Here is a 57,481-nt window from a genome sequence, read left to right as displayed (position 1 = left end):
AGCACCTTTATCCGCACCTTTTCACCCGGCAACGCGCCTGGAACGAACAGCGTAAAACCCTCAACGCGTCCCACACCTTCGCCGTCATGGTTCATGCCAATGATGTCCATCACGGCTTCATCGTTTTTTTGCACAGGCAGATCGGTACACTCTGCGCTGACTCGGTTACGATTGGATGCATCCTGACTCCGTCCACCACCGGAAGAACGACGCGATCCACGTGCCTTTTCCGATGTCTTCCGTTCCCTTTCCTGCGCACTTCCATTTCCGCTTCCAGCTCGAAGCTGTCCTTGTCCTCTTTCACTGTTCATCGGCACGGTCTTTTTCTCCGGCTTCCCTTGAATGGGAGCTGCTGCATTCCGGCGGCTTTTTCCACGTCCGCTACGGTTAGTCGTCATTATAGATGTCACTTCTTTCTGATAATCTTTTCAAACCTGTTTATGCTCATGATTGGCATACAACCCCATATATAATCATACGGTCATCGCTCTACACATTAACACCAATACCGTGAACTCGAAAATGCCGTTACTCCCCACGGAGAACGGCAAGAACCGATATCGTCACAGCGAAAAATAACTTCCAACTCTACATTCCATATACTGTACTGTACTGCGATGAAAAGCGAGAACACTCACCGTCATTCCTTACCGAAAAACATTCAAATGCTGCGGCAAATTACGGAAAGTAGCTGGCAGGGTACCACCCAGTTCGCCATCCAGATTAAGCTGGACATAGCCGGGCGAGGTTACTTCCATGTAATCCGTTTTAAAATAAACAATCTTCTTGTCCTGCAAATGCTCACCACGCAGCGCGAGTGTCACCAACCGGATCATTTCCGCCAAATTACATTTGCGCACAGCGATCACATCGAGCAGCCCATCATCAATGGTCGCGCTGGGCGCCAGCTTTTCGAATCCGCCTACCGAGTTCGTATTAGCAATCAGGAAAAGCATGAACTCGTCGTGTATCACTTCCTGACCCGATGCCTTGATAATCAGTTCTTGTGGGGCAAGGCTGACCATTTTCTCCACACCCTTAAAATAATAAGCCAACTGTCCAATCATCGTTTTCAGCTTACTGGGAACTTCATACGTAAGCTCGGTCAAAGTACCGCCACCCGCGATGTTAATAAAATAGCGGTCATTGGCTTTTCCGATATCCAGCGGCTTCGGATTTTGGCGAATAACCAAATCACAATAATCCTCCCACTGCCTCGGTATGCCCAATGCCCTTGCAAAATCATTCGTCGTCCCTAGCGGGAATACGCCCAAGGGCGGACGGTTTTCCTTTTCGGCCATCCCGTTAATAACTTCGTACAATGTACCATCCCCGCCTGCGGCGATGATCATATCATACCCGCGCTCAATGGCTTCTGCTGTCGCACGAGTTGCATCCCCTTCGCCCGTAGTTGCATGGCAAGAGGCTTCAATACCACCTTCATCCAGACGCTGCAAAATGTCCGCAAGGCGACGCTTCATTTCCTCACGTCCGGAGGTCGGATTATAGATCAATCTAGCACTTTTCATTCCCGTTACGCCACCCGTATATTTAATGATATTTATGTTTATATTCTCATTCATCATATTCACTCTATACAAAATATCATCATACTGGAAAAAGGCCTCTTTTACAATAAAAGAAGCCAACGCTTGCCTAAATACGGAAATTTCAGGCTATGATAAAGCTGTAGCTGAAACAAGCGGCCTGTTGCTCAATCTTGCTTCTGAATTCTTTGCAGCAGTTCACAAATTTGCCCGTTCATCCAGCTTGTGAGCAGGGGATGCGGCAGCAGAGGATCTCCTGAATAACGGAATTCAAGCCCTTGTAATCGTCCAGGAATGATATGACTTGTAAAATATCCCGAGCTTAAAAAAAGCGGTGCCACAATAACATCATGACCCCGCTCCTGCTTCCAATACGCTACCTTATCATATACACTCTCAGGATTCAGCAAGGCGTAGTCCGTTGCGATACTACTCACCCTTTGCACCGTACGGGCTAACGAAGAAATCCCTCGCTCCCAGCGCTGAAAAAAGCCATCATGCACACTGCCATGTCCCACAAGCAAAATAGTCTCTCTCGCAGGGTTGACCGACAATGGGCTAACCTTGTCCCAAACCATGTGAGCCACATCTTCTCCATCATCCAGCGGACTGCCAAAATGCACACGCGCCTTGACTCGAAAAGGCTCCAAATCTGTTTCTTTGTCTGGCGTATCCTTGACTCCCAGCGCATAACTGATCTCGTCTACATGCGTGCTGCCGGACGACATAAATAAGGGCACAACCAGCAAATCTGTCACACCTCGGGCTTCCAAACGGTCAATACCATCCTGGATCAATCTTCCTTTAACCGTTTCCAAAAATGAAACCTCTAAACTCATGTCCTTCGGCAAATGAAGCTTTGCGGCTGCCTGATCCACCTGTTCCACCCAATACGACTCCCTTGAGCCATGGCTAATGACCAGTACCCCAGGGCTTCGCATTAGCGCCCCAGACGCTCAAGTGTCAATTTATACCCGTCATTACCGTAGTTCAAGCAACGTTTAACACGTGAAATCGTAGCTGTGCTGGCACCCGTCTCTGCTTCAATCTGGTTATACGTACTGCCTTTGCCCAGCATACGGGCAACTTCCAGACGTTGAGAGAGGGATTGAATTTCATTAATTGTGCACAAATCATCGAAGAATACATAGCACTCTTCCAAATTTTTTAAAGTTAGGATGGCTTCGAACAATTGATCAATACTTTTATCATTAAGCTTTTTGAGCTGCATGGATTATCATCTCCCAAGGTTACGATCTATCCCCATTGTACCCGAGGAATAGTCGGTTTTTCAAGCGTTAACGATTTCACGCATCACAGAACAGCATTATTTTTCAGCAGGATCGTACTGTGCTTGAGCCCAAATCCGCTTTTATACCTGATTTCGGGACACGCGCCTAAACCCACTGTGCGTTTGTAACATACAGTAGAGTATCAACCTACAAAGGAATGTGATCTCATGCCTGGAAACTACTATCATCGGAGGCCGCCACAGCGTTCCCTTTCCGATCCGTATAATTCATCTTCGTATCCGGGACTCGACACGTACAGCGATGTTCCGCAAGTCGATTCCTCCGGAATCGTGCCTTATGAGGCACCATCAAGTATTACAGAATCCGCCGCCGTGGTCACACCTGATCCGATCCCGGCCAAAGGAGGACTGCTCGGCGGTCTCGGCAACCTTGGTAACCTTCCCAATCTCGGCGAAATTAAAGGCATCATTGACCGTATGGGCGGTATTGACGGGATTGTTGCTACTTTCGGCAAGGTACAAAAGGTCATGTCCAGCGTGCAGCAGTTTGCTCCGATGGCGAAGCTGATAATGGGCGCGCTCCCAGCATTCGGCAAATCCGCGGGCAAAAATTCTGCAACGGAAATCGCCGAGGAATTGGATGAATACACACCACCGCGCCCACGCCGGAAAAAGACGCAGCGCAAAAGCACCACTACCCCGCGCAGACGTCCGCGCAAGCGCAAAAGAAAGTAGGTTATTTTATTTGAACCAGCCCCGACGCATAAACCAGATTACCATCGCTGCACTTAATATGAACATAAAGAACAGCACTCCAAAATAACCATATTTCCAGCCCAGCTCGGGCATATACGAAAAATTCATACCATAGATACCCGCAATCAGCGTCAAGGGCATAAAAACAGTCGTAATGACGGTCAGTGTCTTCATGATTGAATTCATACGGTTGGAATTTAGCGAAATATAACTGTCTCTCAGGTCGGCTGTCATCTCGCGGTCGGCCTCCAGCATGTCGGTCAGCTTCAGCAGATGGTCATAAATATCCGTAAAATAGGCCATATGCTCCCCTTTACCCTGCACATGCTGCGAATTAAGGACCCTGTACATCAAATCCCGCATCGGCACAATTGTACGGCGCAGCTTGAGCAGCCTGCCTCGCAGAGCAAATACCTGCTTCATCAAGTCCTCCACCGATTCACGCCCGCCCAGGCCCTCCAGCTCTGCCAGCTCATCCTCAATCATGAACAAACTCGGGAAATAGTTATCCACCAGCTTGTCCACCACCGTATAAGCCGCAGCCAGCGGCCCACGCGACCAAATTTTGCGTTCATTGGCATGCTGGACAATCCGTTCCCAAGCCTGATCCAGCTCCTCCAGTTCATGATGATGGTATGTCACCAAGAAACGGCTGCTAATGAACATATCCACTTCTTCCGCATCCAATGTATCTACATCCAGCGCATGTACCACCAGAAACTGCACATCCTCATAATAGTCCAGTTTCGGACGTTGCAGAACATGCAAACAATCCTCCACAGCCAACGGATGAAAATGGAAATAACTCGTCAGAAGCTCTGATTCATGATCGGTAGGCTCGCTAAAATCCACCCACATCCATATATAATCCTCCATGACGATCTGCTCCAGTGGCAGCCCCACCGTCACCTGATGATCATGGCCTATAACCAATGTACGTATCACCGTACGTCCCCCTCGCCTAACACTACTGTCATTGATTCTATTTACATTGTATATAAGCTATTCAGCGTTATACAAATCTCAAGCCCCATATTCATGCTTCATACAGCAAAATAAAGAAAAGGATATCTCCGGGCCATCACAATCCCCCAAGATATCCTTATAAAATATAAATCCAACTCAAACGATATGTTCCATCTCTCTATCTGATAAGAAGCTAACTTCAGGATTTTGCAAAATCCCCAACTTATAATGATAACTATGCTTCAATTAATTTCACAAAGCCTGTGCTTGTCGCTTCATAGCCTAACCGTCGATAAAATTGATGCGCATCCTGTCGCTCACTCCGATTACCGCTGTTCAAAGCAATGGCAACCAAACCTTTTTCTTTTGCCCAAGCTTCCACTTCCTGATTTAGCGCCTTGCCGATGCCTTTATTACGATGTTTCGAATCCATCACAAAAACAACGATACGCGCATAATCTTCATTTCTTTCATAAAAGATATCATAGTGTAGCCCAACCATCCCAACCACTTCCCCTTCAATTTCAGCAACCAGGGTATGATAGTCAGGATTAGAAGCGATACGATCATATCTCTGCTTCATATCTTCAACTGATGTAGGATAACCAAGCTCCTCCATTAAATAAGCCAACGCCGGAATATCCTCTTGTCTAGCAGTCCTGATCTTCAAATTACCCACTCCTTTGAAGGATATACATAAGGATTTATATCAGGTAATAAAGACTCTCTCTTACAATCACAAGAGATCACATCTAGCCATGTACCTACTCACTAAACCACACTTTAACCGAGCCCATTCACTCCCAGCCTACTATCGGCGCAGCAAGCACCGCGCGGCGCCCCTTCCCTTCCACTGCATCCACTCATTCAAAAGTGAGGCAGGCTTTTGACGAAAGGGGGCGATCAGCGAGTAGTAGCGCAGCGGTACATTTGAATCTGAAGAAGCGTCAGCGCTCGCCTTTGCCCCTGAATTTTCACCTTTTCATGTCTTATACAATCCAAAAATTCAGGGGCAACAGCGATCGAAAGATCAAATGGACCGCGGAGCGTTTCACAACGAGCACATCTCACACATTCAACGCAAACCCTGCCCCACTTACAATACTTTCTCCAAGAAACTAATCGTCCGCTCATTTTGCGGATTACCGAATACCTCTTGTGGCGTTCCTTCCTCGACGATGTAGCCTCCGTCCATGAACACGACACGGTCGCTTACTTCGCGTGCAAAACCCATCTCATGCGTCACGATCATCATCGTCATACCTTCACGGGCCAGATCGTTCATGACGCCGAGCACTTCTCCGACCATTTCAGGATCAAGCGCCGAGGTCGGCTCGTCGAACAGCATAATATCCGGGTTCATTGCCAGCGCGCGTGCAATCGCCACGCGCTGCTTTTGACCGCCGGACAACTGTCCTGGCAAGGCATCTGCCTTATCGGACAAGCCCACACGCTCCAGCAGCTTCATGGCCGTCTCCCGGGCCTCTGCCTTGGACTGTTTACCCAATTCTGTTGGCGCAAACATAATGTTCTTGAGCACCGTCATATGCGGAAACAGGTTGAAATGTTGAAACACCATGCCTATATTTTCACGGACCTTGTTAATGTCCACGCTCTTGTCACTCAAGTTGTAGTCATCCACGATGACCTCGCCTGCTGTAATTTCCTCCAGCATATTCATACAACGCAAAAACGTGCTTTTCCCTGAACCCGAGGGGCCAATGACGCAGACAACCTCACCTTCCTGCACTTGCATATCAATGCCTTTCAGCACCTCGTTACTGCCATAGCTTTTTTTCAGGTTCTTGACGATAATTTTACCCACGGCGAACTCTCCCTTCAAGGCGGTTGGAAATTTTGGTCAGGACTGTAATGACGATAAGATACATCACCGCAACCACCAGCCAAATATCAAAGGATTGGAACGTCCGCGCAATAATAATCTTACCCGATTGGGTCAATTCGACCAGGCCAATAACGGACAAAATCGAAGTATCCTTCAACGTAATAACCAACTGATTGATAAACGACGGGATCATGATTTTCACAGCCTGCGGCAAAATGATTTTGAGCATAGCCGTCCGGTATGGCAACCCAAGAGAACGAGCCGCTTCCATTTGTCCCGGATCAATGGACTGAATACCGCCACGGATGATCTCCGTCACATAAGCTCCCGCATTGAGAGACAACGTCAGTACAGCCGCGACAAAGAGCGGCATTTTAAAATCCAGTGCCTGCGGAATCCCAAAGTAAATAAAGAAAGCAAGTACGATCAGCGGAATACCACGGAATACATCGACAAAAACTGTTGCAATACCACGGAACAGTTTATTGTGACTCACCTTCATAAAGCCGAACACCAGACCCAGCACAAAAGCTACCAGCAGGGATACAAGTGTATACAGCAGCGTATTTCCCATTCCTTTGATCAGCGAAGGCAGGGAAGCGGAAATGAGTTCCCAGCGCCCACGTTCAACAGGTGCCGCACCTTTACCGGATTCGCCCAGATACTTGGACATGATTTTGTCATATTCCCCGCTGTTGCGAAGATTCACAAGCCCTGCATTAAATTTCTCCACCAGTTCCTGGTTTTTGCCTTTATTGACAGCGAAACCGTATGAACCACCTTTTTCCTTATCCGTCACAAGCTTGAGTCCATTATTCTGTGTCACTCCGTATGCCAGCACCGGATAATCATCAAAACATGCAACTGAGTTTCCAGTCTTAACCTCATCGTACATTTGAGAGGAATCATCGAACGGAACCGTAGTAAAGCCATATTTGGCCTTAATGGACTCCGCGAACGTGTACCCTTCTGTTCCCGTTTTGACAGCGACACGCTGCCCTTTCAGGTCCTCATAGCGCTTAATCGTATCATTATCCTTACGGACCGCCATGACGACACCTGAATCAAAATACGGTTCAGAAAAATCAAATTTTTGCTTACGTTCATCTGTAATACTCATCCCGGCAATAACGCCGTCCACTTGATTCGTTTCAAGTGCCTGCACTGCCGCATTAAAGCCAAGAGGCTTGATGGTATAGTCAAAATTCTGATCCCTGGCAATAGCAGCCAGCAGATCCATGTCGATTCCGACAAATTTACCATCTACATCTTCAAACTCAAAAGGCGCGAACGTTGTATCCGTGCCGATATCATATTTTGTTTTGTTTTCTGCATGTGCCACTACGCCAAAATTACCGGCCAGGGCAACCACAAAAAACAGACAAATCATGAGTGCTGTTAGTTTTCCAGATTTTTGCATAAGTTCCTCCAGTCAGTTGAACGGTTCAAAGTTTTCTGTTTATTCTACAGGAGTTATTAAAAATTGACTACTTTGATGTCAGATATTTTTTGAAAGATGTTTCATGGACCTGTCTGATCGGGTAAGGTTTAAAGGACCTGTTTTTTGCCCCTGTAATGCCAATAAGCCCCTGCCGCAAAAAGCGGAAGGAAGCTTATTGTGTATCCTATAGTGTGTACTTATTTTCTGAGAAATAATGATGAACTAGAAAAGAATTTTGAAAATCAAACCTGCTAGTAAAGCAGAAATTGGGATAGTAATAACCCAAGTAATGACAATGCGACCAGCCAGCGACCAACGCACAGCGGAAAAACGCTTCGCAGAACCAACACCCAAAATAGCCGAAGTAATGGCATGAGTGGTACTTACTGGTAAATGAAGCAGTGTGGCTGTGAAAATAACCGAAGCTCCGGAAATATCAGCGGCGAAGCCATTGATCGGCTCGATTTTAAAAATCTTGGTGCCCATCGTCTTGATGATCTTCCAGCCCCCAATGGACGTACCGAGCGCCATTGCTGTTGCGGCCGAAATTTTAACCCACATCGGCACTTCAAGATGATCCTGATAACCCGCCGAAACGAGTGCAAATGTGATAATCCCCATTGCCTTTTGGGCATCATTCGTACCGTGCGTGAACGATTGAAGCGCTGCTGTAATGACCTGCATCGTGCGAAAACCTTTGTTCACCGTATGCGGACTGCGACGAGCGAAGATGTATTTTAAAATCATCATTACAATATAACCAATTACAAAAGCAATCAGCGGGGAGAAAATAAGTCCCTCAACAATCCCGATGAAGCCGCTCCAGTTCAATTTCTCTGATCCCGCACCTACATACACAGCCCCGGCCAGCGCACCAATCAAGGCGTGGGAAGAGGATGAAGGAATACCGAACCACCATGTGAGCAGATTCCAGATAATCGCTGCGATCAGTGTCGCAATGACGATATCAATCCCGTTCGTAAGCTTGGTAGGGTCAGCGACACTGCCACCAATCGTCTTGGCAACCCCTGTAAACAATATGGCTCCCAGAAAGTTCATGACCGCAGCCATAATAATCGCACGACGCGGCGTCAACGCACGGGTAGATACCGAGGTTGCGATAGCGTTCGCCGTATCATGAAAACCGTTAATAAAATCAAATGCCAGAGCAAGAAAAATAACAATACCCAATACCAGTAAACTTGTATCCATGTAAAAGGACTCCCTTACGAGTTACGCATAATGATGGATTCCAGCATATTTGCAACATCCTCGCATGAATCCGTTGTCGTTTCAAGGCGTTCGTACAATTCTTTGCGTTTAATCAGTTCAATGGGATCAGTTACAGTTGCAAACAGGTTTTTGATGCAAATACGCAACAGCTCATCCCCCTGATTTTCCAAATCATTCAGGCGAATGGTGTATTCACGGATGGCCAGCAGCTTCTTCTGTGAAAGCAAATGTACAGCCTTCTGAATTTCATAAGCCGACTGACGCAAAATATCAGCGAACTGCACAATATACTCGTCCGGCTCCGTAATGTTGTACATATAAAAACGAGAGGCTGTCGCTTCCAGACCGTCCAGCACATCATCCATGGTCGTTGTCAGTTCCATGATATCGTCGCGTTCCAGCGGCGTAATGAAGGTTTTGTTCAGCTCAGTAATAATCGTGTGTGTGTAATCATCACACTTATTTTCATACTTCTTCATTTCATTAGTAAACAGAACCACATCTTGAAGATTTGAAGTATGTTGGGCAAAATAATCAGCTGCTTGCACGATTGTATCTGCCATATTTTCCAACGTCTCGAAGAATATATCCTTTTTCTTCAATCTCATTAACGATTACCCCTTTACGAAAATATCCGCAACCTGTTTCGACTGCATTAGACAACCTTTGCTATCTTATCACACTCATCAATGTTTTTGTAAAGTTTGTAAAGGCAAATTTCACAATATTAAGTATACATTGCCCGACAAGGAAGTTCATTATCCGACAAATTATATCTAAAAAGGTGGATTATGGATTCCTCACTTTGCTTCTACACTTACATGCTCGTTCAGCGAAACGTCCGCCGGAACCACATGTATATAGGATGTACCCGGTACCAACGGAATTTCAACTCCATTTTTCATAAAACGAATAGCATCACCGGGCGTATGCTGCCACTCGGCGTGTATCAACTTCCCTTGTTGAAACAACATAGCCTCTCCACCGCCTTTAAGCTCAACGCTCAATCGACCTACATCATCCAGCGTTTGGTGCCTGGTGCTCATCACAATGACATTGGCCGCAGAGAGCTGCTTGTTATTGTTTTGATCCACATGTGACTTTTCGTTCACAAAACGCTTATATTGCTGATCTGACGGATCGTAGGTGTAAGATACCTTGTAGCTTTTAAGCAAAAAGCGGATTTGCAAAGATACTGCCTCCCCGTCCCCCATGATCGAAGCTTCACCGGATTTAAGATATTTATATACCGGAACCACCGTCTGCTTGGCGTAGCCTTTACTTTCGCTTCCTTGGCGAAGTCTGTTCACATCTGTGTACAGATTGTGTGGTGGACGGCGATCCTTGCTTCTCCAGAAGTAAGCTCCCCCATTCGAAATCTCATCCAGATGCTCTTTTCGTTGCTGCTGTAAAATCGCATAGGCATCTGTACTTCCCCCGGCGTGTATCGGCAACGCCCCGTAAGTTTCGCCCAGCTCAATCAGATACGGCCGGATGCTGCGGACCGGGCCTATTTTCACATCACCGCCATGACTTTGGAAAAAAGCTACCAAACGTGTAATTCCACCTTCTGCGAGAACTTCATATACCATGTCAGCCTCGCTAAGTCCCGCCTGAGGTCGTGCGGCTGGAGCATTATTAATCATAATTGCAAGCGGTCGTTCCAGAACAGGCTGCTCCACCGGAAGGCCGGTAAGCGGAGCTGTAAATGCCGGAATAGTCGGTTCCTTGGGCGGCTCAAGCGCCTCCGGCTGTGTTTCTTGCTTAACCGGTTGGGGCGCGGGTTCTGATTCACCCGATTTGGACATAGCAGAACAGGACATCATGGTCATACATAGCAAAACCGAGGTCATCACACACAACCATTGGCTTCGATTGAAAATGGGCCCGGACAAATTCATCCCTCCAGTTAGACATTTTTCTCATTATAAGCGTTATTTCCTGTTTTTGTCTTGATTGAAACTCATCATCACTATAGAATACTTATCTGAAGACATTAAAATTTAAAAAATATTCAGACTTTGTGATTTTTATCACAAATAACTGTAACTGAACCTAATACAATAAGGGTGTAGCAGAGATGATCATCCCAAACCAAATGAAATACAACCAACATTATAAGATAAGAAAGAGGAGTGGTTTGAATGTTTAACAACTGGTTGCGTGAAAATAAAGTAGCAATGTGGCTGCTGACTGTAGTACGGGTTTATCTGGGATATGAATGGATGACCCATGGACTTGAGAAGCTGACTGGCGGATTCGATGCAGGCGGATTTATCTCGGGGGCCATTGCTAAGACAGGCGGAGAACATCCCGCTGTACAAGGCTGGTGGGGATCGTTCCTTGAAGCCTTTGCCCTACCTAATGTCGGTCTGTTCAACGTCCTGATCCCACTGGGTGAGTTCCTGGTCGGAGTTGGCCTGCTTCTTGGTACACTGACTACATTAGCTGCCTTGATGGCAATGGTCATGAACTTCTCGTTCCTGTTCTCGGGCACAGTAAGCACCAATGCAATCTACCTGCTGTTTGAAATCTTCCTTGTAGTTGCTGGCGCAAACGCTGGACGGATTGGCTTGGATCGTTGGGTACTTCCCATCCTGCGTGGACTGTTCCGTAAAAATAAAGATACCTTTCCAGCAGACCCCGCTCGAAAAATAGCTTAAGCTACCAAAAAAACAACCGTTACCCTCCGGGCTAATGGTTGTTTTTTTGTGCACTATGCTGCTGACTTTCTTTTATATCCGATTCATCATTTCCCCAAACGTTTACAAGTTGGATACAACCCGGAATGCTCACGATACATTCCCCCTATACACTACAGTTACATCAAAGAAAGCCATGGAGGGTTATATCATGAAAAAAATCACCAAAGCCTACCTCATGCTCGCGACAGTAACTTTCACAGTACAGACTATGGGACTGGGATATCCATCACAAGCCAAAGCGGCAGTATCGACTACGACAACGTCTCAATCGGAAAGTGTGCAAAATATCTCCAACACCTTCGAGCAACTGCTACGTCAACCCGGCAAACTTCCTCAGGCATTCGCTTATTTGCAAAAACACATTCAATCCATTCCAGCCTCTCAAGCCACCATCATGACGCTTCATCTGGAAAATGCACAGACCAAGCAATTGGATTCTTATTCACAAGCCTTATACCCAGCTTCTGTTCAGACCAAAATCAATACTATTTATAAACCCGGCGATTCGTTCACAAATGTAATTAGCCGCACCAAAGATACGAACCTGAAGAAATTACTGACCCAAACCAGAGATGCCGGATACAAACTGGAAACCGCAGAAGGTATGTATTATCCTGTCATAAACTATGAAAAATATAAAGTTTTCGGAAAGCACACCACGGCAGATATCCGCAGCTATATTGACATCATGGCAGTGGAATCTGGACAGGCGGCTACCAAGGATGCCGCACTGCATATCGGATATCAGCAGTTGTCTGGACGGGTGCTGGCACAGGAAGACTTTTTAAACAAATATCCACATTCCAACCGTACACTAGCTGTCAAAGAATTGCATGATCTGTACTATTTCCATACCTTCTACGGCACGAACAATACGCCATTATTCGATTACGATACCAAGAAGATTCTTCCTAACGCTAAAAAAGGATATCAACTGGTAATTCAACACAACAGCGGCTCAGCTAGTCCTTATATACAAAAACTAAAAGCCTTCGTGGCTCTACTGGATCAAAACGGAGATAAACACACTGCACAGGTATCCGACTGGCTGAAAAAGAACGTACCTACTTCCTGATCAAGTTTTACAGGAACACACCATACAGGAACTCATGTTATATACACAAAAGAACTTCCATTCCCACTTGCCATGTGGATTAGGAAGTTCTTTTTTCACATTTACATATCACGTTCTTGACCGAAAGCCCAACAATTGAGACTCAGTGAGCCCAGGACATAGGACTGAAAAAGCTTCTGCGCCGAGCGCTGGTCATCCGCAGCCCCCATCGCGTAAAACAGCGGCGAAAAATGCTCTATCCCATAAGAGGGAACCGCCTGTTTGGCATAAGGAGCCTTTTTATCATATTGGAACAAATGACGTAAATTCCATTCCTGAAGCTGCTGACCGATCCAGTTATCATATTGAACCGCCCAATCTGCTGGCTCATTCGTCTGCTTGAGTGTTCGCAAGTTGTGGACCAATCCGCCGCTACCGATGATCAAAATGCCCTGTTCACGCAACGGTGCCAGCATCCGCCCAATCTCGTATTGCTCCTGCGGAGCGCGCCTGGAATCAATGGAGAGCGGGACGACCGGGATGTCCGCATCAGGATATATATGCCGCAAAACCACCCATGCTCCATGGTCCAGTCCCCGGTTCCGTACCGGCTGGTGGAACAGGTTATGCTGACTGAACAGATGCTCTATCTCCTCATACAGCTTCGGATCGCCTGGTGCAGGGTAATCAAGTGTGTACATTTGTTCAGGAAAGCCATAGAAATCGTGCAACGCTGCATGCTGGTCATCCGCGCCTATGCATTGATCAGCACTATCCCAATGCGCGGAAAAAATGACTATTCCTTTGGGTCGGGGCAGGCTCGCGCCCAGCTCTGCAAGAAAGCTGGTGTATGCGTTGTTTTCTAAAGCTAGTGTTGGTGAACCGTGCGCAACAAAAATTGAGGGTAATGTCATCGCTGCCAACCTCCACACGCCAGTATAGTGTTACTCTTCCATTTTACTCCGGTGGAGGCGCAATTTCCAATACAATCCGTTACAGCCTGAAATCAGATCATCCAGTGCTGCCAATCCCGCTGAATATTCTCCTGCTCATCCAGCCATTCCAGCGTCCGGTCGATCAACCGCTGCCGCTCTTTACCGGAAGAGAAGGTGTGGTCTCCCTGAAAAATAATCTCTTTGTCGCAGCGTCCCTCTGGACGCATCCAAAATACCTTTTGGAACAGGAATGCATAGTCCACAGGAATGATATCATCCGAGGTTCCGTGAATAACGAGCACATCGCCGTTAAACTTGACGGCCTCCTGAAACGGCTGGAACTGGGCAAGCGACTCAAAATATGAAGGTGTGAACTTATAGCCCAAATAGTCGGCCTGACCGCTTTTCACAGACTCATCGTACACGCTCCGCTCCGTAATTTTAACAATGTCATTGAACGGGTAGCCGACCGCAGACCAAAGCACCAGATTTTGTACTCTCTTGTCCCGTACTGCTGTGAGAAGAGCGACCGCGCCACCCAGACTGTGACCGATCAGCGTCACCTTGGTCGGGTCGATATCTGCACAATTCACGGCATAATCAAGCACGGTACGTGTCTGATTAATCATCGACTCCAGCCCTTGCTTGCCGTATTCACCCGTACTTTCCCCGCAACCTGCAAAATCAAAGCGCAGGACAAAATATCCCCCTTCTGCAAGCTCACGGGCAGTCTTTACGAATAACCGATCTACCCCGATACGATTGCCCACAAATCCGTGGCATATCACTACAAGCGGTACCCGTCTCTGACGGTCTCCTTCATTCGGATTGCTTGGATAATGAATTGTTGCGGCCAGCTCCTCATTTTCAAAGCGAATTCCAATTTGCCGTTCCATCATGATTGTCCCCCTGTTTCAAGCTTCACCGTCACCAACCTGGTATGCTGTATTGGCAACCCTATCTTGCGAAGCTTCTTGTGATGATTAATGATTGGTAATTAATGATTTAAAGCGAATATGTCAAACGTATATTGTAACATGGATGCTCAGCAAAATATCTATTTACTTTAATTCCGATAAGTTTAATAAGTTTTATAGTAAAGTCAGTCTATCATTGCCCTGCTTCCTTGTCAACCTGTCAGTTATAACGGAGAAAAAGGGAACAAATGGCGCTCCCCGCAACGAATAACGGAGAGCGCCATATTGCATTACTTGGCGGGGAAAATTACTTTCATCCCGCAGACTATTCGTAGCTGTTCCTGAACATTTCGTGCGTCTCCGTACGCCCCTCCCATTCCAGTCTGCAAGAGACACCGCTATTCTGATCCTCATGCCATAAGCTGCGGTAGCTCTCTTCGCCCAGATCACCTGCAAACTCGGTATCCTGAGCCCATTCAGCATCGTTCAGAATACGGTACGTCGGGGATGTTCCCTGAACGCTCCGATGACTCACGTTCACAGGTATGGCCTCCACGCTGTTTCTAACTGGAGCGGCTTCCAGCCGTTTATTAACCGTATAACCCGCCTGCTTATCCAGCTTCATGATGCCACATCCTCTCCACATTTACATTCAGGATGCTCCGCCTGCTCACCCTTTATCCAGTTTGAGGAGAATGCAGCGGTAATATACATTTCGCAGATAAAGCCTTTTGCCATCCGCAGCTTACTCACGTATACTGTTTTTGTTACGTATTGGCGGTTCCGCCAGATCGGAATACGCCCGCAAAGCAGGAGGAAGCAATGAATAAAGCCAAAAATTATACACTTATTGCATGGATTGCCTTGTCCATGTTTTTTTTGACACAGGCGATCATCGGATGGTTTGTAACGTTTACAGGCGGAGATGTTGCTCCTTTTGAAAAAGTTAACCTGTCCACCCTGATCATCATCGCCGCAGGAGCCATCCTGCTGGTTGAAGCGCTGATGAATTTTATGGACCGCCCGGAAGAAGGAGAGGAAGCACAGCAGGACTATACGCCCGTGAAGCCCCGCATAGACCTCAAGTCCATCTTGCGGTATGTTGTATTAGTCGTGGTGATTCTCGTCGCCGGGCTGGCCCTGCGCCGCGTACTACCCGTGTTCAGCATTTCACCCTGGGTGAATCTGATCCTTGCTGCCATCGGCTTCATCGGTCTCAAGCCGATTTTTTTACGCAAAAAACGTTCATAAGACGCAATCCTCATCTGTACTTGGAGCTGCCCGATTTTTGTTCGCGGCGGCTCTTTTGGTTATTTTACAACTCCCAATTACGTACATAATATTAGAAAAGAAAGCGGCTGTCGGCTGACCTGAGAATGATCTGGCATCCGACTTGCAGCTTAGGTGTTCGCCAAAAAGCCGTATTCCCCGCCTGCAATAAGTGCATAAGGGAATACGGCTCTGATATATGCTAAAGTTTATTTGGAAAAGAGTTGCTCTGCATTATCCAGAGCGATTTTGTGTCCCATTGCCGAATAATCCAGCCAAGGCTGTCCGTCCAGCATGTAGACATGACCCTGCTTCACTGCTTTGAGTCCTTGCCATACCGCGTTTCCTTCCAGTTGTGTGTACACCTTTTGGGCATCCGCGCCTTTACTAATAATGACAAAGATCGCATCGGCATCATAATCCGGCAAAACCTCCTGGGATACGACCTGATATGCCTTGTTGATCTTTTCCACACCCTTGGCTGGCTTCAAGCCCAAATCCTGATACAACAGCGGTCCTACCGGGCGCTTCATACCCATTACGCGGACTTCCTTCGCCGTAACACGAATAGCCATAACGGTTCCGTCGCCGATTTTTTGGTGGATCAGCTTTTTAACCCGTTCCTGTTGGGCGTCGTAATCTTTCAGGAAAGCGTCCGCCTGCGCTTCATGCTTGACCATAACAGCTATTTTTTTCAGTTGGTCCTTCCATGTGCCCTCGTCCAGATCAAAGACCTCGGTCGGCGCGATTTTTTCATACTTGGCTACATCGGCTCCCGAATATTTTTTGTCGAGAAAAATATGGTCAGGTTGCAGCTCCAGCACGGCTTCCATATCCGGGTCTGTGACAACACCCAGCTTGCGGGTATTTTGGAGACGATCTTTTACATGTGGCAAAAAGTCCTTAACATCTCCGCCAATGACCGAACCAGCCGGAGTAATGCCCAGCGCCAGCAAATTGTTCGTTAAATGAATGGACATAGAAGCAATACGCGAATCCGCGCTGACCGTTTTCTTACCGTTGTCCGCCGCTTTCGTATCGGCAGCTTTGTTGTCTGCTGCTTGTCCACAAGCGGACAGCACCACCATATATAAAATAAGAACCATGCCCACCCATGAACGCTTGATTCCTGAATGATTTGAACCATTTTTTGTCATTACTATTCCTCCTATGTCATAAAAGCTCCATATAAAATGATCTATATAGAAAGCTTCAGCTTGTTGGTTTATGTACCTATTCCATCTGTCATTTCGTACGGGACAGCAAAAATAAAAAATACGGAGCCCCTACCACAGCAACCACCACACCCGCCGGAATCGCATTCGGCTGGAACACAGAGCGTCCAATCGTATCCGCAGTGACCAAAATGACGATTCCGACAAAGCAGGCCACTGGCAGCAAATGCTGGTACATTGGCCCAACCAGACGGCGAGCCAGATGAGGCGCAATCAGCCCAATGAAGCCAATACCTCCAGCCATAGACACACTGGCGCTGGATAGGGCCACGGCTGCACCCAGCAGCAACAGACGCTGACGCTTCACACTTGTCCCGATTCCAGCGGCCGTCTCGTCGCCCAGCGACAGATTGTTCAGGCTGCGCGTCTGTGACAGAACGTAAGGCAACACAATAACTATCCACGGCAGCAAAGCCGCCGCATGTATCCAGTCCCGACCCCATACGCTGCCAGCCAACCAACGTGCGGTGAACGCGTAAGTATCCTCATCGAGTCGCAAGGACCAATACAGCGTTATAGCGCTGAGGCCCGAGGCTACACCGATGCCGGACAGGATCAGACGCACAGGCACGATTCCTCTGTTCCGATTATAGGACAACAGCACAATCAGCACCGCCGCCACGACACCTCCTGCAAAAGTAAACAGGGGGATCAGCACGGCTGCCGATCCTTCAAGATCGCGAAAGAAACTGACGAACATCACCAGTCCCAACGCAGCCCCCGCGTGAAGCCCCAGCACCCCCGGGTCAGCGAGTGCGTTCCGCGACAAGCCCTGCATAACAGCTCCGGCTGCTCCTAATCCGGCCCCAGCCAGTACCGTTACAACGATACGCGGCAGACGGTATTCGAACAGGACGATATGATCACGCCCGCTGCCACCACCAAACAGTGTATCCAGCACACGCAGCGGTGGAATACGAATCGTTCCGGTATTCAAACTCAATACAATGACGGCAAAGCTGATCGCCGCCAAAGCCAAGCAGACGATCAAAGCCTTTGCCCTTCTTGCATCCCCGGTTCCTAAAGAGCGACTCATTACAAATCCCTCCTTTCCTTACGGGCAAGAAAGAGGAAAAAAGGCACTCCGATAAAGGACACCATAATTCCAATAGCGAGCTCCTCGGGCGGATTCGCCATTCTCGCCCCCAAATCAGCCAACACCAGCAGCACAGCTCCCAATAACGCAGACAGCGGTACGATCTGGCGATAATCCACACCGATCAGCTTGCGGGCAATATGCGGAATAACCAGCCCTACAAAGCCAATGGCCCCGGCTGCGGACACGGACAACCCGGCCAGTACCACCACGGTCAGCAGACCCAGCAGCCGGATACGCTTGAGATTTAATCCAAGATTCAGCGCCACCTCATCGCCCATCGAAATCAGGGAAATAGAGCGTGCCAGCCCCATAGACCAGGCGATCACAATCAGCAAAATCGGCGCAAGAATCTCAAGCTGTGACCATTTGATTCCTGCGACACCGCCCGCATACCAAAAGGCTAAATCCTGACTCAGATTAAAATAAATCGCAATTCCCGAAGTCATAGAGCCTAGCAGAGCAGCCGTCACTGCTCCGGATACGGTCAGTCTCATCGGCGTCAATCCCCCGGGCGCGGAAGCTCCCAGACCAAATACCAGCAAGGTGCTCATCAGCGCCCCGAGGAACGACAATACGATTAACGTCCCATAAGGAAGGTTGGGGAAAAAGGCAAAACTTACAGCGACCACGAACATCGCTCCTGCGTTAATGCCCAGCACACCTGTATCTCCCAGCGGATTGCGCGTAATACCTTGAATCAGAGAGCCTGCTACCGCCAGTGCAGCTCCGATGACAGCCGCCCCCAGCACACGCGGTAATCTTAGCTCATGAATGATCTGATGTGTCATCAATGAACGATCATAGTGAAATATCGCCGCCCATACCGTGCCTAAGGTCAAGTCCTTGGCTCCAAGGGAAATCGCGGCAAACATAGCCAAGGCCAGCAACACAGCAGAACCTATGAATAGCAGCGCCTGCCGAATCCGGCCCGCCCGGAGTAAAGGACGGGCTACCAAGGCTACTTCGGGAGCTGTGCCTTCTGTCCGAGCCGCATGTTTATCTGCTCTGCCTTTAAACTGCATTCGTGAGGTCACTCCCTCCATACCTGAAACCACCATAACGCTCATGACGATGGCGATAATGATAATTATTATCAACTTGATTTATAATAGCATGTTTCTATGACATTGCAAGCCAAAAACTGCTCCTCCTATGGAGGAACAGTTTTTGGATATACCTATGTGAGATCGCTATATGGATGACTCCATGTAGCCCACATTTTTTAGTACGTAGGCCAACCTGCGGAGTCCCATTTCAGATCACTAATCAGCAGCTTTGGATTTCCGTTATCAGTCGCATCATAGGCATGACGCGCAATCACACTATTGTTATAAATAGACTGACCGCCCGGTCCCTTCCAACGGTCATTCCCCGCATCCAATACGGTTCCACCGCCATCCATCAGGTTTTTACCACTCTTGTCCACATAAGGTCCAGTGATACTGGTGGAGCGACCATAAATAATTTTGTAATTACTGTTTACACCCTGGCAACAGTTATCAATAGAAGCAAACAGATAATAATAACCGTCTCGGTATGTAACATGTGGAGCTTCCAGACCGCCAGCGGTACGCTTCGCGATGGAATAAATCTGCCCCGTAGGCTTCATCGTATTTTTGTCCAAACGGGTAATTTTCAGGCCTGTGTTCCAGGAACCGAAGGAAAGCCACGGGTTACCGGAAGCGTCAATGACCAGATTCGGATCAATGGCATTATAATCGTTAGAATCCGTCGTACGCAGCACTAGTCCATCATCTCTCCAGCTTCCCGCGCCAATGCTCGTTGCTGAAGTCAATCCAATGGCCGAAATGCGTGACCCGAAAGTAGAAATGGAATAGTAAACCCACACACGTCCATTGTACTTTTGAGCATCCGGTGCCCATACATCATTAGTCTTCTGCTTAGGTACATACGATTTCCACCATGATGGCGGTGACAGGAATATTTGCGGCAATCTGTAAAAATTGCGTCCATCATCCGACCTTTGTACCTGTATTCCCTGACCCGTAGAGAAAATATACCACGCATTGCCTTCCTTCGTGATAGATGGATCATGTACCGCGACATCACCAGTTAATGCCCAATGCTCTGCCGATGCCGAAGGCACCACTGATAGCAATAATGCAGCCGAGGTTACGGCAGCAAACGCCGTTCGAGCCAATTTACCCTGTACTGATTTTTTCCAGGATTTCAACACTCTTACGCACCTCCAAATTCGTTTTATATGATGAGAATCAGGTAATACACTATTACATTAGTGTTTATACTTATGAAGTTACATATATATTAACCTATCAACTTCAGTTTTGTAAACGCTTTATTTCAAATAAAAAGAAATTCATAAACTACGCATAACGTTATGTATCCTGGAGCGACTGGAATCGAATTTTGCAAAATCCTGGTATAAAAAAGGAGCCCCTAGGCTCCTCCCTTGTTAAATCAGCATATTAAACAGATTTTCGTTTTTGTTCAGTTCCGTATATTCGAGCCCCTTGCGGTTCATTCGTTCAATCAAAGGAAGGTAGTCTTCCTTGTGAAACAGCTCAATGCCGACCAGCGCCGGGCCGTTCTCCTTGTCGTTCTTTTTCGTATACTCAAACCTTGTGATGTCATCGTCCGGTCCAAGCACATCCTGAAGAAACTCACGCAGCGCTCCTGCTCTTTGCGGGAACTTTACCATAAAATAATGCTTCAGTCCTTCGTAAATCAGGGACCGTTCCTTAATCTCCTGCATACGGTCAATATCGTTGTTGCCACCACTGACGATGCAGACAACCGTTTTGCCCTGAATCTGTTCACGATACATATCCAATGCTGCTACAGGCAACGAGCCCGCAGGCTCCACTACAATCGCATTTTCATTATACAATTCCAAAATCGCAGTACACGCCTTACCTTCCGGCACCTTCACAATATCGTCCAGGGTACGTGTACAAATGTCATACGTTAACTGACCGACACGCTTAACAGCGGCTCCGTCAACGAACTTGTCTATTTGCTCCAGCGTAACCACCTTGTTCAAACGCATCGCCTCCGTCATCGACGCCGCGCCAAGCGGTTCTACGCCAATTACCTTGGTGGATGGACTGACCGTTTTGAAATACGTGCCTACGCCTGCCGCCAAACCGCCACCGCCGATGGTCACGAACACATAATCTGCTGGCGTATCCAAACTTTCCATCACTTCCATCGCAATCGTACCGTTGCCTGCTATAATCTTCGGCTGATCAAACGGATGGATAAAGGTCATCTCCTGCTCGCTGCACACCTTTATGGCCTCATCATAAGCATCGTCGAACGTATCCCCGGTCAAAATGACCTCCACACTGTTGCCGCCAAAGCGACGAACCTGCTTCACCTTCTGATTGGGTGTTGTGCTCGGCATAAATATTTTGCCGTGAATGCCCAGCGCATTACATGAAAAAGCCACACCCTGCGCATGGTTCCCCGCACTCGCACACACGATGCCCTTTTCCATCTGCTCGGGAGTCAGGCTGCGAATCATGTTGTAGGCTCCACGGATTTTAAAGGACCGCACGACCTGGAGATCCTCTCTTTTGAGATACACGTTACAGTTATATTTGGCCGACAGGACGGCATCCCGCTGCAAAGGTGTACGTACAATGACCTCACGCAGCATATGATGCGCCCGTACAATATCCTCCATGCTGACGGTTGACGCCATCGGGGCCGGATCGGTTTTCTGGGTTTCTGTTGGTTCCATAGGTTCTCCACGCTCCGCCTGAATATGTCTGTATTTGAAATCTTTCAAATATCATACCACGTTTACCTATAGCTTGTGCAGGTCATAGAGCATGAAAATGAGAATGAAAATCAATTATATTCAAAAAAAAGCAGACCGGGGTGAATCCCGACCTGCTTTTCCTGACGTTACACGCTTCTTTTATTCAATCTCTCAATTCATATTACCGCAACGATTATCCTTTTACCCCGCCTGCGGTCATTCCCTCAATAAAGTAACGCTGGAAGAACAGGAACACGACGAGAATTGGCAAAATAGCCAGCACCGACCCGGCGATCAGCACATCATAATTATTACCATACGGCGTAAGCAGACTGGACAGACCAATCGGTAGCGTCAGCATGTCGTTGGTGCGAAGTACGATCATCGGCCATAGGAAGTTATTCCAACTGTTCATCGCCTGCAAAATAGCCATTGCCGCGAATGCGGGCGCCATCAGAGGCATCATAATCCGCACGAAAATGCCATACTCCGAACAGCCGTCAACCCGTGCAGCATCCATAAAATCCTTCGGGACCCCACTCAAATATTGACGGAAGAAAAAGATCGGAATCGGCGCAACGACAAATGGCAGAATGACGCCCCATACCGTGTTAATCAGCTTCATGCCGATCATCAGCTTATAGAGTGGAAGCATAATAATTTCTACTGGAATCATCATCACGACCAGCACTAGCGTAAAAATCACATTTTTCAGCTTGAACCGATACATCTCCAGTCCATAGCCCACCATCGCGGACAATATCAGACATAACACCGTGAATAAAACGGTTATGACAATACTGTTCCAGTACCATTGAAAATAATCCGTCGTCCCCTGAAAGATGAACGCGTAATTTTTCAAGGACATGATGCTCCACTCCAGCTTGAGATTCAAGCCGTACCGCAGCAGCTCCGTCGATGGCTTGAACGAGGCCAGCGTCACGGCAAATAACGGAAACAGGGCAAACCCGGCAAACAGGATGAACAGAACAATGAGCAGTGCGGATAACGGGCCTTTTTGCTTCTGAACCATCGCTTAGTCCTCCTTCCGAAACAAGCCAAAAAATTTGAGCTGGACCAGGTTCAGCAGCAGCGTAAATACGAGCAATACAATGCCTACTGCGGCTCCGAAGCCCATACTGTTTTGCTCCAGACCTTGACGGTACAGATAACCGACAATCGTTAAGCCGATATCATTCGGAGAGTTGTTCCCGTTCCACAGCATGTAGCTCTCCGTAAACATGGACAACCCCGCATAGATACTAATCGTAAATACGTAGATCGTCACTGGTTTTAGCATCGGAATCGTAATCCGCCAAAAGGAATCAAAGCGACTGGCTCCATCAATCTGTGCGGCTTCATACAGCTCGGGGGGAATGTTTTGCAGTCCCGACATGTAATACAACATGTTCACGCCCAGCCATCTCCACAAGGCCAGTACGATCAACGCTAAAAATCCGGTGTTGGCGTTCATCAGCCATTTGTACGGCTCCAGACCGAACGCACCCAGTAAGGAATTCATCAGCGAGCCGTCCAATTCCCCGAACATGAGCCGGAAAATCGTTCCCGCGACCACCACCGAGGTCAGTGCAGGTATAAACATCACCGAGCGAAACAGACCTCTGCCCGGCATTTTAGGAGAATTCAGCAATACCGCCAGCACCAGCGGCAGCGGAATCAGCACCACCAACGTAAGCAAGGTATACAGGACGCTGTTCAGAATCGCTTTTCCAAACGTGGGATTGATCAAATCTTTATAATTTTCCAATCCGACATAAGTCGTTATGCCAGGCAGCACTTCCTGAAAGCTCATAATGACTGTCGAGATGACCGGGTACGCAAAAAACAGCGCAAAAGACAGTAGAAACGGAAGGACAAACACATACGGCGCCGTGCGGCTGGAATGAATAAAGCGGCTCCATCTGCTTCTGGTCGGACGCTGAGGCTTCGGCGGCTGACCTGTCGGTACATTTGCGTTCGTATGAACGGGCGTTGCCATGAATCTCACTCCCTTTCCTATTAGGGTCTATCTCAATTCATCTGCCAGCTCATGCAGCACCGTGGCCGGATCTTCGCCATTCAGCAGTGTTCGGTAAAGTATTTTATTGCGAACTGCACTGGCGATATCAGGCGTTTTCGGTCCGATATGCACCGCATTGATCTCATCTTTTACCTCAATGAGCGTATCAAAAATATTCGTTCCGAAATAATCCGTAAACTTATTCTTCGCTTTGACTTCCGGCATCGTCCATACTTCACTGCGGATCGGATCAAAGCCGAGCTGCTTCCAAATCTCTACATTCCCTTGCTTGGACAGCTTGGCAAAAGCCAGAAAACGCATCGCCAGATCCTGGTGCTTCGATTGGTTCGTGACCACCGTACCGGTTCCGCCCATCCCCGCTGAACGAGAGCCGCCTTTTTCCCACGCTGGCAACGGTCGGATGATGATTTTCCCTTTCAGGTCAGGCATGTAATCCGTAAAACGTCCCATATACCACATCGGCATCCACACCGAAGCGGCCCCTCCTTTGTTCATAAACCCGTAGTATTCCTCCATATGGTGTCCGCCGCCCGGCGCGGGAATGGCGATTTTGTCCTTCACCATTTGCTGGAGAAATTCAAGTGTTTTAATATTCGTTTCGTTATCCAGTGTCAGCTGGCCCTTGTCATCCAGGAAATCCGATTTTTGCTGGGAGATCATCGGCCAGTAATTCCACAGGTCATTCGTCTCCACGGTCGCCATCGGCTTGCCTGTCTTCGCCAGCACTTGCTTGCCCGACGCAGCATAATCTGCCCATGTCACAATGGAATCCGGGTTTACCCCCGCCTGATCCAAAATTTCTTTATTGTAATACATCACTTCGGCTCCGACATGAAAATCAATACCGTAATACTTACCGTCCTTACCGTAAATCTGTACTCTGGAAGGCACAATGTTTTTCAGCTCCGGGTCAATCACCGGATTGAGCGGAACCAGTTGCGGTATCCCTTTGAGGAAATTACCGATCTTGTTCACCTCGATATCCGCAATATCCGGTGCCCCCACCCCTGATTGCAACGCAATCGACAGCTTGCTGTGGTGGTTATCATACGGAAATGTATTCGCTTTCAAAATAATCGGTTCATCAGGGTGCAGTTGGTTCCATTGGTCGGCCATTTGCAGAAAAAACTTCTCATGCAATTCATTAAACGTCCACAATACCAGTTCAGTTCCCGGCCCATCCTGTTCGTCGGCCTTGCCAGAACAGCCTTGCAGCAGTCCAGCCAGCAGAACCACCGCCATGAGCATCAACGCCATGCTTTTTCTTCGCAGCAGCATATCCTTCCCCCTTCGCATGATGAAAAGATGATTCCTTAAAATGATTGCGCTTTCTTTTCTATTTAACATCAAGCCAAATTAGTTTACAAGAACATTATTTATAAGAAATTCATTTTTAGCGCAACACTAGCGCCTACATTGCATTATAGGGGGAAAATGAATTGAATGGGGTTATGATGATTTTTGCATAAAAAACGACCCAACTCGAATTGAAACTCGGAGCTGGGTCGCGTTTTTTTAACTACTCTTGAGAATGTGCTGCTTCGTCCTTCACTTCTTCTCGAAACGATCTAATACTTTCTTTACGGCGATTATTTTTTTCTTCGATTTGCTTACGCTCCTCGTCACTGATTTCAGAGGAAAATTCGTTCAGATACCCTTCAGCTTCATACAGGTTCTGCTGTGTATTCTGAATACTTTGTTGCAAATGTTCAACATTATCGGCTCGATTATCTGGTTTTGCCATTTCGTTTGTCGCCTCCTAATCATGGAATCGCTCACTGGAGCGCTAATCTGTAGCTTGAACGCTATCGGATCATTTTATGCATTAAAATGCTCACCAAACCACTTGCCTGCGGCTTCGGCCTCGGTACGGGTCAATTGGTGACCGTTGCGTTCCCAGTGTGCATCTACCTGCGCGCCTGCGCCTTCCAGCAAGGTTTGCAGCTCACGGGATTCCGCAACCGGAACAATCGGGTCGTTCTCACCGGAAGACATAAATACAGGGACACCGTTCAAATCTGGCAGATTCAGCCCACGCAGCGGCACCATCGCATGGTGCAGAATAGCTCCGCGCAGCGCCTTAGCATCGTGAAAGAGCATGCTGGCCGCTATGTTCGCCCCGTTGGAGTACCCAAGAGCCACAACGTTGTTGCGGTCAAAATCGTATTGCTCCGCAGCCGTATCCACAAATTCACTCAGTTCCTTGGTACGGAATACGAGATCCTCGAAGTCGAACACCCCTTCTGCCAAACGGCGGAAGAAACGCGGCATCCCATTTTCCAACACATTTCCCCTTACGCCTAACACAGACGCTCCCGGTGCTACCAAATCAGCCAAAGGGATCAGGTCTTGTTCATTCCCTCCTGTCCCGTGCAACAGCAAAATAACCGGGGCCTGCGGATGACTTCCTTTACGGAATACGTGTTTCATATATATCCTCCTCTAATTTTTTTATTTTAAATTAAGATTCTTATTTTTGATATAAATGAATTATAGCGAACTTCCCGACCTTTTACAATCGAAATCAGCAAACCTGCTCTAAACCTTTTTCTAAAATGATGTATTTATCCGTTGACAAGTATCATAGCTCTATTTTACTATTGCTTTAGATATTTAGAATATTATCTAAATATCTAAAGGAGGAAATGGATTTTGAATGATGCCTTCAAAGCTTTAGCTGATCCGACCCGGCGTAAAATATTACAGCTCTTGAAAGAGAAAAGCATGAGCGCAGGCGAAGTGGCTGAGCATTTTCAAATCAGCAAGCCCAGCATCTCCCACCATCTGAATATCCTGAAGCAGGCCGCGCTGGTGCTGGATGAGCGACAAGGGCAAAACATTATTTACACCCTGCATACAACGGTTGTCGCGGATGTCATCGGTTGGATGTTCAGCATTGCCCACTCCGATGCCCCTGCGAAACAAAATGCGAATGACATCAAGGATACGGAGGAATCTGAATGAAATCTCGAATGAAATGGAGCTTTACGGATGTTTTGACGACTTTGATTGCCCTATCACCCGCTATAGGGGCTTTGCTGCTGTATGACCGCCTTCCTGCCATGATGGCTTCCCATTTTAGCTTTGACAATACGGCTGACAGATATATGGGTAAAACGGGCGCTATCGTCATGCTGGTGCTGATGGGCCTGATACCGCTATTGTTCCGGTTAGCCCGCTACATGGACCCGAATCGAGCGAATTACGAAAAATTTTCTAAAGCCTACGAAGTAACACGTGCAGGTCTTGCCGTTGTACTCGCTGTAGCCGGTTGGGGCATGCTTCTGTATAGCCTGAACATACTGCTGCAAATGAATACTATAATTTGCGGGTTGGTAGGCCTGATGCTGCTGATGCTCGGTAATTATTTGACTCAGGTACAGCCAAACTATACCTTCGGTATCCGTACACCCTGGACCCTGTCCAATCCTGAGGTTTGGCGTAAAACGCACCGTTTCGGCGGCCCTATGATGATGCTCGGGGGTGCTTCGGGCTTGGTGGCAGCATGGGTCGATGGAGTGGCGGGAACGGTCATTTTTCTTACTGGACTGGCTATATCCGTCGTCGCCCCCATACTCTATTCCTTCCTCCTTTATCGCAAATTAAACCAAAAGTAGGCATGCAGGACGTAGTAACTCTGTCCAGACGGACAAAAGCGTATGAGACGATCCCAATGCATAAATAAACAAAGAACCTCCAAAACCACGATGCACGTGGAATTGAAGGTTCTATTTCATTCTAAAACTAGAACAACAGCTTATCGGGATGAGTGCCCACACGCTCATCAAGATGAAGTGCGTTGATTCGGTTAATATCCTCTTCCGTCAGTTCAAAATCGAACAAGTCGGCATTTTCGCGGATACGATGTGCGGTTACAGATTTGGGAATCGTCACGATACCCCGATCCAGATGCCAGCGCAAAATAACCTGCGACGAGGTTTTGCCGTATTTTGCAGCAATCTCAACGATATCCGCTTGCTCGGTCAATTTACCCTTCATCAGTGGACTCCAGGATTCAAGCTGAATCTGGTGCTCCCGGCAGTATTGATGCAGCTCTTGCTGTGTCAGACGCGGGTGAAGCTCCACTTGGTTGATTGCAGGTACGATATTGCTGTCTTTCAGGAGGTTTTCGAGGTGGTGAACTTGGAAGTTGCTTACTCCGATGGCGCGTACGCTTCCTTCTTCATACAGGCGCTCAAATGCCTTCCAGGTTTCCTTGTACTTGTCCTTGCCAGGCCAATGAATGAGATACAGATCAATGATGTCCAGACCCAGTCGCTTGCGGTTTTCCTCGAAGGCACGCAGTGTTGAATCAAAGCCCTGATCTTCATTCCACAGCTTGGTAGTAATGAACAGTTTTTCTCTGTCCGCCCCGCTGTCACGAATAGCTTGTCCAACCAGTTCCTCATTGCCGTAGATCGCCGCCGTATCAATGTGACGATAGCCCACCTCGATGGCCGTTTTAACTGCTTCGTAGACCTCATTGCCTTCCGCCTTGTACGTACCAAAACCCAGCCAAGGCATCTGAACTCCATTATTCAGTACAGTTGTATCCGCAATGTTCCCCATGTCTATCTCCTCCTGTTCCTGATTATGATTTAGAAAACGGGCTAATTACAGCTTGGTTGCATCCTGAAAAGCATTGACTTGAAGCGGAGCGGCCAGCAATTCTTTAGCTGCGGCAACAAATGCCTGGAAATGGGCAGACTTGTTATGGAAATCTACAGCAGCAGCATCCTTCCACTCTTCAACCATGGTAAAAGCGTTGGCATCATTCAGATCCTGCATCAGCGTGTAGCGTACATTACCTTCTTCGGCTTGTGATGCGCTGATTAATCCTTGGGTTTGTTGCAGAAAAGCCTCTCTTTTTTCAGGTAAAACTTTCATATCAGCATGAATAATAATCATGATATTTTCCTCCTCACATTATGTAACTATTTCTATTATAGACCATTCATTCAACAGATTAAAAGTGCGGGCGTTCCTGTAATACAGTAAAATGGATCGTGTTGGAGAAAAAATCAGGCGAATCGGCACCTATATCTTGCTTGACGGCGGTGAATGCACATGCGTTTTCAGACAAAACTAATCCTTTTCATATCCCTTTTAGTGCTGGTGGTCACCGGGCTGTTGGGATTATCCTTTCGTTATATGATCACCTCTGCCCTGTATGAAATTCCCGCAGGCATCGTGACAGCTATCATTGGCGCACCGTATTTTCTGTATTTCTGTTACGGGAACGCAAGCAAAAAGGCAACGGGTAGGGGTTACATTTCCACCTGTACACCAATGCGCTGATTGATTTCTTTTCTGAACGATTCATCACGCAATAGCCGTTCTTTAAATTCATTCATCATATTTTGCAAGGAGGCATTCGTGAACGGGTCCAGGTCGTTAAAGAAGACCGCCATCTCCGTCGAATGTCCTTCCTTGTCCGTCGCATACATGGCCAGGGTGAGGACATATTCGGTAGATCCGCCCTTTTGTCCGGAATGTTGCAGCCATTCCTGATTTTTCGGATGATCCATCAGCTGCTCCATGACCTCAGACAATAATTTTTGCTCAGCTTTCGAAAAGCCTTGACGGCTATTCAGCTTACTCATCAAGGACGCATAATCCGCCGTCGTCGAAGCTATAAAACGTTCCGTATTCATTCGATCAAATTCCCGATCATACCATGTCGCGATAGCGGCATTTCTCTTATAAGAACCGCTCGTATCACGAGCCAGCTTGTTATGGATCATCTGGGCATGTTGGCGAAACTCCGCATCAGACATCGCTTGAACGGCTGCTTTGGCAGAATTGCTATTTCTTGCACCATCCCATGCCCGTCCCTGGGCCTCTCTCATCCATTCATAAGGAATCAGAATGGAAGATACAAATGGATAAATCGGATCATGATCCTGGAGTCTCAGGTCAGATTTCGTTTGGTTAATCTGTTCCAAGCCCAGTCTGTCCATTAAATACTCGGTATTGGCATTGGAGCTAAACCGAATCATACCTTTAGCGACTTCGCGCATAGACACGGTTCCGTTCTTCAACTGTCCTTTGGCTTCCATCTCCTTCAACCATGCCGGATGTGCGCCACCATTCAGACGCGGTAGATAGAATCGCTCCAGCGCAGTCAGCTTGATCCGTTCATCCGGGTTGATTGTGCCTGCTGCCGCCTGCTTGGCATATTCCACCGCAATCACCGTCTTGACCGTACTCGCCAAGGGCATCATCCGGTGTTCCTCACGACCTGCCAGCTTCTTTCCATCCCTCAGAATCGTAATGGATGCTTTCTCTGGATGTTCCTCTAAAAAGCGCAGCACGCGATGGGCGCTATCCTGCTCAATCGTTTCCTCCTTAGCGTCAGCTGCAATGGCAGTTGCGGGCCGAACAGTATCCGGGGTATTAGCCATTCTGTCCTGCTTCGATGATGGCAATCCCACAGCCATACCAATCACGATGAGTACCGCAGCCAAGCCCACCGCTATGATCACAAGCTGCTTTCGTTTCACTATATACCTCCCCCCGTATGCACTCAGCATACAGGTTTATTTTCCCATTTTTATACTTCAGTTTCTATTGTAAACGAAAACAAAGCATAAAAAGTTTCATTACATGTAATATTTGAAAATAAATTCAAAAAGGAGAGCCTCCCTGCATATAACACAGGTTGACTCTCCTTCACTAACCTTCCACCCTTACGCTGGATGTGGTACTTCTGTTCCGTTTAGGATCAGGTGCATGCGAATCTCCGCTTTTAAGGAATCGGATACGGCACAATATTTTTCCTTACCCATCTGAATCGCTTTCCACACGCGATAATCCGGAACATCGCCATCTACATGGAACGTCAGATCAATCGCTGTAAAACCCTTCGGCATTTCTTCCTTACGCTCACCTTCTGCGTCAATATCAATACGGGTAATGTCCGACAGGAAGCGATCCAGAATCATCGTAATATCAATGCCAATACATCCCGCCAGACCCGCCAGCAGCAACTCCATCGGTGTCATGCCTTTGCCATCGCCGCCATAAGCTGCCGTAGCATCCATCCCAACGGAATAACCGGACGGTCCCTCCGAAGTAAACGCGCGTTTACCGTGCCAAGTTGTAGATACTTTCATGTTCAAAGGCCTTCTTTCCATCTTCATAATGTATAATCTATTCTTATTCTCGCTTCAAAACTCACTAATTTGACGTAAAAATTTCTGTGTTCTCTCATGCTGGGGAGCCTCGAAAAATGCCTGTGGCGCAGCCTCCTCCAAAATCACACCGTCCGCCATAAATACAACCTTGTCCGCCACCTCGCGGGCAAATTTCATCTCATGGGTGACGACAACCATCGTCATCCCGTCCTGGGCCAGCTCACGCATTACGCTCAGCACTTCCCCGACCAGCTCGGGATCGAGCGCCGATGTCGGCTCGTCGAACAGCATAATCGCCGGGTCCATCGCGAGCGCACGCGCAATCGCTACCCGCTGCTGCTGTCCACCGGACAAACGCGCAGGATGAGCATCCTGCTTGTCCGACAAACCCACACGCTCCAGCAACCGCTGTCCGATGGACATAGCCTTGTCACGCGGCATTTTTTTCACTGTCAGCAGCCCTTCAATGACATTGCCGATTGCTGTTTTGTGCGGATACAGATTGAATTGCTGAAATACCATCCCCGTCTGCCTGCGAATATCACGAATGGCCGCTTGCCGGGTACGGAGAGGAGCCGTAGCATTTACCTCGATCCCGTTCACCTCAAACTTGCCGGAAGACAATTCCTCCAGACCGTTCAGGCAGCGTAGCAAGGTGCTTTTACCCGAACCACTCGGGCCGAGCAACACGACGATTTCACGCGCGGCCACCTGAAAATCAATGCTTTTTAACACTTCCATCTGACCGAAGCGTTTACCCAAACCGCTTGTTGTTATCATCCTCTATCATCTCCACCTTAATAAGCTCGGGCCAGACGCTTTTCCACCCGCTCCAGTATAGCGGAGAACCCAATGCTCATGATCCAGTACATGATGCCAATTTCGAGCAGAAACGGCATGTAGCGCAGATACTGTGCCTGTAAAAGTTGTGCCTGACGCATCAGCTCACTTACTCCAATCACCGAAACGAGCGATGTTTCCTTAAGCATACCGACAAATGTATTGCCCATCGGCGGAATCGCAATTCGCACGGCCTGCGGAAGAATGATGCGCCACATCGTTTGACCCGGAGACATTCCGGTTGCATAGGCCGCCTCGGTTTGACCCTTTGGCACCGCTAAAATAGCCCCACGAAACGTCTCCGATAAATACGCCCCTGTATTGATACTCAGTGCAAGACAAGCAGCAGTCAGCGAGCCGAACGATATTCCGTAATCATCCAGTCCATAGTAAATGACCGCAATCTGCACCAAAACCGGCGTTCCCCGAATGATAGATACATAACTGCGCGCCAGCCAACGAACCGGACGATTCCCCTTCAACCGGGCGACTGCCACCACCAAGCCGATCATAAGGCCAAATAGCATGGAAACAATCGTGATATACAGCGTATAATAAGCACCCTTCAACAAAAAAGGGACGTTTTCCCACATTAATTCAAGCATCGGTTATATTCCCTTCTTTCAGACGAGTGGCCCCATGTCAGCATAAAAGCCAAGACCGGAGCCAGACGCCTGTAACAGGCTTACGTTATTCTTTTGGCTCCTCGCCGAACCATTTTTTGAAAATCGTTTTATAGGTGCCGTCTTCCTTCATTTCTTTCAAAGCCTTGTTCAAGGCTGCTTTAAGCTCAGGAGTGTCCTTGTTAATAGCCACACCCGCTTGATCGGATTTGATCGGCTCGCCTACCGCCTTAATCTGGAAGCCGTTTTTATCAACAATGGGCTTGAGCGCATACAGATTGTTGATGGTTGCGTCAATTCGACCAGAGTTCAGATCCTTCAAGGAAGTAATAACATCATCATACGTTTTAATCTCGAAATCGCCAACCTTCGGCAGCACTTCGTTACGCAGATAAGACTCATCATTTGTTCCCAAGCCGACACCAATCGTTTTACCTTTAAAATCCTCCAGCTTGGTAATATCGTTTGTTTTGTTGTTTACGATAATATTTACATTGTTTGTGATATACGGCTCTGTGAAATCAATGACCTTTTCACGGTCTGGCGTAATCGTCACCTGGCTAATCACCGCATCGAATTTCTTCTTTTGCAGACTTGGAATGAGTCCCGAAAATTCTTGTGCCGTGAACTCCGCTTTGACCCCGATACGCTTCGCCAATTCATTCGCGATATCAACATCAAACCCGTCCAATTCCTTTTTATCGTTCAAAAAATTGTAAGGCTGGTACGTACCCATCATTCCAACCTTGATCACTCCTGCCTTCTTGATTGCTTCGAGCTGATTGCCCGCTGCCGCCTCATTGCTGCTGCCCGCTCCGTTGCTGCTGTTGGCAGCTTCCGGCTTCGTTCCGCAAGCGCTCAGCACCAGACTGAACATGGCCAAAGCCATCAGTGTAGTTACAAGGAACCCTCTTTTACGTGTTTTCATGAATCGTTCTCTCCTGTCTGGATGTAAATGATTGAGTACATATGTGTATTTTGGCTCTATTATTCGCCTCTTACTGCCAATTCATGCGATGTGGTCTCCCACCCGCCTAGCCTTGACCCAACAGCCCGTAAAATTCAAAATTAGCCGCTTCTTCCGCCAATTGTTTAGCTGTTACCTGTGTAATGTTGTCATGTGTTCCCTCGGAACCGAATAGCCAGCGTGTAATAACACCTTCGATCATGCTCATGAGCAGCGCTGCCCGTAGTTCGACATCCAATTCAGCGGGTAGCATGTTCAGCTCTATCGCTCGCTCCATATTGCGTCGAAAGGCCAGTTCCATCGCGATTCTCGTCTCCCGAATACTCTGTCGTACCGGTTCATCAACACCGCTGCCGATCAGGAGTAATCCCATCAGATAGCGGTTCTCCAATGCAAAATCAAACAGACGGACAAACAGCGCTTCGGACGCTTTAACCATATCAGCCAGCGTACCTGCATCACGGCGGTATCCTTGTCCTATCGCTGCCAGCAGTTGTTCGCGGCCTGTAGCGATAATCTCCAGTGCCAGCGCTTCTTTACTTTTAAAATGCCAATAAAACGTGCCTTGGGCCACTCCGGCCTCCACCACGATATCTGAAATCTTCGTTTGATGGTACCCTTGCTCGGCGAATCGCTTCAACGCAATGTGAAGAAGCTGCGTTCTGCGATCGGTTTCGGCTGTTTCTTCTCCCGCGTGATCAACCAATGGTTCATTCGCGGTAGTCTTGGACTGCTTCGCCTTCCGTGGCTGCATGGATTTCCTCCTCCCGATTGATCAGTCAGTCAGTTTCGTATTTTTTAATCCTATAGGATAAGTATACTTTTGTCAAACGAAAAAAAGAGCCTCCGAAGAGGTCCTCTCTATCTTGTAAAAACGCTTCTATAGCAGTGCTTTTGCCGCAATATCCGTACGGTTTTGCTTGCCTTCAAAGGTAATACGTGCCGCCTGTTCATACGCCTTGTCCCGCGCTTCGGCAATATCACGTCCCAAGCCGACCACGCCCAACACACGTCCGCCGTTTGTGATCCACTCGCCCTGTTCATTGATGCCTGTACCGGCATGAAACACGGTGGCTTCATTCGCCTGATCCAGTCCGTGGATCGGCACCCCTTTGGCGTACGAACCGGGATAGCCCCCGGAAGCCAACACCACACATACCGCCGCTTCATCTTTCCACTCAATCTCTACCTGATCCAGCGTGCCATTCACAGCAGCCAGGAAAATATCAAGCAGATCAGATTTTAGCCGTGGCAGTACAACCTGCGTTTCCGGATCACCGAAGCGTGCGTTAAACTCAATCGTCTTCGGCTTACCGTCCGGAGAAATCATCAATCCCGCGAATAAAACGCCCCGGAACGGACGACCTTCAGCCACCATCGCTTTTGCCGTCGGCTTAATGATGGTCTCAATGGCTTCCTCAATAATCGAATCCGCTATATGCGGTAATGGGGAATACGTGCCCATCCCCCCGGTATTCGGCCCTTTGTCACCATCAAAAATAGGCTTATGATCTTGCGCCGCTGCCATCGGACGAACCGTTTCACCATCCACAAAGGAAAGAATCGACATTTCCTGTCCCGCCAGAAACTCCTCGATCACGACCTGCGCCCCAGCTTCTCCGAACACCTTCGCTACCATAATGTCGGATAAAGCTTTTTCTGCTTCCTCCATAGAGTAAGCGACCGTTACCCCTTTGCCTGCTGCCAGTCCATCCGCCTTAATGACCACAGGAATCGGCTGCTCCTTCAAATAGGCATGTGCTTCCTCATAGGTATAAAACTTCCGATAGATTGCTGTCGGAATATGGTATTTGTGCAGCAGATCCTTCATGAAGATTTTGCTGCCTTCAATTTCTGCTGCATTTTTACGCGGTCCGAATACCGGAATGCCTTTCGCTTCGAAAGCATCCACAATACCGTCTGCCAACGGATCATCGGGGCCAACCACGACAAGTCCGACCTTTTTGGATTCCGCCAGCTCTGTCAACGCGTCAAAATCACTCACCGGAATCGGCACGCACTCCGCCAAATGCCCGATGCCGGCATTGCCCGGCGCGCAGTAGATTTGTCCGGCCTTGGGGCTTTTTTTCAGTGCCCACACAATCGCATGCTCACGGCCGCCCCCACCGATAACCAAAATATCCATTCAGGTGATTCCTCCCGCTCCCGTTATGGTGTCAAGATTTTGCAAAATCCTCGTGTGAGAGAATGCTCTGCATCCTCAGCTAATACAAGCTAGTGCTTGAAATGACGCACGCCTGTGAAGACCATCGCAATGCCGTGTTCGTTAGCAACCTTGATGGATTCTTCGTCCTTGATGGAGCCGCCCGGCTGAATAATTGCCGTAATGCCTGCTTGGGCTGCCAGTTCCAGCGTATCGCCCATCGGGAAAAATGCGTCAGATGCCAGCACAGCACCTTTTGCTTTGTCTCCAGCCTGCTCGATAGCGATTTTAGCCGCTCCGACACGGTTCATTTGTCCCGCACCCACGCCAATGGTCATGTTGTCTGCCGCCAGTACGATCGCATTGGACTTCACATGCTTAACAACTTTCCAGCTAAACAAAAGCTGTTTCAATTCTTCCTCGGATGGCGCACGCTCCGTCACTACGGTAAGCGCGTCCGGGTCGACAGCGTGAATGTCGTTCTGCTGAACAACCATGCCGCCTTCAATGGAAGTAACGACGAAGCGACTTTCAGCCTGTTCAGATGTGGACAACTCGCCCAGATCGAGCAAACGGATGTTTTTCTTTTTCGTCAAAATCTCCAGTGCTTCTTCCGTAAAGCCCGGTGCCTGTACAATTTCCAAAAAGATTTCGCTCAGCTTCTTCGCTGTATCGCCGTCAATAATCCGATTAGCCGCTACGATGCCGCCAAAAATGGAAGTTGGATCAGCCGCGTACGCCTTGCTGTACGCTTCATAAATGCTGCCGCCGATTCCCACGCCGCAAGGATTCATATGCTTAACAGCTACCACTGCTGGCTCGCTGAATTCTTTAACAATTTGCAGGGCCGCGTTAGCATCGTTGATATTATTGTAGGACAGTTCCTTGCCGTGAAGCTGCTTCGCTGTCGTCAGTGTACCCTTTGCCGCCAACGGCTGACGGTAAAATGCCGCCTGTTGATGCGGATTTTCGCCATAGCGCAAATCCTGAATTTTTTCATAGGTTACCGTGTAACGCTCAGGCAAAGGCTCGCCTGTCACATTCGACAAATAATCGGAGATGAGCGCGTCGTATGATGCGGTATGACGGAAAACCTTTGCTGCCAAACGCTTACGAGTGTTCAGCTCGGTATCGCCATCCTTGCGGATTTCGTCCAGCACCGTGCTATAATCGTCCGCATCTACTACCACACTTACGAATGCATGGTTTTTCGCCGCAGAACGCAGCATGGTTGGACCGCCGATATCAATATTTTCAATCGCGTCCTCATAGGTTACACCGGGTTTGGCGATCGTTTCCGCAAAAGGATACAGATTCACAACGACCAGATCAATATAGTCCAGTCCAAGCTCCTTCATCTGACGCTGATGCTCCTCATTATCCCGAACAGCCAGCAAGCCGCTGTGTACCGCAGGATGAAGTGTTTTAACACGTCCGTCCATAATTTCAGGAAATCCTGTTACCTCAGAAATGCCGATGACAGGAATACCCTCCTTTGACAACAAGCTGCTCGTTCCCCCTGTCGAAACGATCTCCACACCCAATTTGGACAACTCGCGGCAAAATTCCACGATCCCCCGTTTATCTGATACGCTGACGAGCGCTCTTTTAATACTCACCATTTCTCCTCCTTTAGCTCTTCAGGATTTTGCAAAATTCGGTTTTATCAATTTATTTCCCGAGAAATATCGGAAAATGCCTGTACGGCATCCTTGATATGACAATGATATGACAAATTACAATCATCTTTAGAGAAGTGAAATTACCTTGCGCCCATCCAATTGGATTTTGCCTTGAGACAGTCTGCCAACCACCTCTGGATATAGCTGACGTTCCACGGATTGAATAGCTGCGGATAAGGATTCTGCTGTATCATGGTCGTGTACTTCTACGACACGCTGGGCAATAATTGCTCCCGTATCCATCCCCCCGTCCACAAAATGAACGGTAACCCCACTGACCTTGACCCCATAGGCCAATGCCTGTCCAACAGCATCTTTCCCTGGAAATGCAGGAAGTAGTGACGGATGAATATTGATAATTTTTCCGGCGTAGGCATCTACCATAACACTGGATAGCAAACGCATGTAGCCTGCTAACACGATGAGATCAATGGATTTCTGCTCCAGCAAAGCAACCAGTTCACGCTCATAATCTTCGCGGGAAGCATATTCCTTGGGTCGAAAAGTGTGACACGCAATTCCGGCCTTCTGTGCTCTGGCTACGGCAGGAGCCGCAGGCTTGTCACAGATCAGCAGTTCTACCGTTGCCCCGCCCAGTTCTTCCCGCACAGCCGCATCCACCAATGACTGAAAATTCGTTCCTTCACCTGATGCAAAAACAGCAACTCGGTACTCGTTCATTACACCTCGGCTCCCGTAAAGGTCACGATAGAACTGCCTTCCGTTACTTTTCCGATCACATAAGCGGCTTCGCCCTGTTCTTTCAGAACTTCCAGTGCAGTCTGTGCATGCTCTTCGCCTACAACGATAACCATTCCAATTCCCATGTTAAAGGTTGTGAACATGTCTTTGTTGGAGATTGCGCCTTTTTCCTGCATGAGCTGGAAGATCGGCAGAATCGGCCAAGCGCCGTATTCTATATCCACATTAACGTGATCCGGCAGCACTCTAGGGATATTTTCGATAAAACCGCCGCCCGTGATATGCGCCATGCCTTTTACCTTTACCTTGTCCAGCAAAGCCAAAACGGATTTCACGTAAATTTTCGTTGGCTCCAGCAGTACATCGCCCAGTTTGCCGTTCAAGCCTTCGATTTCATCATGCAGACTGTATCCTTGCTGTTCCAATAACAGCTTGCGAACCAGTGAGAAGCCATTACTGTGTACTCCGCTGGAGGCCAGTCCGATAACCGTATTTCCGGGGGTAATGGAACTGCCGTTAATGATCTTGCTTTTATCTACAATCCCGACCGTAAATCCGGCAATATCATATTCACCTTCGCTGTACATCCCCGGCATTTCTGCTGTTTCACCGCCGACCAGCGCACAACCCGACTGATGGCAGCCCTCTGCGATTCCAGCAACAATAGCTTCGATTTTCTCAGGTATAACCTTGTCACAAGCGAGATAGTCGAGAAAAAAGAGCGGCTCCGCGCCCCCGACGACAATGTCGTTCACACACATCGCAACCGCATCAATACCAATGGTGTCATGACGATCCATCGCGAAAGCAAGCTTCAACTTTGTGCCGACTCCATCCGTACCGGAAACGAGTACAGGCTCCTCGTACTTATCCTTATTCAGGCCGAACAACGCACCGAATCCGCCCAAATCCGTCAGCACTTCGGGACGGAAGGTACGTTTGACGTGCTTTTTCATCCGTTCTACTGCTTCATTACCGGCAGCGATATCTACCCCTGCGTTTTTGTATGCTTCGGACATTCATGAACACTCCTTCAAATGATTGACCCTCCTAAGTCCTCCCTAATAGGGAGGATTCCATGGGGCTGCTCCCCCTGGACCCCTCAAGAGTCGGTCAGATGCGTAGGGTTGGTGTTGCTTGGTGATTGGTTCGTGCTGGGAGTCGCGTGTTTTCCTTGTGGTTTGCGGGATTTTCCCACCAACCACAAGGACACGCTTTAGAGCGCGGCCGCCTTTCGCAGCGGCGGCAGGGCACATCCCGGGCTGTTTGCTTCGCAAAGGCGGGGATGTGCCGGGCAAAGTAGTGAGCAGCGCCAATGGCTGGCTTACTTCTTTGCCCTCAGGTTTGAGGCAGGCAGCTTCGCCCAGCCTGCTATTGAGCCTCGCTTCGCTGGCTCAACCTTATAAGAGCAGGGTGACTTTATATGAGTCACCGCCCCTTTAAAAACTCATGGCATGAAATAGTTATGCCATGAGTTTTTAACTGCCTTTCCTATCCTCTTCCCCGTGGGGAACAGAAGAGGTACAGGCACGGCTGCAAAGGGATGTATAACTGAGGAACGCAGCGGGTGGAAGGATTCTGGAGAAGCGAAGCGTTCGCCTTTGCCGCTGGATTCCAACCCTGTAAGGGTTATTCCAATCCAGGAATCCAGCGGCAACAGCGATCGGAAGAACCTTCCACTCGCGGAGTGGCCCCCTCAGAACCGCCATCCCCATCCCCACCATGCACCGTTGTACCTCTTTTGTTCCCTTTTTCTCAACAACTACATCCGAGCTTTTCTTCGCCTTTGAAATCCACTTGAGTGGGATAATCATTATCGAAGCAGGCCAGGCACAAACCACCTTTGTAATCCTCTTCGTTATATCCGCCTACAGCGGCGATCAAGCCCTCAGCGCTCATAAAATAGAGCGAATCGGCGTTAATCTCCTGGCGGATTTCCTCGACTGTTTTGGACGACGCGATCAGTTCCCGGCGATCCGGCGTGTCGATACCGTAGAAGCACGGGTTTTTGAAAGGCGGCGAGGTGATACGTACATGTACCTCTAGCGCCCCCGCATCCCGTAGCATATTCACGATTCGACGGGATGTGGTGCCCCGCACAATGGAATCGTCGATCATGATGACCCGTTTACCTTCGACAACGCGGCGTACGGCGCTCAGCTTCATTTTCACACCTTGCTCGCGCAGCTCCTGACTCGGTTGGATGAAGGTACGTCCGGTGTATTTATTTTTAATCATGCCCAATTCATAAGGAATACCTGTCTGCTCTGCATAACCAATCGCTGCAGAAATACTGGAATCCGGTACCCCGGTAACCAAATCAGCATCGACAAAAGCTTCCAACGCCATTTGGCTGCCCATTCTTTTACGTGCAGCATGAAGATTGGCTCCGTTCAAGTCACTGTCCGGACGGGCAAAATAAATATATTCCATCGCGCACAATGCTTTACGATGCTTGCCTTCACTGTAACGGTCTTCGTGCAGTCCATTTTTGTCCAACACCAACAGTTCACCCGGCTCGATATCGCGCAACAGCTCTGCTCCAATCGTTTCCAAAGCACAGGATTCAGAAGCAAACAAATATGCATCACCCAATCTGCCCATCGTCAACGGACGCAAGCCGTTGGGATCAGAAGCAACTAGCAGTTTATCGTTGGTCATAATGAGGAAAGCAAACCCGCCGACGATACGTTTCAATGCATCTTTGGCGGCCTCCACCAAATCCTTGGACGACCGAGCTATCAAATGCGCTACTACTTCTGTATCGCTTGTCGTTTGAAAAATAGACCCGCCCTGCTCCAGCTCATGCCGGATTTGCAAAGCATTCACGATATTCCCGTTCGTCGCTACCGCCAGATCACCATCACGGTATTTGAAAACCAATGGCTGTGCATTCGTCAGCTTACTGTCTCCACTTGTCGAGTAGCGCACATGTCCTATGGCAATGTCGCCTGTCAGCGAAGCCATCAAATCTTTATTGAACACTTCTTTAACAAGGCCCATTCCACGATGATAATGGAACTCGTCGCCACTGCTCACACAGATGCCCGCGCTTTCCTCCCCACGATGCTGGAGCGCATGCAATCCGTAATATGCTAGAGAAGCAGCATCGGAGTGTCTGTACACCCCGAATACGCCGCACTCCTCTTTTAATTTATCAAACAGCCCCTCTTTACCAGAGCCTTCATTATAATAATCTCCAGTCCACAACGTCCGTGCTGTTATTTCATCAGACATGGAATGACATCCTCCCAGATTTGCTTCAAACTGGCGACTGCCTCGTTCAAAGCGGGTTGTCCGTTCACCTCAACTGTCAATTGTGATCCTTCAACTTTTCCTAATACGGTAACTGGCACTTCTAAACCACGCAGATGTGCTTCCAGCGCAGACGCTTGATCCGGCGATGCAGATAACAAAATGCGGGACTGACTTTCGCTAAACAAAGCATGGTCAGGACGCAAGGTTGTTTCTACGTTGACCTGTGCTCCCAATCCGCCGCTAATCCCGGATTCGGCAAGCGCTACAGCCAATCCGCCCTCTGCCAGATCATGCGCGGATTGTACCAAGCCTGATTGGATGGCGCTAAGCACCGCAGTCAGCAGTTTTTTCTCTACGTTCAAATCCAGCTCAGGCGGGCGTCCCTCAGATACACCGTGTACGACAGCCTGGAACTCACTGCCTCCCAGCTCGGCCTTCGTTTCTCCCACCAGGAAAATCACGTCACCTTCGGCTTTAAAGCCTTGTGTCGTAATATGATCCGTATCATGCACCAGACCTACCATGCCCACAACAGGCGTCGGATAGATGGAGCCTTTGGCATTTTCGTTGTACAAGCTGACATTGCCCCCGATAACGGGGGTATCCAGTACGCGGCAAGCTTCTGCCATCCCGTCTACAGCTTTTTCCATTTGCCAGAAAATATCCGGTTTCTCAGGGTTGCCGAAGTTCAGGTTGTCCGTGATCGCCAGTGGCTCGCCGCCGGAGCATACAATATTACGTGCTGCTTCGCTGACCGCAATCCGTCCGCCTACCTCTGGATCAAGGTATACGTAACGTCCGTTACAATCCGTCGTCATGGCGAGTCCCTTGCGGGTTCCGCGCACCGTCACTACGGCTGCATCTGAGCCCGGACGAACGGCCGTGCTAGTGCGAACCATGTAATCATACTGCTCATATACCCATTTCTTGCTGGCTACACTTGGCGAAGACAATACCTTTTTCAGCGCATCGTTCAAATCCGTCACTTCTGCATAACGCAGTGTGTCAATGGCAGCGTTTTGCTCATAATAAGCAGGAACCTCAGATGGCTTATCGTAAATCGGACACTCGTCCACCAGCGCTGTCACTGGCATGTCACCCACCACTTCATCGTGGTGGAACAAACGCAGACGCCCGTCATCCGTCACCTTGCCGACCTTGGCACAAATGACACCCCAACGCTCGAAAATTTCCAGCGCCTGTGCTTCATCCTTCGGTTCTACTACGAACAGCATGCGTTCCTGTGATTCAGAAAGCATCATTTCATAAGGTGTCATGCCCTCTTCACGCTGCGGTACCTGATCCAGATACAGCTCAAGGCCGTTGCCAGCCTTACTCGCCATCTCCGCACTGGAGCAGGTAAGCCCTGCCGCGCCCATATCCTGAATACCCAGTACAATACCGCTGTCGATCAGCTCCAGACATGATTCCATGACCAGCTTCTCCATGAATGGATCGCCTACCTGAACCGCCGTGCGATTCGCTTCGGATTCCTCGGTCAGCTCAACCGATGCGAATGTCGCTCCGTGAATCCCGTCACGGCCTGTCGGCGGTCCCACATAAAACACCGGGTTACCGACCCCTTTAGCAACACCGCGCTGGATTTTATCATGGTCAATCAGTCCGACACACATCGCATTGACGAGTGGATTGCCTTCGTAGCTTTCATCAAATACAACCTCGCCGCCTACCGTCGGAATACCGATACAGTTCCCATATCCCGCAATACCGGATACCACATGCTCGAACAAATATTTCACACGGTCGCTCTCCAGCTTGCCAAAACGCAGGGAGTTCAGCACCGCCACAGGTCTTGCACCCATCGAGAAAATATCACGGATGATGCCGCCGACCCCTGTCGCTGCCCCCTGAAAAGGTTCTACAGCCGACGGATGGTTATGACTTTCGATTTTAAAAACAACCGCCTGGTTATCACCGATATCTACAATCCCTGCGCCTTCACCCGGTCCCATCAGAACTCGCGGACCACTCGTTGGAAAACGACGCAGCAACGGCTTGGAGTTTTTGTAAGCACAATGCTCTGACCACATGACACTAAATACGCCAATCTCTGTATAGTTCGGCTGACGTCCCATGAATTCACAGATCAACGCATATTCGCTGTCCGACACACCCATCTGTTGATACAGTTTATGCTCGGCAACCTGCTCTGCCGTTGGTTCCTTAGCGGACACTTGCTGCGCCATGACGATCCCTCCAAGCGTTCAAAATAGATGTAAACATACGTTTGCCGTCATCCGTTCCAAGCAATGCGTCCACCGCGCGTTCCGGGTGAGGCATCATGCCCAGTACGTTTCCTTGCTGATTACAAATCCCTGCGATATCCGTTACGGAACCGTTAGGATTATCTTTATACGTAAATACGATCTGGTTATTCGCCTGCAAGCGAGCCAGCGTCTCATCATCACAGTAATAGTTGCCTTCACCGTGGGCGATCGGAATGACGATCTCTTCACCGGCAGCATAATCTTTTGTAAAAGGCGTTTCGTTATTCGCAACCTTCAACACCGTATCGTGGCAACGGAACTTCATCGACAGATTACGGCGTAAAGCACCAGGCAACAGCCCGGCCTCGGTCAAAATTTGAAAACCGTTGCAAATACCCAAAATGTATTTGCCCTCGGCAGCCGCTTTGGCTACTTCCTTCATCACCGGGGCAAACCGGGAAATCGCGCCGCAACGCAGGTAATCCCCGTAGGAGAAGCCTCCTGGAACAAGAATACAATCATAAGGCGACAGATCCGTCGCAGTATGCCAAACATAATCGACAGGTTCACCGACCGTGTCCTCTACCGCCTTATAGCAGTCAATATCACAGTTGGAGCCCGGAAAAACCAGAACTGCAAATTTCATGGAATCAGCCCTCCAGTTCGTAGCGGTAGTCTTCAATGACCGTGTTGGCCAACAGCTTTTCGCACATCTCGATGACGCGCTTTTCTGCACTCTCGCGGTCTGTTGTATCCAGATTCAATTCCATATACTTACCAATTCTGACGCTGTCCACTTCTCCGAAGCCCATAGAATGCAGTGCGCCTTGCACCGCAACCCCCTGCGGGTCCAAAACGCTTTGCTTAATTGTGACATAGACCGTTGCTTTAATCATGTTCCTTCAGTTCCTCCTCCGAATGGATGAATCCTATTGGTTGAATTATGATTACTATTTACTGTGCCGTCAGACGCCGCCAAATATCCGTATATCTTGCAGTCGTTTCTTCTACGACCTCAGCAGGCAACGGATCGGGCTTGCTGTTCTTGTCCCAACCGGATGCAGCTAAATAGCTTCGCACCGGTTCCTTGTCCATGCTGTCAATCTCGACATCCAGCTCATACTTTTCCTGTGCCCAAAAACGGGATGAATCCGGGGTGAAAATTTCGTCAATCAAAATAACCTTTCCACCAACAAGACCAAACTCAAACTTGCAGTCAGCTAAAATAATTCCACGCTTCTCGCAGAAAGCACGCGCAAATTCGTACAATGCCAAGCTTTTTTCCTCAAGCTCGCCTGTCAGTTCAGCCCCGACCAGTTCTTTCATCTGATGAAGGGAAATGTCCTCGTCGTGTCCAACATCATTTTTCGCAGCAGGTGTAAATAAAGGCTTGGGAAAACGTTCATTTTTACGTAGCCCCTTCGGCAATGGAATGCCGTTCACCTCACCGTTCTGCTCATACTGACGCCAGCCGCCTCCAGTAATATATCCGCGCACCACACACTCAATGTCGATACGTTCAGCCTTCAGCGTGACCATGATCCGATCTTTCAGCAATTCTTTATTCTGTTCGTCGATCACATGTCCGAGCTTGTTCACATCGGTATGCACGACATGGTTTTCCAACAAGTCCTTCGTCTGTTCAAACCAGAAAGCGCTGAGCTTATTCAGCACATTCCCCTTTTCGGGCACGGGTGGCTCCAGCACATAATCAAAGGCCGAAATCCGGTCCGTCACGACAATCAGAAAATGCTCTCCGAGATCATACAGCTCACGCACCTTGCCTTTGTAGAGCAGCGGCGCATGGATCAGACCCTCGGCAGTAGACAATGACATTTCTAACTTCCTCCTCTAAAAGAGTTTGCCCCTCAAACCTTGGCCCCTCCTAAATCGAACCTTGCCCCTCCTAAATCCTCCCCTCGGGGAGGACCCCCAGGGCTGCTGCCCTCGGGACTCCCGCAAGGGTTGGCGCAGTGAGCAGGGGATGACGGGTTACTGGAGCTGGGGTGGTGTGAGCGCGTTCCGCTGGATTAAGGCTTGTTGGCACAAGCTTTAATCCAGCAACGCTTTTACGTTGGCGCATATCGACGTTTTTACGAGCGTTTGCTTCGTATCAACTTTGAAAGCTCTAAGCTGCAATTTTATATGCAGCTTACGGTTGTACCATGGCTCGGCGTATTACATGTCGCCTACCATTCGGCCCGTGGCCGTGGCTCGGCATGCCATGCGGCCGAGCATTAAGGCTTTGCCTGTCGTGCGCATATGCTACGCATACGCACTTATACGTTGGCTCAAGGCTTCGCTCCTTGAGCCTTGCGCGTTCTTGGGAGGGCTGCAGGCTGTTTGCTACGCAAATTCGGCAGCCCTCCCAAGAACGTTGCTTCGCGACAGAAAAGCAGTGGAACACGCTTTTCTATCACTCTTTGGGGTGTGCGGCATGTTATACACCGCACCTCCCCCTATTCCTGCTCCCACACGAGGGTTGGTGCTGGATTGCAGCGAAGCGAACGGAATCGTTCTGGAGAAGCGTCAGCGCTTGCCTTTGCCCATGGATTCCAACCTTTACGGGTTTATTTCAATCCAGGAATCCAGGGGCAACAGCAATCGGAAGAATGATCCGTTCGCGCAGCGGCCTCACCAAGCGCCAACCTTCGCTCCTACTCCCCTAATCCCAGCTTTTTAAAGATCGTATCTACGTTTTTCAGATGCCATGCCGGGTTGAACGCATCCTCGATTTCATCCGGGCTGAGTACAGCGGTAATTTCCGGAGTCGCCTCGACGATTTCACGGAATTGACGTTGCTCTTCCCATGCCTGCATAGCACGCGGCTGTACGGTATCGTAGGCTTTTTCACGGCTAAAGCCCTTGTCGATCAGCTTCGTCATAATACGACCGGAGAACGGTACACCATACGTACGCGCCATATTGCGCTTCATATTTTCAGGGAATACCGTCAGGTTCTTCACGATATTGCCAAAACGGTTCAGCATGTAGTTCAACAGCATCGTTGCATCCGGCAAAATGATACGTTCCACGGAAGAATGCGAAATGTCTCGTTCATGCCACAGTGTTACGTTCTCATACGCGGATACCATATGCCCGCGAATCACACGCGCCAGACCGGAAATATTTTCGCTACCGATTGGATTGCGTTTATGCGGCATCGCAGAGGAACCTTTTTGACCCTTCGCGAAGGCTTCTTCCACCTCACGGAATTCACTCTTTTGCAGGGCGCGGACTTCGGTTGCAAATTTATCCAACGATGTGGCTACCAGTGCCAATGTCGCCATGTATTCGGCATGACGGTCACGCTGGAGCGTTTGCGTGGAGATTGGCGCAGGCTTGGTGCCCAGCTTGCGGCATACAAACTCTTCTACCGCTGGATCAATGTTAGCGTACGTTCCGACTGCGCCAGACATTTTACCGTACTCTACCTGGTCAGCCGCAAAGTGGAAACGCTCCAGATTGCGCTTCATTTCCTCGTACCACAGAGCCATTTTCAGGCCAAACGTCGTCGGTTCAGCGTGTACCCCGTGTGTACGGCCCATCATCGGCGTATGCTTATAAGCCAGTGCTTTTTCTTTCAAAATTTCAATAAAATTCAAGATATCGCGCTCTAGAATTTCATTCGCCTGCTTCAACAGGTAGCCCAGTGCGGTATCTACCACATCCGTGGAGGTCAGGCCGTAATGCACCCATTTGCGCTCATCGCCAAGGCTTTCGGACACCGTGCGGGTAAAAGCAATGACATCATGTCTTGTTTCCTGTTCGATTTCATAGATCCGGTCAATATCAAAGCTTGCGTTCTTACGCAGCGCCACAGTGTCCTCTTTCGGAATAACGCCCAATTCTGCCCAAGCTTCACAGGCACACAATTCTACTTCCAGCCATGCTTTAAATTTATTTTCTTCCGTCCAAATGGCTCTCATTTCCGGTCTGCTATAGCGTTCGATCATAACTATTTATTCCCCCAAATATTGGTTTGTTCGATCCATTCCAGCGCTTGTTCCGCATCCTGGCACAGTAGATTCATATGTCCCATCTTTCGGCCTGGTTTGGCTTCGCTTTTTCCATACAAATGCAGCTTGGGTACAACATCCAATCTTTCAGCTTCGGCATCCGCCTGCACGAACCGCTGAATCACGTCCTCCAAATGCTCACCTAACACATTGACCATAACGACTGGAGTCAGCAGCTTTGTGCTTCCCAGCGGCAAGCCACAAATGGCACGTATATGCTGCTCAAATTGCGACGTTGCGCATCCCTCCATCGTATAATGACCGGAGTTATGTGGCCTCGGTGCCAACTCATTGACGTACAATTGTCCGTCTTCGGTAACGAACATTTCTACAGCAAGCAGCCCCACCGCACCTAACGATTCCGCCACAGCCACAGCCAGCTTGCTTGCTTCCTCCTGCACGGATTGTGGCACGCGCGCGGGTACAATCGACGTGTGCAAAATATTGTTCACATGAATGTTTTCCGCAGGTGGGAAGGCTTTGGCTTCCCCGTTCGTGCTGCGTGCGACGATTACCGAGATTTCACAGCGAAAACGAATGAACTGTTCTAGCACCAGTTCCGCACCGCTACCAGCCAGCCGTTCGTAGGCAGCTACAGCTTCCCCAGTTTGGCGAATGACCGCCTGCCCCTTACCATCATAACCGCCGACGGCTGTCTTGAGTACACATGGCACGCCCAACTCGGCTACCGCTTGAACCATATCAGCAGCGCTGCCGATTTCACGATACGGAGCGACCGGAACGCCAGCGGCTTCAATGGAGCGTTTCTCCCGTAGTCGATGCTGTGTTGTGTACAATAAACGGCTACCCTGCGGCACACTTGATTCCTGTTCCAAAAGCGCGGCTACTCCTGCATCCACATTTTCAAACTCATACGTGATCACATCGCATCGCCCGGCCAACTCTCTGGCTGCATGCTCATCATCATAGGCAGCGAAAATCTGCTCTGACACCTGCCCGCACGGACTATCCGGTGTCGGGTCCAGCGTCACAAAACGGTATCCCATCTTTGCTCCCGCCAGTACCAGCATTCTCCCCAGCTGTCCGCCTCCCAAAAGTCCAATCGTTGTACCGGGAGGTCGAACACAGCCTGCGGGTTTACATGCCTCATTCATAGCGAGTCACTGCCTTCCAGCACCTCATCACGGATACGGTCGCGTCTTGCTTCGACCCGCTGGCGCACTTTTTCATCAAAAGCAGCCAATATTTGTGCTGCCAGCAGCCCTGCATTCGTAGCGCCTGCTTTACCAATTGCTACAGTAGCGACCGGAATGCCTCCCGGCATCTGCACAATGGAGAGCAAGGAGTCCAGACCGTTCAGCGCCTTCGACTGGACAGGCACACCGATGACTGGCAATGTCGTCTTGGCCGCCACCATACCCGGCAAATGCGCCGCGCCACCCGCTCCAGCAATAATAACCTTCAGCCCGCGCCCAGCGGCTTCCTCTGCAAAACGAAACATCAGATCCGGCGTTCGATGGGCTGAGACTACCTTTTTTTCATATCCGATTTCAAGCTCGTCCAGCACTGCACATGCATGCTGCATGGTGTCCCAGTCCGATGTGCTGCCCATAATAACAGCGACCTGCACTGACATGTCCTTCACTCCCTGTTTATCAATAAGCGCCAAAAATCCGGCACTCGAAAATAATGTTATTTTCAAGACACCGGACTACGAAAAACAAACGACAAAGCCTCTCAAGGGCATGCCAAAGGCAAGCCTGTTTCACCGCAACAAATGCGGCTTCAGCCGTATGTCTCCCGTAGTCCGGAAATTTAAGGTTTCCAGGTAGAAACTTCCGGGCCATATCCCCGGCATTATACGAGTCATCATTTTGCCTACTCGACCTTTAAACATATTCTTTACAAGTATAATCGTGGTCTGTTTCGGCTCAAGCATGTGTACCTTATTAATTTTTACCTAAAGTTCTTTTTTTATCGACAATACACTTCATAGTTTAACAATTCCCTACACCTTATGTCAACTTGGAAACGAACATTATTAAAATCAACCAATTGAATGTTCGTGTTTTACAAAACACAAACCCTTTTCTACCCGCAAGACGGGACGGTAGCTATACATTTAGCCGACTCTTTGCCTCAGACTACCATCATAGATCGGCTCTATGCTCCACAAAAAAATAAAAGCCGGTACTTCCTGTACAGGCAGTAATCCGACTTTTATTCCTTCTATTCTGTTACTTCACGACCAGCACAGGAATGCGTGCATGCTGCACCACATTATGACTGACGCTGCCTAACACAAATTCACGAATACCGCCCAAACCACGGCTGCCGATCACAATCACATCAAAGCCATTTTCATTCGCATAATCCAAAATAACTTCAGCTGGCGAACCCTGAATCAGCTCCACCTTAGCGTCAATGCCCTGGTCGGCAAGCCGTTTTTTGACCTCATCCGTGGTTTGCTCCGCCAAATCGTAATATTCTTTATTCACCGAAGCTGGAATCGGAGCCAAACCTTCCCCCATGAATATACGCGGAAAATCAAATGCTGTTACAACCTCAAGCTGCGAGGACGGTGATGCCTTGGTTAATTCTGCTGCCTTCAGCAAGGCCTTGTTGGATGCCTCGGAACCGTCATAAGCAAGCAATATTTTCGAAAATAACATACATATGCACCTCTTCCTATTCAGTTTGTCAGAACAACGCCTGAAATATGTATTCCCTTGGCCGCTCATACATTCACATTGCCGGACGCTAGCATAGCCGCCTTACTCATCATTAAACATCCCCATGAGAGCCTAAACCACGGCTTTACCGTAAAAAATACCCGTACAGCAATGCATTAACGAACAGCAACGCAGGAATACCCAGTCTGAAGCTCATATGCCGCGTTTTGTGGCGTTTGCGGTACATTGCAATCAGCACGCCCAACGCTCCCCCAATCAGGGCCAGCAAAAATAGCGTCCGTTCGGGTACCCGATCACGGTGCTTACGCGCCCTCTTTTTGTCTTCCGACATTACCAGATAGCCTACTGCATTTATAAACAGCAGCCACACCAACAAGCCTGTCTGCAATGTCTCCCCTCCTTTTACACACCGTACCGAGTCCAGGCATTAGCCCCTCTAAGCCCTCTCCCCTTCATTATAACTCCACCCCTTTTGCAGAAACAACGCCTTCTCCTGACTGAAATACCGCTTTTGCGGATATAGTAACGTTGTATGACGGATATCCTTGAATTAAAGGAGGGACTACGATGGAAAGCACCCATGAATACGTCGAAAAGCTGCGGGAAAATGCAAAAAAGGCAGAACGCAACCGTAAAAGAGGAAAAGGAACTCCCAGCGCCAGCTTGCCAACCAAACAGCATACCAACAATCCTTAATTGCAGGTACCCTGCTGTAAAACCATGTTATTCACGTATAATGTCAGTTTGGATTGCAATGTATTTACTTTAGATGTTGCAAAAACCAGATACATTACCTTCTTTTAGCTTCTGCAAAAACAACAAGCAGGCTCCCTTTGAGGTGTCTGCTTATTGTAATTTCGATGTTCACTTCTATCCTGTCGCAGTAATCTCTTCTCCCAGTCTACCCAGACAGACAACCAACCATCGTCCAGTACAAACAGCTCAATTCCAAGTTCCTGACCAGCCGAAGCAATTTCTTTAATCCGATCCCCATTAAAATTAAAATACGTGGCTTTCCCACAGTTTTTAATCAGCACCGGACGACCTGATCACGAAATCCTCCTCTTGACAGTCTTGTTCAATATAAGCGATGATAGGTGCGCGACATATCATACAATTCTTCCCAGGAACGAACCAGTACAGCTTCCGGCGTCTGGAATGACTCTCCCTACCTCATGAACCAGACAATTGCACATATCATAATCACCGTCACGAAATCCACATTACAGCTCAAAGCCCGTCGAAGCGTTACATTTGAACTGCCTATATTTTCAAAACGTACAGAACGAGTGATAGCATCTAATTCATTGAATACTGTATATTGTAGAACGGCCGGAAGACCGGTCAATTTCGGTTTACCCTGTGTAATCGTATGACTTACATAAAGTTAGCTCCCCCTATCATCCTACTAATGAACTCTATACAAAATCATATAAAAAGTAATTGCTATCACCTTACAAAACACCTTATACAAACAATAAAACGATTACATTCATAAAAAATAAGTTATTACGTCATATTATATGACATATATATTGACTAAAAACAATTTCAGCCTCTATAATTCGTGATATTAACGTAATTCGACAAAATATTTGTCAGTTAATCTATCATTCATATCTATGTTTTTCACATTGGAGAGGAGCTTTATATGACTAACATGAAAAAAATGACAATGATTCCCCTGCTGGCCAGCTTTATTCTCGGAAGTACCTTATGGAGTGGTGGTTTTACCGCTAACGCTGCGGCAGCAGCTACCACCAGCACGACTGTACCTCCATCTGCCACTACCATCACCGATAAATCTGAGAAACCACAAACGAATAATCTACCCAACATTAAAATACTTGCTACTGGGGGAACCATCGCAGGGTCATCTGCCGTCAACACCGATACAACCGACTACAAAGCAGGCGCGTTGGGTGTCGAGACTCTGATTAACGCCGTTCCTGAAATGAAAAGTATTGCAAACGTCAGCGGTGAACAGGTTGTCAACGTGGGCAGTCCTGACATTAATAATGATATCCTTTTAAAACTCGCCAAACGTACGAATGAACTGCTCGCCAGAGATGATGTAGACGGAATCGTTATTACTCATGGTACAGATACGCTGGAAGAAACCGCTTATTTCCTCAATCTGGTCGTCAATAGCGATAAGCCTGTGGTTGTCGTTGGCTCCATGCGTCCAGCTACAGCAATCAGCGCCGATGGTCCTTTTAACCTTTATAATGCTGTCAAAGTCGCCGGGGCTTCAGCCTCCAAAGGTCAAGGCGTACTCGTACTGCTAAATGACCGTATCGGTGCAGCGAGATACATTACCAAAACGAACACGACAGCAGTCGATACGTTCAAGTCTGTGGAGCAGGGATACCTGGGAGCTGTTGTGGGAGATCAAGTGTACTACTACAACAAATCTACACACAAGCATACAACTGCTTCTATGTTCGATATTTCCATTCTGACCCAACTGCCTCAGGTAGATATTTTATACGAATATCAAAATAACGGGCGCTATCTGTATGATGCAGCCGTAGCGGCAGGTGCCAAAGGGATCGTCGTGGCAGGCTCCGGCAATGGTTCCTTGTCCAAGACCTCTACAGAAGGTGCTGAGGCAGCAGGTAAAAAAGGAGTCATCATCGCACGTTCCAGCCGTGTAGGGAGCGGGATCGTCTCTCCGTCAACGAAAGACGCAGCGTCCAACTTTGTTTCCACTGACTCGCTCAATCCGCAAAAAGCACGGATCTTGCTCATGCTTGCTTTGACTCAAACGCATGATGTTAAAGAAATTCAGTCCTTCTTTAATGAATACTAATAAATGAGTAAATAAGGATTTGTGAAAATCCAAATAAGCATTCTCAATGAACAATAAGATATAAAAGCCAGCTCACAAAAAAAATGGAGCAGCAGTAACGGTGATATACCGTAACTGTTGCTCCTTTTTCGCAAGACAATGACAACCTACAACTCCATACGGAGGCCAATTGTCTCAGCCTTGATATAGCTTCAAGTTTAAGTTTGCCTGTCAGATGGTTAAATCCATACCATTCAATGGATAACTGATTCCATTTTTGATACAATCCATGGCTCCTGCCACTTCGTATCAAGACTGCTGTTTAGGAATTCCATTCAGGCTTGGAGGATATTTCGCTTGCTTCTCTGGATGTGGAGCGATTTCTTCCTCCAATATACTTGATTTATTTTGCTGATTGTTGATTTTAAGCGGTTTATGCTTGGGCATAACTACTCACCTCCTAGGCTTACCATGCCAAAGAGAGAGAGCTTTTATACCGATTTTGCTGCTTGCTTCTTGTCATTACTGCTGCCTTAGTATTGGTCTACTGTTAGCTTTCAGTTATTTCCCCTGCTTTTGTTCCAAGGCTGCTTTCAGTAGATCACCCAGACTGGAGCCAAGAGGCTCCTGCTTTTCATATTGTCTTACCAGCTTCTGCTGTTCACGTTTGTTTACCCGTTGCTTGTCCTTGTCCAGCGTCTCGGTAATGCCACAAGACAGACATCTTACATACAACCCCGCCTTGCCCTCTTTCATTTCCATTTTTTTATGGCACTGCGGACAACGACGATTCGACAAACGTTTTTCTCCCGAACGGCGATAGCCGCAATCCACACTTGGACATACGAGGAACTTGCCCTGTTTGCCCTTCTTCTCCAAAAGCTTTGCACCACAATCCGGGCAATGGCTGTTTGTCACGTTATGGGGCTTGTATTCGGCACTGCTATTTTTCACAGTGGAAACCAGCTCTTTCGCCATCGCACGAATGGAGTCCAGGAACGGTCCTGGTTGCCCTTGACCACGCGCGATTCGTTCCAGCTCCGCTTCCCAACGTGCCGTCAGCTCCGGTGTTCTTAGCTGTGGAGCTGCCAGCTCAATCAGTTGCTTGCCTTTCCCCGTTGGATGCATTACATTTCCCTGACGCTCAATTGTATCCGAGCTAACCAGCTTCTCAATCAGATCCGCGCGAGTAGCAGGAGTACCCAGACCATGCTTCTCCATCTGAGCAAGTAGTGCCGCTTCCGTATACCGCTTCGGCGGCATCGTTCGTCCAGCACGCACAAGGCAACGCTGAACCCGGACGGAATCCCCTTTTTTCAGTTCAGGTAAAATAACACCACTTCCGTTGTCCTCACGTTCCTCTGCTTCGTCGTCCGTATCATAGAGACTTCCGTCATATACAGCACGCCAGCCACTATCTTTTATTGTCGTGCCTTTGACTTGAAACGTTTCCTGCTCTACCGTTACTGCAACCGCTACAGCATCATAACGAGCAGGTGGATAGAAAAGACTGATAAATCGCCGCGCAATCAGATCATACAGCTTACGTTCCTCCGGGCCTAGCTGATTAAGTAACAACGTCTGCTCTGTAGGGATGATCGCATGGTGATCTGTTACTTTGCTGTCATCCACAATTCGCTTCGAGACCGTCAAGCTCTTGCGCAGTAACGGACGTGCCAAGGAAGCATACGGGCCTACAGCCACACTATTAAGCCGTTCCTTAAGGGTATCCACCATATCGGATGTCAGATAACGGCTGTCTGTACGTGGATACGTGACCAGCTTATGCTGCTCATACAGACGTTGAAGCACATTAGATGTCTGCTTGGCCGAAAAGCCGTAGCGCTGGTTGGCATCCCTTTGCAGCTCGGTTAAATCATAAGCCAACGGGTGTGGCTCATTCTTTTCACTTTTTTTGACACTGGCAACCATGCCTTTGACGCCTTCCAATTTGCGGCGCAAAGCCTCTGCTTGAGTACGGTCAAACATGCGTGAATCGCCATTTTCCGCACGCCAAGTTGCCTGAAAATCACCAAAGTCCGCCGTCAATGTATCATATTCCTGAGAACGAAACTGAGTAATTTCCTTCTCACGTTCCATAATCATCCCCAGCGTCGGTGTCTGTACTCTTCCCGCCGAAAGCTGAGCGTTATAGCGACAGGTCAATGCGCGAGTCACATTCAGACCAATCATCCAGTCTGCTTCAGCCCGACAACGAGCCGATTCATACAAACGATCAAACTGCTGTCCAGGCAACAGCTTCGCGAAACCTTCCTTAATCGCCTTGTCCGTCTGTGATGAAATCCACAAGCGGTGGAAAGGCTTTTTCCAGTTCGCCATTTGTATAATCCAACGTGCCAACAGCTCCCCTTCACGAGCAGCATCCGTTGCCACAATAAGCTCTCCAATGTCCTGCCGCTTCATGAGCTGCTGCACAGCCTTGAACTGATGATTGCTTTCCCGCAGTACCTTCAGCTTGGTACTCTTTGGAAGGATCGGCAGGTCCTCCAAATTCCAGGTCGCATACTTAGAATCATAATCCTCCGGCTCTGCCAGTCCAACCAAATGTCCTAACGCCCACGTCACAACATACTTAGGCCCCTCTATATAGCTTTTATGCTTCTCACGGCTTCCCATCACACGTGCAATCTCTCTGGCTACGGATGGTTTTTCTGCTAATACTAATACCTTCATGTTACGCCCCTTTCTCTTATATTGTTAATTATACCATCCTCCCATCTTACGATAAATCAAATGCCAACGGCTCTCAAAGACGTGATTGTACATACTATTACTTCTACATTTTATAGGACAGCTTACAAATCAGGCACGCTCCATTTTAACAGCAGACCTGCATAAGTCAGGCCCCCTCCGAACCCATATAACAATACCCGCTGCCCATACCGTAAACGCCCATCATCCAAACCGCACTGTAAAGCCAAAGGAATAGATGCCGCCGATGTATTGCCATAAAACTCTACACTTGTCAGCGTCTTTTCCAAAGGTATTGTCCCTCGTTCACATATGGATTCGATCATTCTCAGATTGGCGCTATGCGGTACAAACCAGTCAAGATCCTCATTCTTCATTCCAGCCTGCTCCAATAACCGTTCTACTCCCGCTGGGACAGAGCGAACAGCCCATTTATAAACCTCACGTCCATTTTGAACAAGAAATCCATTAGTTTGCAGCTTTTCTCCATCTAAATAATCAGATAAACCTGCACGATATAGATGTACTCCCCCTTGTCCATAAGTTCCGATATCTGCGGTTAAAAATGATCCTTCATCCTCGTCATATTCAACAAGAGCAGCCCCTGCGCCGTCTCCAAAAAGTATACAAGTCGTCCGGTCCGTATAATCTGTAATTTTAGACAACGTTTCCGCTCCCACCACTAACACCTTACGGTGTAGACCACCCGTAATAAGGCCATTAGCCAGGTGAAGTCCATAGGTGAACCCTGCACATGCTGCACTTACATCCATGGATCCCGTATCTGGAATATTAAAATGCGCCTGAATCCGTGAAGCTGTACTTGGAAAGTAGTAATCAGGTGTACTTGTTGCTACAATGATCATATCAACTTCGTTTATATTTACGTTATAGAGGTTAATCATACGTGTAACGGCCTGAATACATAAATCAGATACATATTGATCTTCAGCCGCAATTCGCCGTTCACGCATACCCGTTCGTTGCACAATCCACTCGTCACTAGTATCCACAAGCGTCTCCAAGTCAGCATTCGTCAAAATCCGTTCAGGTACATAAGTACCCAGGGCCGTAAGCTTTGCTTTAGAATTCAACAATCTGATCACTCTCCTTTATAATCCTTGCCCTATTATAACACCTGATACTAATACCTGGTACTAATTTATTTCAAATTAGCTTCAATTGATATGAGTTAGTCTCAATTTGTACCTTTCCATTAAGTTAAGTATATATGTCTTACCTTTTCAACACAAAAAAAGAACCACATTCTCCTTGAGATTGTGGTTCTTTTTACTTTTGCTTGGCGACGTCCTACTCTCCCAGGACCCTGCGGTCCAAGTACCATCGGCGCTGGAGGGCTTAACGGTCGTGTTCGGGATGGGTACGTGTGGAACCCCTCCGCTATCGCCACCAAACATGAATTTGTAAAACAAATTCTTCCGTATGGATATTCAGTTCATCACTAATCGTGTAAATGAATAGCCATGCGCTTATCGTATGTATCTTCTACATACCTTCAAGGTGTTACACCCTGAAAACTGGATCCGAAACTCCATTGCGTCCTATACTTTAGGATAAGCCCTCGACCGATTAGTATTGGTCAGCTCCATGCATTACTGCACTTCCACCCCCAACCTATCTACCTCGTCGTCTTCAAGGGGTCT

61 protein-coding genes, 2 rRNA genes, 1 pseudogene and 1 riboswitch (1 of these 65 cut by a window edge) are annotated in these 57,481 nt (G+C 48.4%); of the genes and pseudogenes, 11 read left to right on the top strand and 53 right to left on the bottom strand.

Annotated features, from left to right (window positions below; translation table 11 throughout):
- From rlmD to ABIA61_RS10015, 4 genes are all read right to left on the bottom strand, one after another.
- Positions 1-398: the 5' portion of a 23S rRNA (uracil(1939)-C(5))-methyltransferase RlmD gene (gene rlmD, locus ABIA61_RS10030; protein ID WP_404580668.1), read on the bottom strand. It extends 1,306 nt beyond the left edge of the window; 398 of the gene's 1,704 nt are visible here — the first part of the coding sequence; its start codon is at positions 396-398; its stop codon lies off the left edge, out of view.
- A 249-nt stretch (positions 399-647) separates the two neighbouring features.
- Entirely contained in the window at positions 648-1,529 is an 882-nt protein-coding gene (locus ABIA61_RS10025; RefSeq protein WP_404580667.1) for a diacylglycerol kinase, read from the bottom strand.
- Between the two features lie 185 nt (positions 1,530-1,714).
- On the bottom strand, positions 1,715-2,488 hold the full coding sequence (locus ABIA61_RS10020; RefSeq protein ID WP_404580666.1) for a sirohydrochlorin chelatase: 774 nt from the start codon (positions 2,486-2,488) through the stop codon (positions 1,715-1,717).
- A complete protein-coding gene (locus tag ABIA61_RS10015) occupies positions 2,488-2,778 on the bottom strand; it encodes a YerC/YecD family TrpR-related protein (RefSeq protein ID WP_014279885.1) in 291 nt (96 codons plus the stop codon). Before ABIA61_RS10015 ends, ABIA61_RS10020 begins: the two co-directional genes overlap by 1 nt.
- Before the next feature lie 228 nt (positions 2,779-3,006).
- Between ABIA61_RS10015 and ABIA61_RS10010 the strand changes: the two genes are divergently transcribed.
- A complete protein-coding gene (locus tag ABIA61_RS10010) occupies positions 3,007-3,534 on the top strand; it encodes a tyrosine protein kinase (RefSeq protein WP_404580665.1) in 528 nt (175 codons plus the stop codon).
- Positions 3,535-3,540: 6 nt separating this feature from the next.
- On the opposite strand, the gene corA is transcribed toward ABIA61_RS10010, so the two are convergent.
- The 7 genes from corA to ABIA61_RS09975 form a co-directional block, all read right to left on the bottom strand.
- The gene (gene corA / locus ABIA61_RS10005; RefSeq protein WP_044647044.1) at positions 3,541-4,500 is read right to left on the bottom strand and encodes a magnesium/cobalt transporter CorA; all 960 of its coding nucleotides are present in this window, start codon (positions 4,498-4,500) and stop codon (positions 3,541-3,543) included.
- A gap of 256 nt (positions 4,501-4,756) precedes the next feature.
- The gene (locus ABIA61_RS10000; RefSeq protein WP_283654717.1) at positions 4,757-5,191 is read right to left on the bottom strand and encodes a GNAT family N-acetyltransferase; all 435 of its coding nucleotides are present in this window, start codon (positions 5,189-5,191) and stop codon (positions 4,757-4,759) included.
- 426 nt (positions 5,192-5,617) lie between these two features.
- Positions 5,618-6,346: an amino acid ABC transporter ATP-binding protein gene (locus ABIA61_RS09995; protein ID WP_014279880.1), complete on the bottom strand. Its 729-nt coding sequence runs from the start codon at positions 6,344-6,346 to the stop codon at positions 5,618-5,620.
- Entirely contained in the window at positions 6,339-7,787 is a 1,449-nt protein-coding gene (locus ABIA61_RS09990) for an amino acid ABC transporter substrate-binding protein/permease (protein ID WP_404521048.1), read from the bottom strand. The genes ABIA61_RS09995 and ABIA61_RS09990 overlap by 8 nt, the downstream gene beginning before the upstream one ends.
- Before the next feature lie 243 nt (positions 7,788-8,030).
- Positions 8,031-9,020 carry an inorganic phosphate transporter gene (locus ABIA61_RS09985; RefSeq protein WP_283654716.1) on the bottom strand — a complete coding sequence of 330 codons (990 nt, stop codon included), beginning with the start codon at positions 9,018-9,020 and terminating at the stop codon, positions 8,031-8,033.
- 14 nt (positions 9,021-9,034) lie between these two features.
- Positions 9,035-9,649: a DUF47 domain-containing protein gene (locus ABIA61_RS09980; protein ID WP_014279877.1), complete on the bottom strand. Its 615-nt coding sequence runs from the start codon at positions 9,647-9,649 to the stop codon at positions 9,035-9,037.
- 192 nt (positions 9,650-9,841) lie between these two features.
- On the bottom strand, positions 9,842-10,942 hold the full coding sequence (locus ABIA61_RS09975; protein WP_404580664.1) for a DUF3048 domain-containing protein: 1,101 nt from the start codon (positions 10,940-10,942) through the stop codon (positions 9,842-9,844).
- Between the two features lie 243 nt (positions 10,943-11,185).
- Here ABIA61_RS09975 and ABIA61_RS09970 point away from each other — a divergent pair, with 243 nt between their 5' ends.
- Positions 11,186-11,704 carry a DoxX family membrane protein gene (locus tag ABIA61_RS09970; protein WP_404521046.1) on the top strand — a complete coding sequence of 173 codons (519 nt, stop codon included), beginning with the start codon at positions 11,186-11,188 and terminating at the stop codon, positions 11,702-11,704.
- A 190-nt stretch (positions 11,705-11,894) separates the two neighbouring features.
- Positions 11,895-12,821 (top strand): hypothetical protein, encoded by a 927-nt coding sequence (locus tag ABIA61_RS09965; protein WP_404580663.1) that lies wholly within the window; start codon positions 11,895-11,897, stop codon positions 12,819-12,821.
- 101 nt (positions 12,822-12,922) lie between these two features.
- On the opposite strand, the gene ABIA61_RS09960 is transcribed toward ABIA61_RS09965, so the two are convergent.
- The 3 genes from ABIA61_RS09960 to ABIA61_RS09950 form a co-directional block, all read right to left on the bottom strand.
- Positions 12,923-13,714 carry a dioxygenase family protein gene (locus ABIA61_RS09960; RefSeq protein ID WP_404521044.1) on the bottom strand — a complete coding sequence of 264 codons (792 nt, stop codon included), beginning with the start codon at positions 13,712-13,714 and terminating at the stop codon, positions 12,923-12,925.
- A 92-nt stretch (positions 13,715-13,806) separates the two neighbouring features.
- On the bottom strand, positions 13,807-14,631 hold the full coding sequence (locus ABIA61_RS09955; RefSeq protein ID WP_283656193.1) for an alpha/beta hydrolase: 825 nt from the start codon (positions 14,629-14,631) through the stop codon (positions 13,807-13,809).
- Between the two features lie 346 nt (positions 14,632-14,977).
- A complete protein-coding gene (locus ABIA61_RS09950) occupies positions 14,978-15,277 on the bottom strand; it encodes a hypothetical protein (RefSeq protein WP_404521043.1) in 300 nt (99 codons plus the stop codon).
- Positions 15,278-15,474: 197 nt separating this feature from the next.
- Here ABIA61_RS09950 and ABIA61_RS09945 point away from each other — a divergent pair, with 197 nt between their 5' ends.
- Entirely contained in the window at positions 15,475-15,903 is a 429-nt protein-coding gene (locus ABIA61_RS09945; protein WP_283654711.1) for a hypothetical protein, read from the top strand.
- 227 nt (positions 15,904-16,130) lie between these two features.
- Here the strand turns inward: ABIA61_RS09945 and ABIA61_RS09940 are convergent, their stop codons facing one another.
- The 10 genes from ABIA61_RS09940 to ABIA61_RS09895 all read right to left on the bottom strand — a co-directional run bounded on the left by ABIA61_RS09940 (position 16,131) and on the right by ABIA61_RS09895 (position 26,471).
- Entirely contained in the window at positions 16,131-17,078 is a 948-nt protein-coding gene (locus tag ABIA61_RS09940; protein ID WP_404580662.1) for an ABC transporter substrate-binding protein, read from the bottom strand.
- Positions 17,079-17,166: 88 nt separating this feature from the next.
- A complete protein-coding gene (locus ABIA61_RS09935; protein WP_283654709.1) occupies positions 17,167-18,192 on the bottom strand; it encodes a FecCD family ABC transporter permease in 1,026 nt (341 codons plus the stop codon).
- Positions 18,192-19,277 carry a FecCD family ABC transporter permease gene (locus ABIA61_RS09930; protein WP_283656192.1) on the bottom strand — a complete coding sequence of 362 codons (1,086 nt, stop codon included), beginning with the start codon at positions 19,275-19,277 and terminating at the stop codon, positions 18,192-18,194. Before ABIA61_RS09930 ends, ABIA61_RS09935 begins: the two co-directional genes overlap by 1 nt.
- A 200-nt stretch (positions 19,278-19,477) precedes the next feature.
- Complete coding sequence (gene abnA / locus ABIA61_RS09925) at positions 19,478-20,452, bottom strand: arabinan endo-1,5-alpha-L-arabinosidase AbnA (protein WP_283654708.1); 975 nt, start codon at positions 20,450-20,452, stop codon at positions 19,478-19,480.
- 237 nt (positions 20,453-20,689) lie between these two features.
- Positions 20,690-21,979, bottom strand: coding sequence for a threonine ammonia-lyase IlvA (ilvA, locus tag ABIA61_RS09920; protein WP_283654707.1), 1,290 nt, complete (start codon positions 21,977-21,979; stop codon positions 20,690-20,692).
- Between the two features lie 214 nt (positions 21,980-22,193).
- Entirely contained in the window at positions 22,194-23,033 is an 840-nt protein-coding gene (locus tag ABIA61_RS09915; protein WP_283654706.1) for a carbohydrate ABC transporter permease, read from the bottom strand.
- Positions 23,034-23,036: 3 nt separating this feature from the next.
- Positions 23,037-23,999 carry a carbohydrate ABC transporter permease gene (locus ABIA61_RS09910; RefSeq protein ID WP_283654705.1) on the bottom strand — a complete coding sequence of 321 codons (963 nt, stop codon included), beginning with the start codon at positions 23,997-23,999 and terminating at the stop codon, positions 23,037-23,039.
- Positions 24,000-24,026: 27 nt separating this feature from the next.
- Complete coding sequence (locus ABIA61_RS09905) at positions 24,027-25,319, bottom strand: ABC transporter substrate-binding protein (RefSeq protein WP_283654704.1); 1,293 nt, start codon at positions 25,317-25,319, stop codon at positions 24,027-24,029.
- Positions 25,320-25,560: 241 nt separating this feature from the next.
- Positions 25,561-25,785, bottom strand: a complete 225-nt coding sequence (gene tlp, locus ABIA61_RS09900) for a small acid-soluble spore protein Tlp (RefSeq protein ID WP_044647028.1) — start codon at positions 25,783-25,785, stop codon at positions 25,561-25,563.
- Between the two features lie 74 nt (positions 25,786-25,859).
- Entirely contained in the window at positions 25,860-26,471 is a 612-nt protein-coding gene (locus ABIA61_RS09895; RefSeq protein WP_283654703.1) for an alpha/beta hydrolase, read from the bottom strand.
- A gap of 222 nt (positions 26,472-26,693) precedes the next feature.
- On the opposite strand from ABIA61_RS09895, the gene ABIA61_RS09890 reads away from it, so the two are divergent.
- Positions 26,694-27,005, top strand: coding sequence for an autorepressor SdpR family transcription factor (locus tag ABIA61_RS09890; protein WP_283654702.1), 312 nt, complete (start codon positions 26,694-26,696; stop codon positions 27,003-27,005).
- Entirely contained in the window at positions 27,002-27,658 is a 657-nt protein-coding gene (locus ABIA61_RS09885; protein WP_283654701.1) for an SdpI family protein, read from the top strand. The genes ABIA61_RS09890 and ABIA61_RS09885 overlap by 4 nt, the downstream gene beginning before the upstream one ends.
- Before the next feature lie 127 nt (positions 27,659-27,785).
- Here ABIA61_RS09885 and ABIA61_RS09880 read toward each other — a convergent pair whose 3' ends face one another.
- From ABIA61_RS09880 to purM, 12 genes are all read right to left on the bottom strand, one after another.
- Positions 27,786-28,610 (bottom strand): aldo/keto reductase, encoded by an 825-nt coding sequence (locus tag ABIA61_RS09880; RefSeq protein ID WP_404521040.1) that lies wholly within the window; start codon positions 28,608-28,610, stop codon positions 27,786-27,788.
- 45 nt (positions 28,611-28,655) lie between these two features.
- Positions 28,656-28,949, bottom strand: coding sequence for a putative quinol monooxygenase (locus ABIA61_RS09875; protein ID WP_044647023.1), 294 nt, complete (start codon positions 28,947-28,949; stop codon positions 28,656-28,658).
- 359 nt (positions 28,950-29,308) lie between these two features.
- Positions 29,309-30,544, bottom strand: coding sequence for a serine hydrolase (locus ABIA61_RS09870; RefSeq protein WP_404580661.1), 1,236 nt, complete (start codon positions 30,542-30,544; stop codon positions 29,309-29,311).
- Positions 30,545-30,730: 186 nt separating this feature from the next.
- On the bottom strand, positions 30,731-31,156 hold the full coding sequence (locus ABIA61_RS09865; RefSeq protein ID WP_134911173.1) for an OsmC family protein: 426 nt from the start codon (positions 31,154-31,156) through the stop codon (positions 30,731-30,733).
- 54 nt (positions 31,157-31,210) lie between these two features.
- A complete protein-coding gene (locus ABIA61_RS09860; RefSeq protein ID WP_404521038.1) occupies positions 31,211-31,957 on the bottom strand; it encodes an amino acid ABC transporter ATP-binding protein in 747 nt (248 codons plus the stop codon).
- 17 nt (positions 31,958-31,974) lie between these two features.
- Positions 31,975-32,622, bottom strand: coding sequence for an amino acid ABC transporter permease (locus tag ABIA61_RS09855; protein WP_283654697.1), 648 nt, complete (start codon positions 32,620-32,622; stop codon positions 31,975-31,977).
- An 85-nt stretch (positions 32,623-32,707) separates the two neighbouring features.
- Positions 32,708-33,568 carry a transporter substrate-binding domain-containing protein gene (locus ABIA61_RS09850; protein WP_044647018.1) on the bottom strand — a complete coding sequence of 287 codons (861 nt, stop codon included), beginning with the start codon at positions 33,566-33,568 and terminating at the stop codon, positions 32,708-32,710.
- A 106-nt stretch (positions 33,569-33,674) separates the two neighbouring features.
- Positions 33,675-34,361 (bottom strand): TetR/AcrR family transcriptional regulator, encoded by a 687-nt coding sequence (locus ABIA61_RS09845; protein ID WP_404521037.1) that lies wholly within the window; start codon positions 34,359-34,361, stop codon positions 33,675-33,677.
- Between the two features lie 126 nt (positions 34,362-34,487).
- Entirely contained in the window at positions 34,488-35,753 is a 1,266-nt protein-coding gene (gene purD, locus ABIA61_RS09840) for a phosphoribosylamine--glycine ligase (RefSeq protein ID WP_283654694.1), read from the bottom strand.
- Positions 35,754-35,842: 89 nt separating this feature from the next.
- Positions 35,843-37,390: a bifunctional phosphoribosylaminoimidazolecarboxamide formyltransferase/IMP cyclohydrolase gene (purH, locus tag ABIA61_RS09835; RefSeq protein ID WP_404580660.1), complete on the bottom strand. Its 1,548-nt coding sequence runs from the start codon at positions 37,388-37,390 to the stop codon at positions 35,843-35,845.
- A gap of 129 nt (positions 37,391-37,519) precedes the next feature.
- Positions 37,520-38,134: a phosphoribosylglycinamide formyltransferase gene (gene purN, locus ABIA61_RS09830; RefSeq protein ID WP_283654693.1), complete on the bottom strand. Its 615-nt coding sequence runs from the start codon at positions 38,132-38,134 to the stop codon at positions 37,520-37,522.
- Positions 38,134-39,174 carry a phosphoribosylformylglycinamidine cyclo-ligase gene (gene purM, locus ABIA61_RS09825; RefSeq protein ID WP_404521034.1) on the bottom strand — a complete coding sequence of 347 codons (1,041 nt, stop codon included), beginning with the start codon at positions 39,172-39,174 and terminating at the stop codon, positions 38,134-38,136. Before purM ends, purN begins: the two co-directional genes overlap by 1 nt.
- A 118-nt stretch (positions 39,175-39,292) precedes the next feature.
- Between purM and ABIA61_RS09820 the strand changes: the two genes are divergently transcribed.
- Positions 39,293-39,598: a hypothetical protein gene (locus tag ABIA61_RS09820; RefSeq protein ID WP_404580659.1), complete on the top strand. Its 306-nt coding sequence runs from the start codon at positions 39,293-39,295 to the stop codon at positions 39,596-39,598.
- Positions 39,599-39,910: 312 nt separating this feature from the next.
- On the opposite strand, the gene purF is transcribed toward ABIA61_RS09820, so the two are convergent.
- Genes purF through ABIA61_RS09795 form a run of 5 tightly spaced genes read right to left on the bottom strand, consistent with a single transcriptional unit; the run spans position 39,911 to position 45,477 of the window.
- A complete protein-coding gene (purF, locus tag ABIA61_RS09815) occupies positions 39,911-41,392 on the bottom strand; it encodes an amidophosphoribosyltransferase (RefSeq protein ID WP_149096211.1) in 1,482 nt (493 codons plus the stop codon).
- The gene (purL, locus tag ABIA61_RS09810; RefSeq protein ID WP_404580658.1) at positions 41,377-43,620 is read right to left on the bottom strand and encodes a phosphoribosylformylglycinamidine synthase subunit PurL; all 2,244 of its coding nucleotides are present in this window, start codon (positions 43,618-43,620) and stop codon (positions 41,377-41,379) included. The genes purF and purL overlap by 16 nt, the downstream gene beginning before the upstream one ends.
- Positions 43,598-44,287 (bottom strand): phosphoribosylformylglycinamidine synthase subunit PurQ, encoded by a 690-nt coding sequence (purQ, locus tag ABIA61_RS09805; protein ID WP_283654689.1) that lies wholly within the window; start codon positions 44,285-44,287, stop codon positions 43,598-43,600. The genes purL and purQ overlap by 23 nt, the downstream gene beginning before the upstream one ends.
- 4 nt (positions 44,288-44,291) lie before the next feature.
- Positions 44,292-44,537 carry a phosphoribosylformylglycinamidine synthase subunit PurS gene (gene purS / locus ABIA61_RS09800; RefSeq protein WP_014279841.1) on the bottom strand — a complete coding sequence of 82 codons (246 nt, stop codon included), beginning with the start codon at positions 44,535-44,537 and terminating at the stop codon, positions 44,292-44,294.
- Between the two features lie 58 nt (positions 44,538-44,595).
- Complete coding sequence (locus ABIA61_RS09795; RefSeq protein ID WP_404521031.1) at positions 44,596-45,477, bottom strand: phosphoribosylaminoimidazolesuccinocarboxamide synthase; 882 nt, start codon at positions 45,475-45,477, stop codon at positions 44,596-44,598.
- Positions 45,478-45,681: 204 nt separating this feature from the next.
- Here ABIA61_RS09795 and ABIA61_RS09790 point away from each other — a divergent pair, with 204 nt between their 5' ends.
- Both ABIA61_RS09790 and ABIA61_RS09785 read left to right on the top strand, forming a co-directional pair.
- A complete protein-coding gene (locus ABIA61_RS09790; protein WP_283654687.1) occupies positions 45,682-45,882 on the top strand; it encodes a hypothetical protein in 201 nt (66 codons plus the stop codon).
- Positions 45,883-46,078: 196 nt separating this feature from the next.
- Positions 46,079-46,324, top strand: coding sequence for a hypothetical protein (locus tag ABIA61_RS09785; RefSeq protein WP_283654686.1), 246 nt, complete (start codon positions 46,079-46,081; stop codon positions 46,322-46,324).
- Here the strand turns inward: ABIA61_RS09785 and purB are convergent.
- The 5 genes from purB to ABIA61_RS09760 form a co-directional block, all read right to left on the bottom strand.
- Positions 46,299-47,597 (bottom strand): adenylosuccinate lyase, encoded by a 1,299-nt coding sequence (gene purB, locus ABIA61_RS09780; protein WP_283654685.1) that lies wholly within the window; start codon positions 47,595-47,597, stop codon positions 46,299-46,301. The genes ABIA61_RS09785 and purB overlap by 26 nt on opposite strands.
- Positions 47,598-47,599: 2 nt before the next feature.
- Positions 47,600-48,775: a 5-(carboxyamino)imidazole ribonucleotide synthase gene (purK, locus tag ABIA61_RS09775; RefSeq protein WP_283654684.1), complete on the bottom strand. Its 1,176-nt coding sequence runs from the start codon at positions 48,773-48,775 to the stop codon at positions 47,600-47,602.
- Entirely contained in the window at positions 48,772-49,257 is a 486-nt protein-coding gene (gene purE, locus ABIA61_RS09770) for a 5-(carboxyamino)imidazole ribonucleotide mutase (protein WP_283654683.1), read from the bottom strand. Before purE ends, purK begins: the two co-directional genes overlap by 4 nt.
- Before the next feature lie 147 nt (positions 49,258-49,404).
- A riboswitch (purine riboswitch) is annotated at positions 49,405-49,506 on the bottom strand.
- Positions 49,507-49,858: 352 nt separating this feature from the next.
- Positions 49,859-50,293, bottom strand: a complete 435-nt coding sequence (locus ABIA61_RS09765) for a universal stress protein (protein WP_044647006.1) — start codon at positions 50,291-50,293, stop codon at positions 49,859-49,861.
- Positions 50,294-50,438: 145 nt separating this feature from the next.
- Positions 50,439-50,702, bottom strand: a complete 264-nt coding sequence (locus ABIA61_RS09760) for a DUF1294 domain-containing protein (protein WP_044647005.1) — start codon at positions 50,700-50,702, stop codon at positions 50,439-50,441.
- A gap of 179 nt (positions 50,703-50,881) precedes the next feature.
- Here ABIA61_RS09760 and ABIA61_RS09755 point away from each other — a divergent pair, with 179 nt between their 5' ends.
- Positions 50,882-51,010 carry a DUF4023 family protein gene (locus tag ABIA61_RS09755; protein WP_023987044.1) on the top strand — a complete coding sequence of 43 codons (129 nt, stop codon included), beginning with the start codon at positions 50,882-50,884 and terminating at the stop codon, positions 51,008-51,010.
- 221 nt (positions 51,011-51,231) lie between these two features.
- Here the strand turns inward: ABIA61_RS09755 and ABIA61_RS09750 are convergent.
- Both ABIA61_RS09750 and ABIA61_RS09745 read right to left on the bottom strand, forming a co-directional pair.
- Positions 51,232-51,482, bottom strand: a pseudogene (locus ABIA61_RS09750) (alpha-galactosidase); the annotation flags it as partial.
- The gene (locus tag ABIA61_RS09745; RefSeq protein ID WP_404521026.1) at positions 51,483-51,662 is read right to left on the bottom strand and encodes a glycoside hydrolase family 36 N-terminal domain-containing protein; all 180 of its coding nucleotides are present in this window, start codon (positions 51,660-51,662) and stop codon (positions 51,483-51,485) included.
- A gap of 303 nt (positions 51,663-51,965) precedes the next feature.
- Between ABIA61_RS09745 and ABIA61_RS09740 the strand changes: the two genes are divergently transcribed.
- Entirely contained in the window at positions 51,966-53,126 is a 1,161-nt protein-coding gene (locus ABIA61_RS09740) for a type II asparaginase (RefSeq protein ID WP_283654682.1), read from the top strand.
- Positions 53,127-53,414: 288 nt separating this feature from the next.
- On the opposite strand, the gene ABIA61_RS09735 is transcribed toward ABIA61_RS09740, so the two are convergent.
- The 5 genes from ABIA61_RS09735 to ABIA61_RS09715 form a co-directional block, all read right to left on the bottom strand.
- Entirely contained in the window at positions 53,415-53,552 is a 138-nt protein-coding gene (locus tag ABIA61_RS09735; RefSeq protein WP_167518699.1) for a hypothetical protein, read from the bottom strand.
- A 114-nt stretch (positions 53,553-53,666) separates the two neighbouring features.
- Positions 53,667-55,799, bottom strand: coding sequence for a DNA topoisomerase III (locus ABIA61_RS09730; protein WP_283654681.1), 2,133 nt, complete (start codon positions 55,797-55,799; stop codon positions 53,667-53,669).
- A gap of 122 nt (positions 55,800-55,921) precedes the next feature.
- Positions 55,922-56,914 carry a ketoacyl-ACP synthase III gene (locus ABIA61_RS09725; RefSeq protein WP_404580657.1) on the bottom strand — a complete coding sequence of 331 codons (993 nt, stop codon included), beginning with the start codon at positions 56,912-56,914 and terminating at the stop codon, positions 55,922-55,924.
- Positions 56,915-57,115: 201 nt separating this feature from the next.
- Positions 57,116-57,232, bottom strand: a 5S ribosomal RNA gene (rrf, locus tag ABIA61_RS09720).
- A 155-nt stretch (positions 57,233-57,387) separates the two neighbouring features.
- Positions 57,388-57,481 (bottom strand): 23S ribosomal RNA (locus tag ABIA61_RS09715); the annotation flags it as partial.

Origin of the sequence: Paenibacillus sp. RC21 (assembly GCF_044907935.1) — a bacterium.
GTDB lineage: Bacteria > Bacillota > Bacilli > Paenibacillales > Paenibacillaceae > Paenibacillus > Paenibacillus terrae_A.
Note: the sequence above shows the minus strand (reverse complement) of the source record. Positions and strands in the feature narration are given on the sequence as shown.

Excerpts from the sequence above, each read along its gene's own strand:
- ABIA61_RS09755 (WP_023987044.1), top strand. The coding sequence starts at position 50,882 with ATGGAAAGCACCCATGAATACGTCGAAAAGCTGCGGGAAAATGCAAAA.
- purB (WP_283654685.1), bottom strand. The coding sequence starts at position 47,597 with ATGATCGAACGCTATAGCAGACCGGAAATGAGAGCCATTTGGACGGAA.
- ABIA61_RS09930 (WP_283656192.1), bottom strand. The coding sequence starts at position 19,277 with ATGCAGTTTAAAGGCAGAGCAGATAAACATGCGGCTCGGACAGAAGGC.
- purQ (WP_283654689.1), bottom strand. The coding sequence starts at position 44,287 with ATGAAATTTGCAGTTCTGGTTTTTCCGGGCTCCAACTGTGATATTGAC.
- ABIA61_RS09730 (WP_283654681.1), bottom strand. The coding sequence starts at position 55,799 with ATGAAGGTATTAGTATTAGCAGAAAAACCATCCGTAGCCAGAGAGATT.
- purS (WP_014279841.1), bottom strand. The coding sequence starts at position 44,537 with ATGATTAAAGCAACGGTCTATGTCACAATTAAGCAAAGCGTTTTGGAC.
- ABIA61_RS09980 (WP_014279877.1), bottom strand. The coding sequence starts at position 9,649 with ATGAGATTGAAGAAAAAGGATATATTCTTCGAGACGTTGGAAAATATG.
- ABIA61_RS09950 (WP_404521043.1), bottom strand. The coding sequence starts at position 15,277 with ATGAAGCTGGATAAGCAGGCGGGTTATACGGTTAATAAACGGCTGGAA.
- ABIA61_RS09845 (WP_404521037.1), bottom strand. The coding sequence starts at position 34,361 with ATGCAGCCACGGAAGGCGAAGCAGTCCAAGACTACCGCGAATGAACCA.
- ABIA61_RS09905 (WP_283654704.1), bottom strand. The coding sequence starts at position 25,319 with ATGCTGCTGCGAAGAAAAAGCATGGCGTTGATGCTCATGGCGGTGGTT.
- ABIA61_RS10010 (WP_404580665.1), top strand. The coding sequence starts at position 3,007 with ATGCCTGGAAACTACTATCATCGGAGGCCGCCACAGCGTTCCCTTTCC.
- ABIA61_RS09970 (WP_404521046.1), top strand. The coding sequence starts at position 11,186 with ATGTTTAACAACTGGTTGCGTGAAAATAAAGTAGCAATGTGGCTGCTG.
- ABIA61_RS10015 (WP_014279885.1), bottom strand. The coding sequence starts at position 2,778 with ATGCAGCTCAAAAAGCTTAATGATAAAAGTATTGATCAATTGTTCGAA.
- ABIA61_RS09945 (WP_283654711.1), top strand. The coding sequence starts at position 15,475 with ATGAATAAAGCCAAAAATTATACACTTATTGCATGGATTGCCTTGTCC.
- ABIA61_RS10020 (WP_404580666.1), bottom strand. The coding sequence starts at position 2,488 with ATGCGAAGCCCTGGGGTACTGGTCATTAGCCATGGCTCAAGGGAGTCG.
- purK (WP_283654684.1), bottom strand. The coding sequence starts at position 48,775 with ATGAATGAGGCATGTAAACCCGCAGGCTGTGTTCGACCTCCCGGTACA.
- ABIA61_RS09940 (WP_404580662.1), bottom strand. The coding sequence starts at position 17,078 with ATGACAAAAAATGGTTCAAATCATTCAGGAATCAAGCGTTCATGGGTG.
- ABIA61_RS09785 (WP_283654686.1), top strand. The coding sequence starts at position 46,079 with ATGTTATACACCGCACCTCCCCCTATTCCTGCTCCCACACGAGGGTTG.
- ABIA61_RS09860 (WP_404521038.1), bottom strand. The coding sequence starts at position 31,957 with ATGATAACAACAAGCGGTTTGGGTAAACGCTTCGGTCAGATGGAAGTG.
- purF (WP_149096211.1), bottom strand. The coding sequence starts at position 41,392 with ATGTCTGATGAAATAACAGCACGGACGTTGTGGACTGGAGATTATTAT.
- ABIA61_RS09880 (WP_404521040.1), bottom strand. The coding sequence starts at position 28,610 with ATGGGGAACATTGCGGATACAACTGTACTGAATAATGGAGTTCAGATG.
- ABIA61_RS09850 (WP_044647018.1), bottom strand. The coding sequence starts at position 33,568 with ATGAAAACACGTAAAAGAGGGTTCCTTGTAACTACACTGATGGCTTTG.
- ABIA61_RS09735 (WP_167518699.1), bottom strand. The coding sequence starts at position 53,552 with ATGCCCAAGCATAAACCGCTTAAAATCAACAATCAGCAAAATAAATCA.
- ABIA61_RS09740 (WP_283654682.1), top strand. The coding sequence starts at position 51,966 with ATGACTAACATGAAAAAAATGACAATGATTCCCCTGCTGGCCAGCTTT.
- tlp (WP_044647028.1), bottom strand. The coding sequence starts at position 25,785 with ATGGCAAAACCAGATAATCGAGCCGATAATGTTGAACATTTGCAACAA.
- ABIA61_RS10025 (WP_404580667.1), bottom strand. The coding sequence starts at position 1,529 with ATGAAAAGTGCTAGATTGATCTATAATCCGACCTCCGGACGTGAGGAA.
- ABIA61_RS09915 (WP_283654706.1), bottom strand. The coding sequence starts at position 23,033 with ATGGTTCAGAAGCAAAAAGGCCCGTTATCCGCACTGCTCATTGTTCTG.
- ABIA61_RS09855 (WP_283654697.1), bottom strand. The coding sequence starts at position 32,622 with ATGCTTGAATTAATGTGGGAAAACGTCCCTTTTTTGTTGAAGGGTGCT.
- ABIA61_RS09985 (WP_283654716.1), bottom strand. The coding sequence starts at position 9,020 with ATGGATACAAGTTTACTGGTATTGGGTATTGTTATTTTTCTTGCTCTG.
- ABIA61_RS09865 (WP_134911173.1), bottom strand. The coding sequence starts at position 31,156 with ATGAAAGTATCTACAACTTGGCACGGTAAACGCGCGTTTACTTCGGAG.
- purE (WP_283654683.1), bottom strand. The coding sequence starts at position 49,257 with ATGTCAGTGCAGGTCGCTGTTATTATGGGCAGCACATCGGACTGGGAC.
- purM (WP_404521034.1), bottom strand. The coding sequence starts at position 39,174 with ATGTCCGAAGCATACAAAAACGCAGGGGTAGATATCGCTGCCGGTAAT.
- purL (WP_404580658.1), bottom strand. The coding sequence starts at position 43,620 with ATGGCGCAGCAAGTGTCCGCTAAGGAACCAACGGCAGAGCAGGTTGCC.
- ABIA61_RS09795 (WP_404521031.1), bottom strand. The coding sequence starts at position 45,477 with ATGTCATTGTCTACTGCCGAGGGTCTGATCCATGCGCCGCTGCTCTAC.
- ABIA61_RS09935 (WP_283654709.1), bottom strand. The coding sequence starts at position 18,192 with ATGAGTCGCTCTTTAGGAACCGGGGATGCAAGAAGGGCAAAGGCTTTG.
- ABIA61_RS09765 (WP_044647006.1), bottom strand. The coding sequence starts at position 50,293 with ATGTTATTTTCGAAAATATTGCTTGCTTATGACGGTTCCGAGGCATCC.
- ABIA61_RS09960 (WP_404521044.1), bottom strand. The coding sequence starts at position 13,714 with ATGACATTACCCTCAATTTTTGTTGCGCACGGTTCACCAACACTAGCT.
- ABIA61_RS09885 (WP_283654701.1), top strand. The coding sequence starts at position 27,002 with ATGAAATCTCGAATGAAATGGAGCTTTACGGATGTTTTGACGACTTTG.
- purD (WP_283654694.1), bottom strand. The coding sequence starts at position 35,753 with ATGGATATTTTGGTTATCGGTGGGGGCGGCCGTGAGCATGCGATTGTG.
- ilvA (WP_283654707.1), bottom strand. The coding sequence starts at position 21,979 with ATGGAACCAACAGAAACCCAGAAAACCGATCCGGCCCCGATGGCGTCA.
- purN (WP_283654693.1), bottom strand. The coding sequence starts at position 38,134 with ATGAACGAGTACCGAGTTGCTGTTTTTGCATCAGGTGAAGGAACGAAT.
- ABIA61_RS09975 (WP_404580664.1), bottom strand. The coding sequence starts at position 10,942 with ATGAATTTGTCCGGGCCCATTTTCAATCGAAGCCAATGGTTGTGTGTG.
- ABIA61_RS09875 (WP_044647023.1), bottom strand. The coding sequence starts at position 28,949 with ATGATTATTATTCATGCTGATATGAAAGTTTTACCTGAAAAAAGAGAG.
- ABIA61_RS09895 (WP_283654703.1), bottom strand. The coding sequence starts at position 26,471 with ATGAAACACGTATTCCGTAAAGGAAGTCATCCGCAGGCCCCGGTTATT.
- ABIA61_RS09910 (WP_283654705.1), bottom strand. The coding sequence starts at position 23,999 with ATGGCAACGCCCGTTCATACGAACGCAAATGTACCGACAGGTCAGCCG.
- ABIA61_RS09990 (WP_404521048.1), bottom strand. The coding sequence starts at position 7,787 with ATGCAAAAATCTGGAAAACTAACAGCACTCATGATTTGTCTGTTTTTT.
- ABIA61_RS09955 (WP_283656193.1), bottom strand. The coding sequence starts at position 14,631 with ATGGAACGGCAAATTGGAATTCGCTTTGAAAATGAGGAGCTGGCCGCA.
- ABIA61_RS09965 (WP_404580663.1), top strand. The coding sequence starts at position 11,895 with ATGAAAAAAATCACCAAAGCCTACCTCATGCTCGCGACAGTAACTTTC.